Here is a 57,671-nt window from a genome sequence, read left to right as displayed (position 1 = left end):
TGGTACTCGAAAGCTCCATCCTGGCGGGAACATTTCTTGATATAATTTATGGCGTTGTCAATGGTTTCCTTGGGCACGCTGATGCCGGCGTTGCGGGCGGCCCGTAGCGCCTGGACAGTCGTGACGGTGACGGAAATATCCGCGTCTATCGGCGCCGGCTGGTAACGCCAGCCGCCTTCGGCGTTCTGGCTGGAAACTATCAGGTACGCCGCCTTCTTGACCTTGTTCTTGATGTCCTCGCGGGGCGACATTCCGTACACTTCGGCTAAAAACAGCGTGGCAAAGGCGTGCTCATACATTCGGCTGCCGTGCTTGGTGATGTAACCGTCCGTGTCCCTGGAGCAGGACAGAACGAAGTCAACGGCCTTGGAGACTTCCTGTCCGTATTTACCCCGGCCCGGCAGATTGCCTTGGGCCATAAAAGCTATGCCGGCCAAGGCGGTGACCGCGACGTTTTCATTCTCGGGACCGATGTAACTCTCGTTGAGTTTATAGCCCACCTTACATATCCAGGCGCCATTGGGCTGCTGCGTCTGTTTAAGGTATGCCAAGCCTTTGTCCACAGAACTGGTTACCGCTTCGCTGTTGGGGACAAGGACCGGAGCCTTGGGCTCGGTTGCCGCGATGATCAATCCGAAAGATACCAGGCTGATAGCTATGATGTATTTCATACGAAAGCGCTTAATATGCCATATTCCCGGCGTTTTGTCAAATTATATCAAATACGGGGCGATTTCCGGTTTAGGCTGAATATTTATTGATTTTTATAAAAGATATGGTTATTTATTCGGAATGAAAGCTCTGGTAACGGGTGGAACTGGTTTTGTCGGAAGCCATCTGGTTGAGTCGCTACTCCAGCGCGGAGATGATGTAACCTGTTTGGTCAGACCGATAAGCAATCGCCGCTGGTTGCAAAACCTGCCCGTAAAATTTATTGAAGGCGACCTGCAAGAAATATCATTCCTTAAAGATGCCGTTAAAGGCTTTGATTATATTTACCACATCGCCGGGTTGATAAAAGCGTTTTCTTACGACGAATACGAAAAAGCCAATGCGACGCTGACTAAAAACCTGGGCGACGCCATAATTGAAAGCAATCCGGGAATCAGGCGTCTTGTTTACCTGAGCAGCTTGGCCGCGGCCGGACCGGCTGATGACGTCTCCGGCATTTCCGAAGACGACCGGTGCCGTCCGGTTACCGATTACGGGCTGACCAAGCTAAAGGGAGAAGAAGCGCTGAAAACATATTCCAGCCGCATTCCCATAACCATCCTGAGACCACCGCCGGTATACGGACCGCGTGATGACGGACTCCTGTTATATTTCAAGACGGTTAGCTATGGTTTTGTGCCTTATTTCAAGGCATCCCGGCAGGTAAGCCTTGTTTATGTAAACGATTTGGTTGAGGCTATTATAAATGCGTCAAGAAATGAGGCGGCCTCAGGAAATACTTATTTTATTGCCAACGAAAAACCATATGCTATAAATTATCTGGCTAAAATCATAAAAAAGGCGGTGAGAAATAACAAAATATCTTGCCCTTTATGGCTGCCTGATGTATTAATAAAGGGGTCTGCGACACTTTTCGAAATGGTCGCATACTTAAGCGGGCAACAGACGATATTTAACCGTCAGAAGGCGCGCGAGCTGACCCGTAATTTTTGGGTATGCCGCGTAAATAAAGCCGGGCGTGATTTTGGCTGGACGGCCCGGACAACGCTTGAGGACGGCGTCGAAAAAACCGCTGCTTGGTACAGACAACATAAGTGGATATAGAGTGAAGGAGGGGTAGCTTATGGCAGAGGATGCGGGACAAGTAAAAAAATATCACATCATAATTTCTACAGTAGATGAAAAATGGGTGGGTGGCATACCTGATATGGCAAAACAACTGGCGTCCACTTTCGGGATGAACGAAGAAGCTGCCGAACAAGTCTTAATCAGCGCGCCCGTTGCGTTCGTCACTAACATAAATAAAGACGCGGTCAGGATGCTTAAACCCGAACTGATAAAACTATCCCAAAAAGGCATAGAGTTCATCGTTTCGACTAAACTACCGCCGACCATGGCCCGGGTTATCTGGCCGTCCAAGTTTAATTTCCAGGAATTGCCAAACGGAAAAATAGCTCAATACGTTGATTTCCAGTGGCGGGGAAATGCATTTGTCTGCCCGAATTGCGGCGAAACATTTGTTTTCAAGCGCGTAGGCAACCCCTTTAACACTTTTATGAAAGCCCAGGAAAGCGCGGCGGCCGAACAGGCGGAAGGCCGGGTTGTCGAGGTCCAACCTATGGACGGCAGTGCCGAAGAAACGCAAACTGAAGAAGGTCCGGTAGCTGAACCGCCTCCGGCGGAGGGGGAAACGGTCGAGCCCACGCCAATAGAGGACGGCGGTGAAGAAGTTGAGATGACGCCGATGGATGAAGCGCCAGCTGAAGACGGCGTGGTCGAACTGGAACCGGTTGCCGAAGAAACTCCGGCTGAACCCGCCGCTGAGCCGGTAGATATTCTGCAGGAACAACCACAGCCTCGACAAACACCAGCCCCAAGATTAACAACCACCGCCAAAGCGCCGCCTAAAGAAGTTGTTATGGAAGCGGCCAGTACTGAAACAAACGAGTATTCTTTATTTTTAGCGGCAATCCCTCAGGCTAAAAAGGAAGAAGCGGCCGAGTTAATATCAGAAATCAAGGGTATACAAATAGCCCAGGCCAGACAAATGGCCAACCGGTCAATGATTCCGGTTTTAAAGGATGTTTCTGAAACTGTAGCAAAAGAATGCCTGGCCAGATTTAAGCAAGTCGGGCTGAACGGACAGATAATCAAGAAAAAAAGCTAGCCATGGGATTCGAACCCATAACCCCCGCTTTACGAAAGCGGAGCTCCACCATTGAGCTAGGCTAGCTAGAAACAAACAGAGTAATAACAGCGGTTTATAAAATAATATAAACTCTCAGTCAAGGAATTGTTTATGAAAGAAGTAATTATCGCAAGTGCAGTAAGAACACCTATCGGCAAGTTCCAGGGATCGTTGATGCCGTTTTCGGCTCCGGACCTGGGCGGTTTTGTGATTTCCGAAGCAGTAAAAAGGGCCGGTATAAAACCGGAACAGGTGGAAGAAGTCATTATGGGTAACGTGATTTCAGCCGGATTAGGACAAAACCCGGCGCGCCAGGCCCTGCGTAAAGGCGGGATACCCGATTCGGTTGGAGCGTTCACAATTAATAAGGTTTGCGGTTCCGGCTTAAAAACAATTATGCTGGGAGCCAACGCCATTCTGGCCGGCGAATATAATATTATTGTGGCCGGCGGCATGGAGAATATGACAAACGCGCCGTATATCCTGCCTACAGCTCGGTATGGGCAGCGCTTAGGCCATGGAAAAATGATTGATGCAATGGTTTTTGACGGACTTTGGGATATTTATAACGATTTTCATATGGGTCACACGGCTGAACTGGTTGCGGACAAATACGGGATAACCCGCCAGATGCAGGATGAATTTGCCATGAAGAGCAATCTTAAAGCGGCCAAAGCCATAAAGGAAGGTAAATTCAAACCGGAGATAATTCCGGTAAAAATAAAGCAGCCTAAAAAACCTGAACCGATTATTTTCGACACCGACGAGGGCGTAAGAGGAGATACGACAATGGAAAGCCTGGGCAAACTAAAACCGGCTTTCAAGGAAAACGGAACGGTAACGGCTGGTAACGCATCGCAGATAAGCGACGGGGCATCCGCAGTGGTAATAATGAATTCGCAAACAGCTATAAAAAACAATGTAATACCTCTGGCAAAAATAACAGGATATGCAACAGGCGGAATGGCACCAGAATGGGTGATGATGGCTCCGTTGGAAGCGATAAAGCGATTGCTTTATAAAACCGGGATGAAAACATCAGATTTTGATTTATTTGAAATAAACGAGGCGTTTTCGTCCGCAGCGGTTGCACTGACGAAAGAGCTCAATTTGCCGACAGACAAAGTCAATGTCAACGGCGGCGCAGTGGCTTTAGGGCATCCGATTGGGTGCTCCGGCGCACGCCTTTTAACTACAATTATTTATGCATTAAAAGATCAAGGAATGAAAAAAGGACTGGTTGCTCTCTGCCTAGGCGGCGGCAATGCGGTTGCAATGAGCGTGGAATTATGGTAAATATATCCAAATTAACCAGAAAAAGACTGGGAGAACTTCTTATCAATGAAGGTTTAATTACCAATGAACAGCTACAAGAAGCCCTTAAGGAACAACAAAAAGTCGGCGGAATGGTTGGCGAAGTTTTAATAAAACTTGGTTATGTTACCGAACTTGATATTGCTGCGGCGCTTTCAACTCAATTTGGATTACCTTACGTTAATGCAACAAACTACTCTATCACCAAGGAAGTATTTGGCCTTCTCCCTAAAGAATTTTTACTCCAAAACGAACTTATCCCGTTAGACAAAATTGGGACTATCGTAACCATTGCCGTTTCGGGAACGCTGAGCGAAAAAGTTTTCGAAGAAATAGAAAAAAAAACCGGTTGCCAGATATTTGTGTTTGTAAGCACGGCTTCACAGATAAAACAGGCAATCCAAGCCCAAAAATAATAAATAACCTATGGGAGCAACTCTTGATAAAAGAATAAGCAGCATTTTACTGAAACGCGGACTTGTTACCGCTGACCAGAATAAAGAAATACTAAAGAAAATGGAAGCGGACAAAATATCTTATGTGGAAGCGCTCGCTAAAAACAACATATTAACAGAAGACAAGGTGTTGTCCGCGCTGGCACTGGAAATAAATATCCCCCCGGTCGATGTCACTAAAATACAGCCGGACGATTCCATTATTCAAACTTTTCCCCAAGAAAAAATGAAGGCGTACGGAATTCTACCAGTTACCAAAATCAACGACATTATGACCGTGGTAATTGCCGACCCATTTGACCTGATGAAAATAGACGAGCTTAAAATAGTTTTAGGCAGCGAACTAAGATTAGTCCTTTCTACTGAACACGCCATAATGGAAAATATCCACCGGGTTTACAATCCGGGCGAAAAAGAGATGGAAAAAGCCCTGGAAAAAACTATTACCGACGACATAGAATTGACCAAGTTTGACATAGGGGAAAATGTGGATGTCGCGGAATTGACCTTGGCGGCCGAGGACGCACCTATTGTTAAATTTGTCAACATGATTGTATATAAAGCTTTAGAAGAGGGCGCCAGCGATATACATGTTGAACCTTATGAGAAAAAGGTTGCTGTTCGTTATCGCAAAGACGGGGTGCTTCATGAAGTTATGTCACCGCCCAAGAAAATTTTTAATGCCGTTTTATCCAGAATCAAAATAATGACATCCCTGGATATTGCCGAGCGCCGCATCCCTCAGGACGGGAAATTTCAGATTAAATATGAGGGCCGGCAAATAGACTTCCGTGTTTCAACTCTGCCAACAATTTTCGGAGAAAAAGTAGTTATGCGGGTTCTTGACTCTTCAAGCATTAATATGGGCTTGGATATCCTTGGATTTGAGCCTGAAGCTCTGGCGGCTTTCAAAAGAGCAGTTAATTCACCTTATGGTTTAATGCTTGTTACCGGACCGACCGGCAGCGGGAAATCAACAACGCTTTACTCGGCACTCAAAGAAATCATGTCTCCGGAAGATAATATCATGACGGTGGAAGACCCGGTGGAATATCAGCTGGAAGGCGTAGGCCAAATACCAGTTAACCCCAAAAGAGGATTTACATTCGCATTGGCGCTGCGCTCTATTCTCAGGCAGGACCCCAACAAAATCATGGTTGGTGAAATTAGGGACGGAGAAACAGCTGGCATTGCGGTTAAGGCTGCTATGACCGGACATCTGGTCTTGAGCACACTCCACACCAACGATGCGGCATCATCAATATCCCGCCTTATCGATATGGGTGTAGATCCATTCCTGGTATCTTCCGCCGTGCTTTTAATTGCAGCTCAAAGATTAGCTAGGAAACTCTGTCAGAATTGTAAAAAACCATACGACGAATTACCACCGATAGAAAAACTGATATCTATCGGGTTTAAACCGGAAGAATGCAAAAACATGACGCTTTATAAAGCCGTAGGCTGTCCTCGCTGCAATGAGGGCTATAAAGGTAGATTTGCATTCCTTGAAGCTCTTGAAGCTGATGATGAAATGAGAAGAATGATTATTAAAAGTGCACCAGTTATGGATATTAAAGAATATGCCATTAAAAATAGGAACATGGTAACGCTAAGACGATGTGGCCTCATGAACGTTATGCGCGGAAAAACAACTATTGAAGAAGTCTTAAGAATGACTGAGTTATAATTAGGCTATGATAACAGCTTCAGATAAAAAAATAAATAGTATTCTCCTAAAAAATAAAGCTATCAATCAGGAAAAATCAGACGAACTTCTGGGCATAGCGGCCAAGGAAAACAAACCCTTTATTGAAGTGGTTCTGGATAAAAAGGTCGTTGATGAACCGACTCTTCTCAGTTTTATTTCCTACGAAGTTAAATTGCCCCCAATTATAATCGAAAAAATTACTCCGGACGAAAAATCCCTAGAAATAATACCGGAAGATAAAGCCGCATATTATAATATTCTGCCAATATCTAAAATATCGAACATCTTAACCATTGCCATTGCCGACCCATTTGATGTTTTTAAGCTAGATGATATCAGGTTGAGAACACAATGTGAATTAAGGCTTGTGTTAACTCTTGAAAGGCAACTAAAAAGCGTGATTAAAAAATTCTATCATTCCGAAGAAGAAAAGATGAGTTCAATAATGGATGGTGTTACGGGCGGTCCGGAACTTGAATTAAGCGAAGCTGAGGCTGATATTGACGAAAACGTCGACCTTTCCCAAATTACTGACGAATCAGGAGATAGCCCGGTAATCAAGCTGGTTAATATGCTGATTTTTAAGGCCTTGCATGAAGGCGCTAGCGACATTCACATTGAACCTTATGAAAAAAGGGTTCGGGTAAGACTAAGGTGCGACGGCAAACTCAAAGAGGTCTTTTTCCCACCCAAAAGGCTGCACAATGCTATCGCGTCAAGAATAAAAATAATGTCTGGGCTTGACATATCAGAAAGAAAGATGCCTCAGGACGGCAAATTCCAAATTAAAATAGAGGGTCGACGTATCGACTTTCGCGTCGGAGTAACTCCTACGGTTCACGGAGAAAGAATTGTAATGAGGCTGCTGGATTCATCAAGCCTAAATCTTTCTCTTGATGATCTCGGATTTGAAGAAAATGCGTTGAGAGTATTTAAAAAATCTATTACTGCCTCATACGGAATGGTTTTAATTTCCGGCCCAACCGGGTCGGGAAAAACAACAACTCTTTATTGCGCCATAAAAGAATGCTTCGACCCGGAAGAAAATCTGATTACAGTGGAAGATCCGGTTGAGTATCAACTACCGGGAATAATCCAAGTCTCCGTCAACCCAAAACAGGGAATGACATTCGCCTCTGCATTACGTTCTATTCTAAGACAGGATCCTGACATTATAATGATCGGCGAAATGCGTGATTTGGAAACCGCTGATATCGGCATCAAAGCAGCTATCACCGGACACCTTGTTTTCAGCACTCTTCATACAAATGATGCAGTTTCTACGGTTTCTCGCTTGGTGGACATGGGTATTGATCCGTTCATGATTTCATCAGCCGTGCTTATGGTCGCGAACCAACGGCTTATACGAAAAATTTGCACTCAATGCAAAACGCCGATTCCAGCAAACGAAATGCCACCGCCCGAAAGGTTGATTTCGATTGGATTCAAGCCTGAAGAATTAAAAAACCTGACTCTCTATAAAGCGGCAGGATGCCCCAAATGCTTTGGAGGGTATAAAGGACGGGCTGCTATATATGAAGTATTAGAAATTACGGACGAAGTAAGGCGAATGATGATAAAAGGTATTTCCGTTCTTGAAATACGTGATTATGCCATAGAAAAATGCGGTTTGATTACTGTAAGACGGGGAGGTGTACTTAAAGCTTTGCGCGGGGAAACAACCATTGAAGAGGTTTTAAAAGCCACTTAATAATAGGAGATAAATTTATGCCTCAATTTAAATACGCTGCAAAAAAAACTGATGGAAAAACAGCCAATGGCACTGTCACGGCTACGAATATGGCTGAGGCTACTGCCAACCTAAAAAAACAAGGGCTAACGGTAATGAATATCAATCAAATCAAGGTTTCGGGGCAAAAAAGTATTTTCGCTTCATTATTGAAACCAACTCCAGCTAAACGCGCCTCAATGGAAGAACTGGTTATCTTTACCAGGCAGCTGGCAACAATGATTTCCGCCGGCATACCATTGATGGAGAGTTTGGAAGTTTTACAGGAACAAACTGATAACCCAGGATTCAAGCTGGTTCTCGCGGAAGTTGTAGAAAAGGTCAGGGGCGGTTCTGATTTTTCAGCCGCTCTTGCCGACCACCCTAAAGTATTTTATAAAATATATGTAAGCATGATTAAGGCTGGTGAAGCCGGCGGCCAGCTGGACAGTATTCTTGCCAGGCTTGCTGAATATATGGAAGCATCTCAAAAATTAAAGCGCGAAATTAAATCAGCTATGACCTACCCCATAATCTCTTTAAGCATGATTGTTCTGGTTGTAGTTGGGCTCCTTGTTTTTATTATTCCCAAATTTAAGCAAATTTTTGAAAGCATGGGTATTTCTATGCCACTGCCAACCCAAATTCTTATGGCAATGAGCACAATAATGAGAGAATATTTTTTAGTTGTTTTCCTCGTAATAGCAGCTTTCATTATTGGCGTAGTGTTGGCATTAAAAACAAAAAAAGGTCAGTACGTTTTTGACTGGCTAACTTTAAAAATACCAGTTATGGGTGAACTATTTAAGAAAGTTGCCATCTCGCGCTTCGCCCGGACATTCTCTACTCTTATTAAAAGCGGCGTTCCGATTCTTGGCGCATTAGAGATAGTAGCCGCTACTTCTGGAAACATCCTCCTTGAAAATGCGATAAATACCGCCAAGGACAGCGTTCAAAAGGGTGAATCGCTTAGTGAACCTTTAAGCCGCAGTCCGATTTTTCCACCTATGGTTACCAGGATGATCGGCATCGGGGAAAAATCCGGCGCGCTGGAAGCCCTTCTTGAGAAAATTTCGGAATTCTACGATCAACAGGTTGAAGCACTTGTCGACTCTCTTACCGCGATGATTGAGCCATTAATGATCGGCATAATGGGCGCTGTTGTCGGCGGAGTTGTTATCGCTGTTCTATTGCCCATATTTGAAATTCAGAAACAGGTTATGAATAAGAAAAAGTAAGACATGCTACGTAACCGCCTAAAATGGTTTTTATTTTATAGGCTCATTATCGCAATACTGGGCTTGGGCGCAATTTTAATATATCATCTAGGCCAACAGACTTATTCCCAGCATGCCTTACAGCCTAAATTCCCGCCTCATGTGCTTGGTGCCTATTTAACCCTTATTTTTACCTGCCTAATCAACCTGATATATATCCTCTTAATAAAATACCTGTCACCCGTACCAGAGACTCAGTCTGAACAAAAAATCCCGGGAAAAGAAAACGCCGCTCTCAGAAAACTTGCTTTATTCCAAATCGGAATTGATATTATCATAGAAACCCTGCTGGCTTATTTTACGGGCGGTTCGGGGAGTATCTTTGTAAGTCTTTATTTTGCTTCAATCCTAGCCGCTAATATGCTAGTCAGCCCCAGAATAGGCATGTTTTTTGCTTCAGTTTCAAGCACCCTTTTGGCCATAGTCACAATATTATACTCGCTAAGCGCCGCAGGACATTTTTCACTCCCTTTATTGCCGCCGGATTTTGTCAAAACTTCAGCACAAGGATTTAGGTTTCTTTTGCCGTATCTTTTCTTTTTCGTTTTGATTATTCACTTCGTAGCCTATGCAGCAGGCCGCTTGGTTAACGAGCTGGCTACGGAACGCTATCTCCGAAATGAACTGAAAAGGCGCACCGAAATGCTGGAAGTGCTCAAAGAAATGAGTATCGGCATCGCTCACGAATTGCGCAACCCGCTAACTGCAATTAAAGGAGCAGTCCAGAGTTTGTCCAAAAAAGCCTCATCCCCGCCCCCTAATCAATCTAACACCCAGAATATTTTAAACCGTAATACATCCGAACTTGATGATCAGAAACTGATAAATACCGTTCTTAAGGAAACAGACCGTCTTAATAAAATTATCAGCGACTTTCTTGATTTTGCCCGGGAACGGCCGGTATTAATAAAAAACATTAACCTAACCGAAGTAATTCAAGACGTGGTGATGCTTATAAAACAAGGTTCCAGGGTTCGGGACGGCAAAACAGGTGATTTGTTTGATATCAGCGTTGATGCCCCGACAAATATCAACTGCAAAGCGGATCCGGAACAAATAAAACAAGTCTTATACAACCTTATACACAATGCAGTCGAGGCCAGTTCTCCCGGGGGGAAAATAATAGTTAAGGCCTATTTAACGAATAGGCCGTCGCGAACTATCCGTGGCAATCAAAATCTCATAGCTATAGAAGTCATCGACTACGGCAAAGGTGTTCCTTCGGAAAACATGAAAAAAATATTTGAGCCTTTTTTCACCACCAAACCCCAGGGAGTTGGATTGGGTCTAGCCATAGCCCACCGCATTGTTCAATCCCATAAAGGCGAGATAACCGTAGAAAATATCGAACCAAAAGGCGCCAAATTCACCGTCCTTTTGCCGCTAAACTAACCATTTATGATGCTGCGTTGATGGGGAAGCAATAAAAAAGTATTTTGATTTATCTTGACAAACCAAATAATTATGATATTTACAACTACTTACTATGAATAACCCAAAAGCACCACAACAGGCACATAACAGACCGGCTACGGGAATAGTAAATAGAGTAGCCCCTCAACCAAAACCAGCCCTAAGAACACCGGTTGCCCCAGCAGTAAGAGTTGCTCCACCACCGGCAATCAGAAAGGCACCTGGAATTCAACCGGTAGTAACACAGGCAAGGCCGGCCGGCCTTGCGGCGCCGATTACCAGGATGGCTCCTCCTCCGCCACTGACAACCAGTCCTTCAGTTAACAGAAGAGTTCCGCCGCCGCCTCCGGCCCCGGTAAAAACAGTTCTAAGGCCGGCAACAACAGCGGCACCCACGGTAAGAATGCCGGCTCCGCCGCCCCTGACAGCCAGCACAGCGGTTAATAGGCGCCCATCTGCTATTCCACCGCCTCCGACAAAAGCCTTGACCACCAAGCCATCCGCGATAAAAAGCCCTTTTAAACAACCCATAAGAACCGAGCCGGAAGAAGACCCGAATACCGGCAATGAGCAAAAGAAAACCAGGAAAGAGACCAAAGATTACACGGTACAAATCGCCGCCGGTGTCGGAGCCCTAATCGTATTGGGAGCCATCTGGCTGTTTTTCAGTTCAAAGGCCGAAAAAAGATTCGACGCTATGGTCGTAGAGGCCATGGTAGTTTTAGAAAAAGCCCAGAAACAGGCAAAAGACAACGAATTCCAAAAGGCCAAGAGCACATATAAAGAATTCCTTAATGACCCCCGCTTCAATGATTACCCCAAAGATAAAAGGGAAGCTGTAAAAGAAGCCCTTAGCAAGGTTGAGAAAAGGATTGACCGGGAAGAAGATGCCCAGCGCATTCTGGACCCCATCCTCTCTAAAGCCAAAAACGCCGACAAAGAACAATTCCCCGATATAATCGAAGATTTAATAAAATTCATAAAAGATTATGGTGAAACCACTTCTGCCCAGAAAGCAACCGATGAAGTATCAAAATTAAGACAAAAGCAATCCGAAGAAAAAAAGGGGAATGCTAATGAGCTTTTTGCCAAGGTCCGGGTTGAAGCCGACGAATTAATCAATAAAGGAGATCCGGCCGGCGCACTGGAGAAATACCGGGCATTTACAAAAGAATACCCCGATATGGCCGGACCACTTAAGAATAAAATAAATAATGAAATGAAAGCCGTCAAAAAGCTGATTGCGGATAAAAAATAACAGATAAAATGCTCCTGAAGGGAGTGCCTAACACCACGTTTCCCAAAAAAGTTTACGAAATTATCAAAATAAAATGAACTTTTCCCCGTTTTTTACGTTTAATATAATAAGGGGAGCTAAATCCTCCTTGATAACCCATAAATAGAAGGAGGTCTGATATGGCACCAAATTACGGACAAGAAGTAGAAATCAAAGAAGGCTCTATCGCCGCCCATCTGCTGGATGAAAAGCTGGATATCGGGATGTGGCTCCAAGAGTCCGTACTCAAAATGGCACCAATGTGGTTGGCCTCTATAGCTTTCCACGTTTTTATCATTCTGGTGCTTTCCACCATCTCTACCGGCCCGGGCCATAAAATAGACGATTCTATTACGGTTGTTGACTTGGACAAAAAAATCCCTCCGCCGGTTGATGAAATAAAAGAAGAGTTCAAAGAAGAAGAAATAGAAAAGGAAACCGAGGAAGAAGAAATCCTCAAACCCGAGGTGGAGACAGAATCAGAAGAGGATACTGACAAGGATTTAACCCCTTCACCCTTGAAAGGTAAGGGCGTATATGACAGTATCGGTATCGGCGGCGGATTAGGCGGCGGCGGCGGACGTCGCGGCGGACGGAGAAAAAAAGCCCCGGCCGCAACCGAAGACGCCGTTCTGGCCGGCTTAATCTGGCTGGCCAAACACCAGAATCCTGATGGCTCCTGGGGCGCCAAGCGGTTCATGAACCAATGCAAGGGCGCGCGCTGCGGCGGACCGGGCGAAGAAGAATTCGACGTCGGCCTAACCGGCGTCTCTCTCCTGGCATTCACTGGCGCCGGATACACCCCGTCTTCCAAAGACGAGTACGAAGGCATTTGCTTCGGCGTAGTCGTTAAGAAAGCGGCTAATTTCCTGGTTGGAGTCCAAGACACCCAGGGCGCTTACGGCGGAGTAAAACCGGGCAAATTTATGTATAACCAGGCCATTGCGACTTACGCCGTCGCCGACCTTTACGGTCTGATCAAAGACAGCCCCAGCGGCGTTATATTCAAAGACGCCGCCCAGAAAGGCGTTGACTATCTGGTCAGCATCCAGAACCCGGGCAAGGCCTGGCGCTACCAGCCGCGCGACGGCCAGAATGACACCTCGGTTTCCGGATGGGCCGCCATGGCCATCAAATCAGCCCAACTTTCCGAACTTAACGTCGAACACACCGTTTTTGACAGCATTAAATCGTTTTATGACGATGTCACTAACCAGACCGACGGCGTGGTCGGTTACACCGAACTAGGCAGTGTGGCCGTTAAATCCAACGAAAGAGACCCTAAAATCCAGCCATCTATGACCGCCATCGGCATTATGGTCCGGGTCTTCATCGATAAGAACACCAAAGACCCGATTATCAAGAAAGGCGTGGACAGAATTCTTCAGGACCTGCCCACCTGGAACCCGTCAAAACTCGGCGAAATAGATTATTACTACTGGTTCTACGCGTCGTACTGCCTCAACCAGTTCGACGGCCCGGACGGCCCTTGCTGGAAAAGATGGAACGAAAAAATGAAAGAAGTCCTTGTTAAAAACCAGCACCCTAAAACAGACGGCTGCTCTTGGGGTTCCTGGGACCCGAATGACCGCTGGGGCGAAGAAGGCAGCCGGATTTATTCCACGGCCATCAACTGCCTGACCCTTGAGGTTTATTACCGGCTGGGTATAACAAGGTTGAAATAAAATCCAAATAGGTTAGGCGTTAACCATTTGGATTCTTTTACCTCCGAGCATGAATACAATCTACCTGGACCATTCCGCCACGACTAAAGTTCATCCCTTGGTAGTCGAGGCCATGAAATCCTGCTGGGAAACCGACTATGGCAACCCTTCGTCCCTGCATCATAAAGGCCGTCAGGCGCGCCAGTATGTTGACAACGCCCGCCAGAGTGTCGCCCAGCTGATTAACGCCGACCCCAAGGAAATCATCTTCACCGGCGGCGGAACCGAAGCCGATAACCTGGCCGTTTTGGGCGCGGTTAGCGCCCAGAAATCCAAAGGCAAGCACATCATCACCTCGCAGATAGAACACCACGCGGTGCTTAACACCTGCGTCCAGTTGTCCAAACAGGGCTACGAAGTCACTTTCCTGCCGGTCGACAAGCAAGGTGTCATTGACCCGGCCGACCTTAAAAAAGCCGTCCGCGACGACACCATACTTGTTACCATAATGCACGCGAATAACGAGGTCGGCACAGTCCAGCCCATCGGCGAACTGGCCGCCATCGCCGCCGCTAAAGGCGTCACCTTCCATACCGACGCGGTCCAATCCCTGGGTAAAATCAGGATTGACCTGGCCAAACTGCCCGTATCGTTAATGAGTTTCTCCGGCCATAAAATCTACGGCCCCAAAGGCGTGGGCGTTCTGTATATCCGCAAAGGCACCAAGATAACCCCGCTCCAACTGGGCGGGCACCACGAGTTCAACCGCCGGGCCGGCACCGAGAACGTGCCCGGCATCGTCGGCATCGCCCGGGCCATGGAGCTGGTCCATAAGAACCTCGAGGCTGATTCCGCCAGAATCGCCGAACTGCGCGACTACCTGGAAAGCCAAATCTCCTCGCGCATAACCGATATCCAGGTCAACGGCCACCGGACCAAACGTCTGCCCAACATGCTTAATATTACATTTAAATATGTCGAAGGCGAAGGCATCATCCTTAACCTCGACAGCTCCGGCATCTGCGTCTCGTCCGGCTCGGCCTGCACCTCGGAAAGCCTGGAACCGTCGCACGTACTCTCGGCCATGAGCGTGCCGGCCGAACTGGCCCACGGCTCCATCAGGTTCTCGCTGGGCAGGGAAAACACCAAGGCCGAAATAGAATTCACGCTTGATTGCCTGGTAAAAACCGTCCAGCGGCTCAGGGAGATGTCGCCGCTCTATAAAAAGAAATAATATATGCACGATTTGATGATTATCGGGGGCGGCCCGGCCGGGATGACGGCCGGCCTGTATGCCTGCCGGGCCGGGCTGAAAGCCGCAATGGTGGAAAAGGCCGCGCCGGGCGGGATGATAATCAACACCGACCATATCGAAAACTACCCCGGATTCCCGGACGGCATCAACGGATTCGAGCTGGCCCAGCTTATCGAAAAGCAGGCGGTCAAGTTCGGTCTTGAAATCATCACTGCCCGGGCCGGGCATATAAACGTAGAAACATCATCTTTCAGCCTGACATCCAAGGATAATCAAGCGCCCATCGCCCAGGCCAAGGCCGTTATTATCGCCAGCGGCACCACGCCGCGCTCACTAAAGGTGCCCGGCCACGACGCCTTTATTGGCAAGGGCGTTTCCTACTGCGGCACCTGCGACGGCCCGCTCTTTAAGGGCAAGACCGTTGCCGTCGCCGGCGGCGGCAACTCAGCGCTCGAAGAAGCCCTCTTCCTGACCAGGTTCGCCGAACAGGTCATCATCATCCACCGCCGCGACGAACTCCGCGCCTCGGATATCCTCAAGAAACGGGCTTTCTCCAACCCCAAGATAAAGTTCGTCTATAACGCCGTCATCACCGCCATCAACGGCCAGAAAAAAATAGAATCGGTCACCCTAGCGCCGGCACCCGACAAGCAGATTAAAACCGACGTTGCCGTCGCAAACAACAGCATCGCCGTTGACGGCGTCTTCATATTCATCGGCACCACACCCAACACTACCTGCATCCCGGACTCGGTCCGGACCGACAGCGAGGGCTACATCATCACCGACGTGGAGATGAAAACCTCGCAGGCCGGCATCTTCGCGGCCGGCGATGTGCGCAGCCAGTCCTTCCGCCAGGTGATCACCGCCTGCGGCGACGGCGCCCGGGCCGCTTTCTCGGCCCAGCACTACCTGGAAAACCTGTAAACACCTCCCCTTTTTTAATCCAACCAAAATAATCCAGCATTTTCAACTCCTCATCACCACACCTTAAAAAAACTTCAATAATTCTGAATAATAAAATGTTCCGAAGGATGCGCGCAGCGCCACTTTTTCCGGGGAAAAGTTCACAAATTCTCAAGAATAAATGAACTTTTTCCCGTATTTTACGTTTAATATATATAGGGGGGCGAATATACCCCCTGAGATTAACGCGAAAGGAGGCTTTTATGGTACACAGTTATGGGCATATAATAGAGGTTGAAGAAGGCTCTGTGGCCGCCCACCTCTTGGACGGCAAACTGGATATCGGGAAATGGCTCGAAACCACGGTCTTGAAGATGGCACCCATATGGATGGCATCCATCGCCTTCCATATCTTCATCCTGCTCATCCTGGCCGCAATACCGACCTCAGGAAAGGTTGTCATCCCTGACTCTATTACCGAGATAGATTTAACCAAACCGATACCGCCACCGCCTGATGTGTTGGAAGAGGTGTTTGAGAAACCGGTAATCACCAAAGAAAAACCGGTTGAAAAGACGGTGGAAAACCCCAACGAAAACGATGAAGTGAACGAGAACCCGGATGATATACAGACAAAATCCCCATTGGACGCCAAGGGCGTATACGATTCTATTGGTATAGGTCCAGGTTTAGGTGGGCACCGACCAGGTGGCGGTATAAGTGGTATTCCAGGAGTTACCACTTCAACAACTGTATCAACTCTAGCCGGACTGCTCTGGCTGGCCCGGCACCAGAACCCGGACGGTTCCTGGGGCGCCCAAAAGTTCCTCAACCAGTGCAAAGGCGCGCGCTGCGGCGGGCCGGGCGAAGAGGAGTTCGACGTCGGCCTGACCGGCCTGGCGCTCCTGGCATTTACCGGCGCCGGCTACACCCCGTCCTCCAAAGACACCTATGGAAACATCTGCTTCGGCACCACGGTCAAGAAAGCCGCCAACTTCCTGGCCGGCATCCAGGACTCACAGGGCATTTACGGCTCCGTCAAACAGGGCAAGTTCCTCTACAACCAGGCCATCGCCTCCTATGCTATGGCCGACCTCTACGGCCTGATTAAGGACGTCCCGGCCGGGCTGGCCTACAAAGACACGGCCCAGAAGGGCATCGACTTCCTGCTCAGCGCCCGCAACCCGGGCCGAGCCTGGCGCTACCAGCCGCGCGACGGCAACAACGACACCTCGGTCTCCGGCTGGGCGGCTATGGCCATCAAGTCCGCCCAGGGCTCCGACCTGACCGTCGACCCGGCCGTGTTCACCAACGTCCGCGACTTCTTCGACCAGACCACCAACCAGACCGACGGCGTGGTCGGCTACACCGAACTGGGCAGCGTGGCCGTCCGGCCCAGCGAAAAGGACCCCAAAATCCAGCCGTCCATGACCGCCATCGGCATTATGGTCCGGATATTCATCGACAAGAACGCCAACGACCCCGTCATAAAGAAAGGCGTAGACCGCATCCTCCAGGACCTGCCCAACTGGAACCCGTCAAGGCTGGGCGAGATAGATTACTACTACTGGTTCTACGCATCGTACTGCCTCAACCAATTCGACGGCCCTAACGGCCCCTGCTGGAAAAAGTGGAACGAGAAGATGAAAGACGCCGTCATCAAGAACCAGCGCCCGGAATCGGACGGATGCCTCAACGGCTCCTGGGACCCGATTGACCGCTGGAGCGACGAAGGCAGCCGCGTCTATTCCACGGCCATCAACGTACTCACCCTCGAGGTCTATTATCGCTTGGCTATCGTCAGGCCGGGCAGTGGCTCCGGCCACTGACCGGCCCGGGCGACCCTCGGCATCGGCCGGAATAATGTCTTGACTTCACGCCAGGCTTTTGCTAAATTCCGCTGATATGAAGTTTTCTAATGGCGATTGGAGTCTCGTCTTCCGCCAGGCGCCGGCCCTCTGGGTCACCGTCTTGGTCATCATCCCAGCCGTGTTGCTGGCCACCTATCTGGTCTACCGCCGGGAAAACACCTCGCCCCTGATGCGTCTCGGCCTGCTCGTCCTGCGAGCCAGCCTGTTCTTCATACTCGTCCTGATAATCTACCAGCCGGTGCTGTCCACCGAATACACCTTCCGGCGCGAATCCAACCTGCCCATCCTTATCGACGACTCGCTCAGTATGGGCTTCAGCGTCCCGGGTAAATCAGGCGGGAAATCACCCTCGCGCCTGAGCGCCGTGGAAAACGCCTTGCTCAAGCCGGACGACAAGGACAAGGCTAAACCGCCCGAAATCATCCGCAAATTAGCCGAGACCTACAAGCTCCGGCTCTATACCTTCGGCACCGCCGTCAGCCAGCTGCCGGCCGACGCCAAACCCGGGCTGGAAGCCCGGAGCGACGGCACGGCCATCGGCAACGCGCTGCTCGACGCCCTCAAGGACGTCAACGGCCACACCACCGGCATCATCCTGGTCTCGGACGGCCAGAACAACGCCGGGCTGGACCCGCTCGAGGCGGCCCGGATACTCGAAGACCGCAACGCCGTCTGCCCGATTTATACCGTAGCGCCGGTCCGGGAAGAACCCATCAAGGACCTGGAGCTGTCCGACCTCAAGGCGCCGGTCGTGGCCATCGCCCGGGATTTTATCTCGTTCGAATTCTCCGTCCGGGCTACCGGACTTAAGGAAGGCGAAACCGTCACGGCCAGCCTGTCCGAATCGCCGCTCGATACGGACGCCGGCGCCAAGTCGACCGGCCCGGCCGTGGCCGAGCAAATCCTGGCCATGCCGGCGGACGGCGCCAAGGCCGCCGTCACCCTCAAATACAAACCCGACAAGCCCGGCCGCTATGTCTACACCCTGAGCATCCCGGTCCAGAAGGGCGAAATCGTGGCCGAGAACAACTCGCTCACCCATTACGTCAACGTCATCGACAACACCATCCGGGTGCTCTATGTCGAGACCTATCCGCGCTGGGAATACCGCCGCCTCAAGAACTCGCTCATCCGCGACCGGACTATGAAAGCGGCCGTGCTCCTGCTCGACGCCGACCCGGACTTCCCCCAGGAATCATCACCCGGCATTGCGCCGGTGTTCGAATTTCCCCGAACCAAGAAAGAGCTCTTCGAATACGACGTCATCCTCTGGGGCGACGCCGACCCGATGCGCCTGGCCGACAGCCCGGCCGCCTCCGGCCAGATTGTCGAAAACCTCAAGAGCTTTATCGAGGATATGGGCGGCGGCATCGGCTTCATCGCCGGCGCCAAATATAATCCCGACTCGTTCCGGGGCACCTTTATGACCGAGCTCCTGCCCGTCGCCCTGGAAGACCAGTCCTACGCCATCAACGCGCTGATGCGCGAGGACGAAACCATCAAGGACGCATTCAAGATGAAACTGACGGCCGAGGGCAAGGCCGAGCCGCTGATGCAACTGGACGATAACGCCTTGTCTAACCAGCGCCTCTGGGAAGACTCCTCCGGCCTGCCCGGGATGATATGGTTCTTCCCGGTCAAGAAGCCCAAACCGGGCGCCCGGGTGCTGGCCGTGCATCCGCTGGACAAGAACAGCTTCGGCGAACGCGCCCTCATCGCCGTCCAGAACTACGGCAAGGGCCGGGCATTCTTCAGCGCCTTCGACGAAACCTGGCGCTGGTGCCTGTTATACGGCGACAAGTATTTCTACGCCTTCTGGAGCAACGCCCTGCGCTACCTGAGGGGCAGCCAGCTCACCGGCGACAAGCATTACCAGCTGGCCACCGACCGGCCCAACTATACGATGGGCGACCGGGTCCGCGTCTTCGCCCGGGTCTATGACCCGGACTACAACCCGCTGGCCGCGTCGTCTTACTCCGTCAGCCTGATTGCGCCGCCTGATAGGGATAAGCCAGCTCGCCCGAATGCCGAAGGCGGGCGGGCCAACCGGGTCGAGCTGGCCCTGGCCCAATCCAACAAGACCGGCTCGTTCGAGGGCTCCTATGTCCCAACCGTGGCCGGCAATTATTATCTGGAAACCGGGCCCAAGGAAAACCCCACCATCGTGGCCTTCAACGTCCGCTACCCGTCGCGCGAATACGAAAACCCCGGCATCAATGTCCGGGCCCTGCAGGCGTTAGCCGAAAAGACCAAAGGCGAGTTCCTCTACCTGGACCAGATAAACACCCTGGCCCAGAAAATAAAACCGTCCGCCGACATACTTTACACCGAGACCACCGAGAAAGACCTCTGGGACAGCCCGCTGGTCTTCCTGGCGTTCCTGCTTATCATCACCGCCGAATGGATAATCCGTAAACTGGCCCGATTAATATGAATATATTTGTAAAACTCAGCATCGTCCTGACTGTTAGTGCCGCTTCGACCGAAGGGAGTTAGCAGCACGTTATCCCCGAAACGAAGTGGAGCGGGGATCCTGCGAAACCTTGGAAGGGGAAAAGAACAATTATGAACCTATTCCTGCGTATAAGTATCATCTTAACTATCCTAATCATAATCGGGGCCGGGTGCAGCGCCACCCATACAACCCAATCCAATCAGGCGCGCATAGAACAGGTAATGAGGGAATTCCAGAACTGCATCAATACCATGGACTTCGCTAAAATCTACGAGATGATGTCCAATAAAGGAAGGGCCGGCCGGAGTAAAGAAGAAATCAGTAGTATGGCGACCCGCGAGCCGCCATCAGGTTTAAAAGTGAACATCGTCAAAATACACCGCATCACTGTAATAACTCCCGGCGCCCTGGCCGAAGCCATCATAACCATTGATGCCCTTTTCACGGATGATCCCGAGAATCCCAAGGAACGGTACGATTTAAAAGTCATCATCCCGTTTGAAAACGGCGACTGGCGTATCGGTGATATTTTTTCCGTTTCAATCGAAGACATCACAATAGATGAATTAATTAAAACAATTAATAGCTATCGAAATGCTATGGAAGACGGTTCAAATCTCCAGTCCGCACCGGTCGAAGATGCCATTCGCGAATTGGGCGAACTCAAGGCCAGCAAGGCCATCAAAACATTAATTGATTTTATGTGTTTCCTTATTGATGACGAGACATCGACAGGCGTATCTGGTCTTGATTATCAATTAATGATAGATGGTTTTCAATCTGCGGTTTACTTGGCTTTAACCAAAATAGGTCAGCCGGCCGTAAGTCCGCTGGTTACCGTACTGCGCTACGGCACATTCCGGGAACATTTCAACCCGCATTTAACAGAATCCGGGAAACAAGAACTAATAGAAGCCGAGAAGAAATTCAGCATGAAAGATTGGAGCAGCAACGGAGAAAAAGCCCGGTTTGCCAGAAAAGCCCTATATCTAATTGAAGGCAACCGTGCAATTAACACTCTGGAGCAAGCGTATAAGTTCGAAACTGACCAATATAAAAAAGGTAATTTAGCCGAGCAATTAGCCAAACTTGAGAAAGAAATCAAATCCGGGGAACTAAAGACGAAATAATATGAACCTGTTCCTGCGCATAAACATCACCCTTTGTACATTCGCTGCGCTCAGTATAAATGCCTTAGTGGCTAACGTCTACGCCGAAGACCAGCCACGGGCGCATATCCGGGTCAACGCCGAGGCCACCGCCACCCTGAGCCAGGCCGGCCAGGCCGCCGATGCGGCCAACTGGGTCCAGGCCGCGGTCCTCTACCAAAAGGCATTGGAACAGTACGGCGACTACGTCGTGCCGGCCGAAACAAAAGACTCCGCCGGGCTTTACCGCGGCGCGCGATATGCCGCGCTCCAGGGACTGCGCGATATGCCTTCGGCCGGGCGCAAGGCATACCAGTCTATGTTCGACCAGCCGGCCCGGACGCTCTTCCAGGCCGCACAATCAGCCGGACCAAACGGCATCAAACAGCTGGCCGAAATAACCGAGCGCTACCTCTTTTCATCCTCAGGCCCGCGGGCGCTGGCCATCCTCAGCGCCGACTGCCTGGAACAATCCGACATCACCGGCGCCGAACATTACCTCGACCAGGCCGTCTGGCTCTACGGCCAGGGGCCGTATCCGGACGCGCTCAGATCCAATATGGAACTGCTGGCCAAGCTCAAGGCGCCGGTCGCCCAATCCGAATCCGCCGGCAACGACTGGCCGGCCTATTGCGGCAACAGCGGCCGCAACCTGCCGGCCCGGGGCAAACTGCCGCTGGCCCAGATGCCGCCCCTGGCCGGGGTCTTCCCGGATAACACCGACCCGGGCCGGTTGCTCCCGCCCGCGCCCAATCCCAACGTCTATAACCCGTATTACCGGCCCCAGAACTACGACCCCAACGCCTACCTGCCGTATTTCCCGGTGGTCAAACGGGAGCGGATATTCCTGGCCACCGGCTCGGCCGTTTACGCATTCGGCATCCCCAAACCGCCCCAACCCGTCAGCCCGGCTGCTACTGCCGCCGCCGGACTGCCTAACCGGCTCAACCCGCTGCCCGCGCTCTGGAAGTTCGAGATACCCCGCGACGACGCCGTCCGGTTCTTTTTCGAGAACCGCGTCATCTGCACCGCCGCGGCCGCAGGCGACCGCGTCTACGCGCCAATGATTACCGCCTACGCCGGGCACGAAACCCAGCTCGGCTTCCTGGACGTCAAATTCCCCTTCCCCAACCGGACCCTGTTCTGCTTCAACGCAACCAACGGCAAAATTATTTGGAGTTCGGAAAAGCTGGCCAAGGTCTCGTTCAGCGTAGCACCGGCCGTGGAGAACGACAGCCTCTACGCCGGCGGGGTCAAGGCGCCACAGCAGACCGACCTGCCCGAGCATTACGTCTACTGCCTCGACGCCGCCACCGGCGCGCTCAAGTGGCAGACCTTCATCGCGTCGGGTATGCTCGAAACCAACCTGTTCAACAACCCCAGCCGCGAGCCCGTCAGTTCGCCCGTAACCATCGCCGGCGACACCGTTTACTACTGCGCCAACATCGGCGTGGTGGCCGCGCTGGACAAATACAACGGCGCCGTCAAATGGATCAGCTACTACCAGCAATATAATATTCCACCGGTCCGGCAGGACTATACCCCGGTCCAACTGCCGCTCAACTGGATAAACAACCCGGTGCTCAGCCACAACGGCTGTGTCTACGCCGCGCCCATAGACTCGCCCTATTTGCTGTGCTTGTCCGAAGCCGACGGACGGCCGCTCTGGCGCTGGGACGGCGAGGAAATCGGCGGCACCCGTTATATCCTCGGCGCGCGGGAGAATCAGTTGGTTATCTCCGGCAGTTCAGCCGCGGCCAGCCTCAACGTCGAAAAGCAGGGCAAGCCCGAATGGGTCATCGCCAACCACCCCTTCCGGGGCAAAGGCCTGATAGCCGACGGCCTGGTCTACCTGCCCACGCTCAACGGCCTGCTCGAGGTCGGCCTGAAAAACGGCACGATACTTAATCTGGCCCAGTGGTCCAACCCGCAGGAATGCGGGAACCTGGTGCTGACGCCCGGGCTGTGTCTGAGCGCATCGGCCGGCCGGCTCAGCGCCTACCTCCCGGGGCAGGCGGCACTTCCGATGACGGCTCCGGTGCCGGTGCCGACTAAACCCGAGCTTAAATAGGACCCGCCCCAGACAAAGGAAAGTAAGCATTGACAAATATTGCCGGGCTTAATATAGTTAGGCTATGGGTTATTTCTTGATAGAATTTGTCATATTCATATTAATAGTTTACTTTTCCGCTTACATATTCATCTGGATACTTCGTCGGCTCATAAAACGGATAAAGCGCGAGTTAAAAATCAGCGAGTCCGCCGACAACAGAACAATGCCGGTGCCGGTATACGGCATCGGGGACAAGACCGAAGCCCAGGAGCTGAAAACCTTTCTGGAAGATATTGGCATCCCTTTCGAGATAACCCCGTTTAGCGGCTATAAATACGCTGATATCTGGGAGTGTCATAACGGCTGGGGCATTCTGATTACCCAAAACCAATATGCGCTCAGGATAAAAAATGCTCTCCAGGCTTACCTTAAGATCAAGCTGGAACAAGCCAGGGACTCAGGCATACCGCCCGAAGAAGTCATCGGAGGGATAACAGCCCCAACCGAAACGATATACGCCGAAGAGTTTCGACGCCAGCCCACCGCACAGGAAATAGAAGAAAGAAAATACTCCCAAAAATTCTATCGTCGGATAGCCTTGATTTTCGTCGTTATAACAGCTTTGAATTCCTCTGCACTCATATGCGCAATTTTGGCTATAATAACATTATCCATAATCTACGGTCCCAAAAAAATATGGACGAGAAATTAATCGTTATCGCTGAATATATGTCGCCGATGGAGGCGCACTTTGACCGAACGCTCCTGGAAGACAACGGCATTAAATGTGTTGTCGGCAACGAACTGCTTTTTAACGGATGGGGAGTCTTGCCGTTCGTTCCGACATCCCTGAATGTTTTCGAATCCGATGCCAAGCGCTCCCTAAAGATTCTGGGCTCCAAAGGAAACACCCTTCCCGGCGCTGAAATACACTAATCAAGCCCATTTCCAAGGTTTAATGCACCTAAAATTAGAAATTCTCCACACCCGCCATACCCCCATCCCTACGGGGGGAGGGTACCTAACCTACCAGGGGAGACGCCCATAATAACCAGCGGATACCACCATACCTACCATAGGTAACTACCCTAGCTACTTTTCGTAACTACCGTACCTACCATCCGCAGGCACCCAGACCACCTGCAGTACCTAACGGGGTTACAGGGGGATACTACCTACCCTACTAGGGGAGACTACCATACCTACCTATAGTAACTACCCTGCCTGCGGATTGATATCCCCCTAACTGCCAATGGTTACCCCCTAAAATACCGATGGTCACCCCCTACGATACCGATGGTTACCACCCCCAAAGGCAGGGGTTAACCCCCTGTCAGCTCGGACATTTTACTATAAATCCGGAAATTCGCAAAAAACTTAATCAGCCATATCCATATATTTTATAAGCAGTTATGTAAAACATGAGGAAAAAACATATCTCAACTTAACGGACAAAGCGTCTGTTTCATAAGCTTCATAGAAGTGTATTAGAATTGCTATCCGGGTCTAAAAGATGTTTTTTATTCCTCTATCTCGACCAGCTTATAGCGCGAGGTCTGGCCGCGGATTATGGCCACCCGGCGCTTGGCTATCTTGAAATGCTTTGCCAGGACCTCTATCAGCGCGGCGTTAGCCTTGCCGTCCGTGGGCGAAGCGGTCAAATAAACCTTGAATTGGCCGGGCTCCTGCTTGACCAGGTTCTTTGAGGCGTTGGGGATGACCTTGAGTTCTATACGCATAAGATTAGTACGCAGATCTTCGCAGATAAACGCTGATAATTTCTATAACGTACTGCTACGTTCACTTTCCCTGCTGGTTCCGGAGCTTTTCGCTCCACTCTTGCAGCGATATTTTCACAAAGCCGGCGCCGAGTATGTCGGGGTCGAGCTTGAGCCCGGTTTCGGCGTCGGCGATGGCCAGCTTGAACTGTCCCTTCTGGGCATAGATACGACTGCGGTTGATGTAGGCCTCGGCTAAATCGGGCTTGAGCTCGATGGCCCGGTCAAAGTCCCGGTGGGATTTTTCTAACGGTTCGGAGTAGTCCTTGCCGGCGATGCCAAGCATCTTGGCTTTTTCGTAATAGACCATACCCCGGGCGTTGTGCAGGTCGGCGTATTTGGGGTTGAGCCGGATGCCCTCGTCAAAATCGGCCAGGGCATTATCGAAGTTATTGAGAAACAGGTGAATCTCGCCCCGGCCCAGGTAAATAAGATACAAGGCGCGGCTGGCGCTTTTTTTGGACATCTCGACGGCCCGGTTTAAATCCTCGAGTGCTTTGTCTGGTTTTCCCATCTGCTTGTAGGTCTCGGCCCGGTTGACGTACCCGACCTCGGACGAGTACGGGTCGAGCCGGATAGCTTCGGTATAATCGTCGATGGCTTCCTGGTAGTTGAACATATCGGTCCGGACCAAGCCGCGGATGTTGTAGGCCTCGGCGTAGTCGGGTTTGATTTTCAAGGCCCGGTCTATATCTTCAAGGGCCCCGGGCAGGTCTTTTTTGGACCTATAAATCTCGGCCCGGTTGACATAGCTAAGGTAAGCCACGGAGGGCTTGATTTTTATGGCGGTGTCCAGGTCGGCCAGCGCCTGTTCGTCCAGGCCGAGGCGGTGATAAACACTGGCCCGGGCGTCGTAGGCGCCGGCATAGCCGGGGTCGAGCTTGACGGACTGGCTATAATCTTCCAGCGCTTTGGCGTAATCACCGATGGAGGAGTAGCTGTAGCCGCGCATATAGCAGGTGTAATAGGAGTCAGGCTTGAGTTCGAGCGATTTGGAGAAATATTTTATGGCCTGTTCGTAGTTGCCGCGTTCGCGTTCCATATCACCGCGGGCGTAGTAGCCGCCGGCGCTGTCAGGGTCATATTTAAGGACCTGCTCCAATTTGGCTGCGGCTTCCTTGGGCTTATTGTAGTAGACGTTGAGTATGGTGGCCATCTGGAAATAGGCGTATGTCAAGGTCGGCTCGATTTCCACGGCCCGGGCGTAATATTTATAGGCTTGTTCGAATTCGTCAATGTGGTTGTAGGTGTCGGCGATGAACTGGCAGGCCTCGGCGTAGGTGGGGTCTATGATGAGGGCCTGCTGGGCGGCTTTTATTTTCTCGTTGTGTTCGTAAAACTGCTTGGCCCGGTCGAGCATAGCCTTGGCCTTGGTCCTGATGTCGAGCTGTTCCTGGCGCGATGCGATGTCACGGTCACGTTTGCGGATTTCGGCCAGGCAACGGTCCTTGAGCTGGTCGATTTCTATGTTATAACCGGCTAATTCCAGTACTTTTTCGCACATTACCCGGGAATCGTTGTATTTGCCTTCATCGAAGAGGGCCTGGGCCTCAAACTTATAGATATCCAGCTTTTGGCCGGTCTGGATGTGATTCACCAACTGCCAGACGCCAAAGGCCAGAAGCAACAGGCTGGTGGAGGCCAGGCCGATGGCGGCGATACGGTGCTTTTTGACGTTGCGCCAGAGCCGGGCTACGGACGAGACGCGCCGGGCCAGGATGGGCTCGCCTTCGATATACCGGTTCAGGTCATCGGCTAATTCCCCGGCCGTCTGGTAGCGGCGCAGCTGTTCTTTTTCCAAGCATTTAAGGCAGATGGTTTCCAGGTCCTTGTGCACGACTATGACCGAACTGGGCAGGGCCGGTTCTTTGTTGACGACATTCGACAGGACGTCGTAGAGTTCCGCGCCCGGAAACGGCAGTTGTCCGGTAAGGGCGTGGTAAAGTGCGGCGCCGAGGGAGAAGACGTCGGAGCGCCGGTCGACCTTCTCTTTTTCACCGCGGGCCTGTTCGGGCGACATATAGTCGGGCGTGCCGACGGTCGAGCCGCTCATGGTCAGGGAACGGTCAAGCCCGTTAAGTTGTTTGGCCAGCCCGAAGTCGGTCAGGTACGGTTTGCCGGACTTGTCTATAAGAATGTTGCCGGGTTTGATGTCCCGGTGGATGATATTCTGCGAATGGGCGTAATCGAGGGCCAGGGCGATATCACGGATGATGCGGGCGATGCTTTTGGGCGTAAGCGATTTATCGCCATCGGTTATCAGGTCGGCCAGCGAGGCGCCTTCGATATAGTCCATGGTCAGGTAGTAGGTCTTGCCCACGGCGCCGGCCTCGTAGACGTTGATGATGTTGGCATGCTTCAGGTTAGCGGTAGCCCGGGCCTCGCGCATGAAGCGGGCGGTCGATTCAATGTCTTCGAGAATGAGCGTCTTGATGGCGATGTGCCGGTTGAGAATGCTGTCATAAGCCAGGTGGACGGCGCCCATGCCGCCCTGGCCGAGCTTGCGCTCTAGCCGGTATTTGCCGAAAGTTTGTCCAGCGGCATCGTCATTTTTGCGGACGGATTCCTGCTCCAGCCAAGGCTTGACCAGCGGATGCTCCCGGAGCAGTTTGGGGTCGGCGTTCTTGGTTTCATCGCTGTCCCACCAAGCCCGGAATTCTTCAGCGGATTTGAAGGGCTGTATCTTGATGGTCCGTTTATCCATGGCCGGTATGTTATTTATGAACGAGGCTAAGTCAAGTTAAAAACCAAACATTAAGGATAAAATCAGTTTGCTCCAGTGGTTTTGCCTCAAAGACGGCCGAACCGCGTTCCGCCGCGAAAGCCCGAAATAATCCGCGGTCTATTTTCCCAGCTCCTCTTCAAGCTTCTTGAGTTCGGCCGGTGAAATGGTAAAAGCGTGCTTGTCTTCGGGGAATTTATGCGCCTTAACCTCGCTGGCGTAGCTCTTGAAGGCCTCGAGCATGATGTTGCCGATGTTGGCGTATTGCTTGACGAACTTGGGCGTGAAGCATTGGTACAGCCCGAGGATGTCGTGCATTATCAGGAGCTGGCCGTCGGCGACATTGCCGGCGCCGATGCTGAATATCAGGCAGTTGACGCTCTTTTTGATGTATTCGGAAACCCGGGTGGGCACGCATTCCAACAGGATGCCGAAGGCTCCGGCCTTTTCCAGCGCCTTGGCGTCTTCGATGAGCAGCCTGGCCGAGCGGGCGTCTTTGCCCTGGGCCTTGAATCCGCCCAGCATCGAGGATGACTGGGGCGTCAGGCCGATATGGCCGATGACCGGGATACCGGCGTCGACGATGGCCCGGACCTTGTCGGCGATGCGCACGCCGCCTTCCAGCTTGATGGCATCGCAGGCGGCCTCTTTCATGAACCGGCCGGCGTTAAAGACCGCGTCCTGGGCACTGACCTGGTATGACAGGAAGGGCATATCGCCGATGACGAATGCGGACGGCGAGCCTTTGCGCACCGCCTTGGCGTGGACGACCATCATGTCCATGGTGATGGGCATGGTCGAGTCGTTGCCGTGCACCACCATGCTGGCCGAATCACCCACCAGAATCATCTCGATTCCGGCCTGTTCCATAAACGTGGCCGACGGGTAGTCGTAACAGGTCAACCAGGAAATGACTTCGCCTTTTTCACGCAGCGCGTACAGGTAGGGTATGGTTACTCTTTCTCTTGGCATAAATCGGACCTCCTTTGCCACAGAGCCTCAGAGAACACTGAGAAACTCTGTAACGAATAATAAATAAGCCATTAATATAACAAGGGTTTTGTGTTTGGCAAGAATAATTAAACCTTAAGGCAAGGGAAATGGTACGCAGATTTTCGCGGATAGCTTCTATAAGGAGACCATGAGGACAGGAGCTATACTCTTGGGTTCCTGGCCTCCTTATTAAATTTTCTTCGCGTGCTTTGCGGTAAACACTTAGCCTTCGGACAGGGCGGGCGCGGATTTAGTTCTATTTACGCCGCTCGGTGAACCAATAGCTGTCCAGCTGGGAAAGCCCGGCAAACAGGGCCGGATGGCCCAGGTTCATTATGGCCTTGGCGTCTTTATCGCATCGCATAACCTTGCGGGCCAGGACCTCGCCCAGGATGCCAGCCTTGGCTTCGCGGTCGGCCCGGGACAGGAAGTAGGTGGCGATGGTGTCGTCCGGAGCGCATTCGCCGTCGGATTCGTATTTGATGGTCATATCGTGCCCGCTGTCCAGGACCTTGACGGCGTTATCGAACCAGTTGAAATCGGGCCGGCCCAGGTCGGTGTTTATCCGGATATGCGCGGTCAGCGACAGGTTCTTGATGCCGGCTGATTTGAGTATCTGGTGGCATTCGATGAACTTCTCCGGGCTGACGGCGTTGCCGATGTTGATTTCGCGGATGGGGCTGGTCTTGTCCTTGCGCAGGTAGGTCTTGATGATGTTGAGCAGCATCCGGAACTGTATCAGGTTCTGGGCGGACAGGAACATCGAGACCTTGAAGGTGAAGTTCTTTATGTCGCGGCCATAGTAGCAGGCGGCCACGATGGTGGACCAGCTGGGGTTCAGGAAGAACGAGGCGCCGGTTTCCAGGCCGGTCCGGGTGATGCTGTCCAGATAGACCAGGTGGTTGTCGTTGCCGACCTCGACGCCGCAGATGTTGCCAAAGACCGTGCCCATATTGTTGATGACCGGGACCTTAAGCCCGTTGCCGGCGTCGGCCGTGGCAATCTTGACTCCGGTGGCCTTATGGATATTGTCAAAATGCTTGGCGGCGATGGGCGTGCTCAGGAACGATGAGGCGCAGAAATGGCCACCCATGATGTTTTCGCACATAGCCAGGGTGGTTATCAGGTCGCCGCCGTAGACGTAGTCGTCGTTGAGCGGCATGACCGAAATCATTTCCAGCGGCAGGAGTGTATCCCCGCGCTTGGCCAAATATTTCATGGCCTCGAAAGTGACCTTGTATCCCTGCCAGGCCGAGACCTGGGTGGTGGCGGTGCCTTTTTTGGAAGCCCTGACGTTATTTTCCACGATGTATTGCGCCACCTTGGGGAATTTATTGGCCAGGCCTTCGGCTTCGGACAGGACCTGGCTGAACCCTTTCTGGCCGGCCACTTTGGCCCGGTATTGGTAACGGCGTTTGTCCTGGATGGCTTTGTCAATGGCCTTGGCGCCGCCGTGGAATGATTTGAGTTTATCGATGGCCTTCATCTCGGTCTTGTTCAGGTATGGCAATAACATATGATACTCCTTAATAAGTAAGCGGATTAAGCTGATATGGCATATTAGAAAACCACCAGTTTTGGTTAAATCTATTTAATCGACTTACTTAATTTAATCTATGTTTCTAATCCTGCTCGCTATCGCTCGGGGATAACGTGCCGCTAACTCACTTCGTTCGAAGCGGCACTAACCACACTCAGAATAGCCACAGTCGTGGCAGACCATACAGCCTTCTTCGTATGAGAGGATACCGCCGCAATCCGGGCAGGCGCCTTTCTTTAATGATTCGGACTTGGTCACCCGCCGGCCGGTGCCGCCGGTCTGGGGCTTGGCCGGTGCGGGAGCCTGGCGTGTTTCCGGCTTTACCGGCGACGCCGTCGAGGCAGCCGGCCCGTTCCAGCCGTTATTGGTCGATTCTTCGAGCGCTTTGGAGATGGCGTCGGCGCAGGAGAGTATCTTGCCGCCCTTGCCCCACGAGGTCGAATGGCAGGAAATTCCCTTGAGCTGTTTGACGACTTCCTTGATATCAGCGCCGGAACGCAGCGCGAACGAGACTAGGCGCGAGAGACCTTCGGTCTGCGACGCGGCGCAACCGCCGGCCTTGCCCATGGCGCTGAACAGTTCGAATGGACGCCCGTTTTCGTCGTAGTTGATGGTTACATATAGGTTGCCGCAACCGGTCTTGACCTTGCGGGTGGAGCCGAAGATAATCTCGGCCCGGGGACGGGGCTGTGCCGAGAATGGAGCCTGTTCTGCCTCCGGGTCGGTAGTCTGTTTAGCGGTCGTCTCGGATGTTGTGCTCAAGACCTGTTGTCCGCGCGAGCCGTCGCGATAGACGGTGACGCCCTTGCAGCCGAGCTTGTAAGCCAGGAAGTAAACCTCGGCCACCTGTTCCCTGGTGGCTTCGTTGCGGAAATTGACGGTCTTGGACACGGCATTATCGGTATATTTCTGGAAGGCGGCCTGCATCTTTATGTGCCATTCCGGAGCCACGTCGTGGGCGGTGATGAACACCTCGCGCACTTCGCGGGGGATTTCTTCGATGTTCTGGATGCTGTTGGACGAGGCGATTTTCTTCATGAGCGCCTCGGAATGGAATCCCTGTTTCTTGGCCATAGCTTCGAATATCGGATGGGCTTCGAGCATCTTGGTGCCGTCCATAACGTTGCGGGTATAGCAAACGGCGTAAAGAGGTTCGATGCCGGACGAGGCGCCGGCGATGATGCTGATGGTGCCGGTCGGCGCGATGGTGGTGGTGGTGGCGTTGCGGATAGGCGGCTCGGAGCGCTTGTCGTAAACGCTGCCACGGAAGTTGGGAAAAGCGCCGCGCTCGACGGCCAGCTGGCGCGAGGCGACCTTGGATTCGGTATCGATAAACTTCATAACCTCCTCGGCCAGAGTCAGCGCCAGTTCGGAATTGTAAGGTATATCCAGCTGTATGAGCATATCGGCCCAGCCCATGATGCCCAGGCCGATTTTGCGGTTGGATTTGGTCATCTTTTCTATCATCGGGAGCGGATACTTGTTGGCCTCGATAACATTGTCCAGGAACCGGGTAGCCAGGTGGGTCACCTTCCTGATGCGGTCCCAATCCACTTCCGGCTTGGACGATTGGCCGCTGACCATCTGAGCCAGGTTAATCGAACCAAGGTTGCAGGACTCGTAAGGCAACAGCGGTTGTTCGCCGCAAGGATTAGTTGATTCAATCATCCCGGCGTTGGGAGTGGGGTTATACTTGTTGAGCCGGTCCATGAAGACGATGCCCGGCTCGCCGGACTGCCAGGCTTTTTCGGTTACCAGGTCGAAGACCTTGCGGGCTTTAATCTTGCAAACCGGTTTCTTGTTGCGCGGGCTGACCAGGTCGTATTCCTCATCGTTCTCGACCAGCTTCATGAACTCTTCGGTAATGCCAATTGAGATGTTGAAATTATTCAGCTGTTTCTCATCCTGCTTGCAGGTGACGAATTCCATAATGTCAGGATGGTTGTAATTAAGTATGGCCATATTGGCGCCGCGCCGGAATCCGCCCTGGTTGATGGCTTCGGTCGCCTCGTTGAATACTTTCATGAACGAAATAGGGCCGGAGGACAAACCATGCGAGGTGCTGACCAGGTCGTTCTTAGGCCGGATATTGGTGAATGAAAAACCGGTGCCGCCGCCGCTCTTGTGGATAAGCGCCGCGTTCTTGACCACTTCGAAGATGCTGTCGATGGAATCACCCACCGGCAGGACGAAACAGGCCGAGAGCTGTTGGAGCTCGCGTCCGGCGTTCATCAGGGTCGGGGAATTGGGCACAAACCAGAGGCGGGCCATAATGTCGTAGAAGGTGTTTTCCCACTTCTTAAGGTCAGCGTTGGGGTTAAAGTTCTTCTCGACCGCGGTGATGTTCTTAGCCACGCGATGGAGCATGCCTTCGGGCGTCTCGCAGGTCTTACCCTCGGCGTCCTTCATCAAGTAGCGCCGGTAAAGAACGGTCAAGGCGTTGGGGTTGAACTTGGGCGCTATGGGCGTTTTGTTCTGGTTGCTGAAATCGAATGAAAGATTGGCGGAATCGTGCAGGTCTTCGTTATTCTGCACCGCCGGACGATGCGAAGTAGCCATAACCCTCTCCTTTTGACGCGCCCGGGACACAAGAGGGAGCAAACACAGCATCAACAGACTACATATTTCAAACCCGCCATAAACGAGGCTGAAATCTGTTCCCCTGCATAAACATACAAGGGCTGATAATGGCTATATTTGAAACCGCCTTGACCGGGTATCTAAATTTCGGTTGTTTAACAAAAACTCCTTATAACACTACAGGTAGTAAACCGGGGCCAGTATAACCCAATTAATAGTGGTGTCAAGAAAAAATATTATTTTATTAAAATATTTTATTCCATTAATCAGCGCCGGATTATTTTCCTTTGAGAGCGTTCTTTATATCGCGGGAAATCTGCTTGACCAGAGCCCGGGATGAGCCGAATTTTCTCTCGGACCGGAGAAATTTCAGTATTTGCACCTCGATATCAATCCCGTAAAGCGAATTTTTACTCGGCTCGCGGTAATTCAGGATGTAAACCTCGATGGTTACCCGTCCGGCGCGATGGAAAGTCGGCCGGGTACCGATATTTACCAGAACGCGGTAATCTTTTTTACCGGTCAGTCCGGTCCGGCCGGCATAAACCCCGTTGGGCGGTAATATTTCGTGGTGCGGGTCGAGGTTGGCCGTGGGAAAACCGATGGTCCGTCCGCGCCGGTCGCCGTGTACCACGGTGCCCAAGATGCTGACCGGCCGTCCGAGCATCGCCAGGGCGTCAGCCAGCCGGTTTTTCTGTATAGCCCGGCGTATCAGCGTGCTGCTGATAATATGTTTCTTATAAAATCTGGGCGGGACAATCCACAGAGGAACAACCGGCGCCATTTTCCGGAGCAGGTTAAGGCCGCCGTCCTGATTATGTCCGAAAACCGTGTCGCGGGTCAGGACTATTCCGGACGGGCGGAGTTTTTCAAGAATGATATTATTTATGAATCCGACCGCGGACATCCGGCTGAACTCCCGGGTAAACGGCAGGACCAGACAATAGTCAACGCCCAATTGTTCGAGCAGGAGCAACCGATGAGCGATGGATGTGATGTAAAGCGGCTCGCTGGAATCCGAGAGAACGCGTTTGGGATGTTCATCAAAAGTAATGACCAGCGACGGCCGTTTGGATTTCCGGGCGCGCGCGACCAGGGCCCCGATGAGCGCCCGGTGCCCGAGGTGAACTCCGTCAAATATGCCCCAGGTGATGACCGGAGATTTTATCCGGGAGCATTTATTTAAATTATTTAGCAGTCTCACTTTTTTCCATTCGATCCAGAAGCAGGACTCCGTTAAGATGGTCCAGTTCGTGCTGGACAGCCCGGGCCAGGATATCTTCGGCCTCGATGGCGAACCGTTTGCCGGTCAGGTCATGCGCCTCGCAAACAATCTTCTTACTGCGCTTTATCTTGGCGGTAAACTCCGGCAGGCTCAGGCAGCCTTCCTCGCAAATAAGCGCGCCCGAAGCCTTGGTAATTTTAGGATTTATCAGGACGATTTCGTCGGCCGGTTTACGGGTCAGGTTAATCACGGCCACGGCAAAGGGGAAGTTGACCTGCGGACCGGCCAGGCCGACGCCGTTGGCCTTGTACATGGTATCAAACATAGCCCGGACGAATTTAACCAGCCGCTTATTTATTTCCTTGACCGGCTGGGCCTTACGCTTCAGGGCCGGATGCGGATGAGTCAGGATTTTCATATTCTTTGGCCGTCATTCGGCAATCCGAATAATCACTGCTCGTCCGCGCATTATGGACAGGCGGTTGATTTCGGTTACCGCTTTTTTTATCTGGGCTTCGGTGGTTTTCCTGGTCAGGATCCGGACATTGCCCAGGTCTTTCTTGACCGGCACCAGCGACGCCGTAGCGCCGTAGATGCTGATGCCATATTTGCCCAGGATGGTGGCCAGCTTTCCGATGACTCCGGGCTTGTCTTTTATCGGGAAACGCAGGTAATGCTCCGAAACGGTCAGGTCCATGGGCATAACCCGCTTATTGCCCCAGCCAATGGGTAATGCTTCAGCTTGGGGCTGGGTAGCCACTTCGATAATATCGGAAACTATGGCGCTGGCTGTGGGCAGCGGGCCGGCGCCTTTGCCGTAAAACATCATCGGCCCGACGGCGCTGCCGTTCAGGTACAAGGCGTTGAACTCGTTGCGCACCGCGGCCAGAGGATGCACCTTGGGTATCATGGTCGGGTGAACCTTGAGCTCTATCCTGTTTCCGGATACTTCGCGCCCGATGGCCAACAGCTTTATGACATATCCAAACTCCGTGGCGTTCCTGATGTCCTCAGTCTCGATGCCGGTAAGGCCTTCGGTATAAATCTGGCCGGGCCGGACATTGATGCCGAACGACAGGCCGGCCAGCACGACCAGCTTGTGGGCGGCGTCATATCCGCGGATATCCATGGTCGGGTCAGGTTCGGCAAAACCTTTGGCCTGGGCCAATTTAAGCGCATCAGCCAGGCTAAGATTATCCTCGGCCATCCGGGTAAGAATATAATTAGTCGTGCCATTAAGGATGCCCATAATCAGCCCGATATGATTGGCCAGCAATCCGTCCTTGATGGAGCGGATGACCGGGATACCGGCGCAGACGGCGGCTTCGTAATAAACATGACGTTTGGCTTTGGCCGCGGCATCCATTATTTCAACGCCGTGATGGGCCAACACGGCTTTGTTGGCGGTAACCACGTTTTTCCCGGACCGGAGCGCCTGGATTATGTAAGACCGGGCCGGCTCCAGCCCGCCCAGAAGCTCAACCACGATATCAATGTTTTTATCTTTCAGTATGCGGTTGACGTCGGTGGTTATGCCCGGCGCCCTGACCGGCCGTTTCTTGCCGGAACTGCGCACCAGCGTCCGGACAATAGACAGGCGCAATCTGGTGCGATTCTCGATAAATTCCTTCTGCTGGCCGAGCAGTTGAACCATCCCGGTCCCGACCTGGCCGCAGCCGAGCAGTCCGATATTAATCTGTTTCATAAATTATTTCAACGCCTGTTTCAGGTCGTTGATTAAATCCTGCGAATCTTCTATGCCAACCGACAAGCGTACAAGATTATCGTTTATTCCGATCCTTTTCCTGACTTCGGGCGGAACCGACGCGTGGGTCATCGAAGGCGGATGATTTATCAAAGAGCGGGCGCAGCCCAGACTCTCGGCCAGGGCAAATAATTTGGTCGAGGCAGCAATCCGCTTGGTCTTTTTGGCGTCGCCCTTGACCTCAAATGAAACCATGCCGCCGAATCCGGTCATCTGGCGTTTGGCAATGTTATGGCCTGGATGCGAGGGCAGTCCGGGATAATAAACCTTGTTGACTTTGGGATGTTTGGCCAGGAACTTAGCCACGGCCATGGCGTTAGTGCAGTGCTTTTCCATCCGGAGCGCCAGCGTCTTGGTGCCGCGCAAGGTCAGGAAACAATCCAACGGCCCGGGCACGGCGCCGACCGCGTTCTGAAAAAACTTGAGACGTTCGTACAGCCCGGCGTTGTTGGTCATCAACGCGCCGCCGATGATATCCGAATGCCCACCCAGGTATTTAGTGGTGCTTTGCAGGACAATATCCGCACCCAGCGTTATCGGCTGCTGGAGATAGGGCGTGGCAAAGGTGTTATCCACCACAGTCAGAATCCGGTGTTTCCTGGCGATGGCAATAGCACCCCGCAGGTCGGTCACCTTAAGAAGCGGATTGGACGGGCTTTCCAGCCACAGGACTTTGGTGTTGAGCCTGATGGCGTTGGTGATATTATTCAAATTGGTCGCATCGACGAAGTCAAAAGTCAGCCCGTAATTAACAAACAGTTTGGTAAATATGCGGTAGGTTCCGCCGTAAAGGTCGTTGGCCGAAACGACGTGGTCGCCGGTCTTAAGCAAATTCATGACCGTATTGACCGCGGCCAGGCCGCTGGCGAAAGTCAGCCCATACTTAGCGCTTTCCAGCATGGCCAGGTTCGATTCCAGCGCCTGCCGGGTGGGATTACCGGTTCTGGAATAGCAAAATCCCTTATGCACGCCAACCGCATCCTGGATATAGGTCGAGGTCTGGTAGATGGGCACGGCAATAGCGCCGGTAGATTCATCGCGCTTGTTGCCCGAATGAATCGCTTTGGTGGCAAATTTCATAATAGATATTCCTTTCTTGACAGTAAGACATCAACAAATAACGGATTAGTTTATCTTGGAATAAGCCAAATGTCAAGGAATCCTTCCTGTCGCTTATTCAAGCTGGCGGTTAACAACGCCGAAAAATGTATATAAGGCGCCTTATAATCATATGAAATCGATAATCAGTTCAGCCGGGGTAATCAGCGCTTGCATACTGCTCAGCCGGATACTGGGTTTTGTCCGTGACATGCTCTGCACCGGCTTTTTCGGCGTGGCCTGGGACGCCTTTATCTTTGCCTTTACCATTCCCAACCTGTTCCGCCGGCTTTTCGGCGAAGGCGCACTTTCGGCGGCCTTCATCCCCACCTTCAGCCAGTACATACATAATAAAGAGGCCTCAGAAACGATGCGTTTCATCAGTATCGTCATCACGATCCTATTCGGATTCCTGGCGCTGATTTCCGCGGCAATCATCGTTGCCACGCTGGTTCTTCCGCTCATCATTCCCTCGTTCCGGCAGAGTGAATTCATGATGATGTCGTTCAAGCTTCTGCGCATAATGATTCCCTATATGCCGCTTATCTGCCTGGTGGCCCTTTTTCAGGCCATTCTTAACTCGCTCAAACATTTTGCCATGCCAGCGTTGGCTTCGGTGGTTTTGAATATCTTCTGGATAGGCGGTTTCGTAGTCGCCTCGAGGATGGATACCTCGGACGAAAATAAAGTCATCATTATGGCCTGGGCCATACTTGCCGGAGGAATTATGGAGGTCATCATCCAACTGCCGGCGCTCCAGGCGTACAAAATAAAATACAAACCGGCGGTGGACCTTTCAAACCCGGGGTTTAGGGAAGTCCTGCGCTTGATGGGCCCGACCATATTCGGGCTGGCCGTGTTCCAGATAAATCTCCTGGTCGATTACATCATCGCCAAAGGGTTCGTGCCCGAACCGGGCGCCATATCGGCACTCTATTTCGGCAACCGGCTTATGCAATTCCCCTTCGCGCTTATCGGCGTGTCGCTGGCCACGGTCATCTTCCCGCTCCTGGCCGAATACGTCGCCAAGAAAGATATCAAGGGCATGGCCAAACAATTCAATCATTCACTGGCTCTGGTCCTTTTTGTGGGCATCCCGGCCTCGATCGGCCTGGTGGTTCTGGCACAACCGTTAATACACTGGGCCTTCTACGTCCTGCCCAACGGGCTGTTTAAGATAAAGTCATTCTCTATGGAGCATATCGACCGCACCGCCGCGGTATTGCTGTTCTATTCGCTGGGTATCTGGGCATACAGCTCGGTCCAGATAGTCAACCGAGCGTTTTACTCGCTCAAGGATATGCGCACTCCGGTCAAGGTGGGCATATATACGGTCCTGGCCAACCTGGTCCTTAATCTGATTTTGGTCCAGTTCCTCAAAGAAGGCGGCATTGCGCTGGCCACCACAATCTCGGCGGTAATTAACCTGGTGATGCTTCTTAATATCCTGGGAAAACGGATAAACGCCTCCGTGCCGGAAATTACCCGGAGCTCGTTCTTCTGGCACGCCGTAAAATCATCAGTATTGCCGGTTATTTTCAGCCTGATAATGAGCGCGGTATGCTATCTGGTAATGAATAAAACCCTGCCCAGCGATGAACTCGTCCGTGAAACCGGGCGGATTTCAATGATGGTCGGCAGCGGAGTCGTTTGTTACAGCGTATTGGCGCTGGTATTCCAGCGAAAACTGCTCCTGGAAATTCTCAGGAAAAAGACCTGATAAGAATTGTTCTTGCCTGTCCCAATCAATCCGGCTTATTCCCGCTTACTTGGTCTTGACTCCAACCGTGGTCTTGCGGAATCTGGTCGGCGCCGTACCGTGCGACATCTCGGCCGTTTGCATCGGCTCTCCCTTGCCGCAGTTGGGCACGCCCCAGAGCACCCAGTGCTTGTCATCGCATATGGCGTCACAAGAATTCCAAAACTCTGGCGTGATTCCTTGGTAGTTGGGGTTCTTAACCATCCGGATTTTCTTGCCGTTCTTTATCTCCCAACCAATTTCACAGCCGAATTGGAAATTCAACCGCATCTGGTCAATACTCCAGGATTTATTGGTGTCCATATAGACGCCGTGCTGGGTGTCGCGGATTAAATCATCCAGCGTCCATTTTCCCGGCATAAGCGAAATGTTATTATTACGAACGATGGGTATGCGCGTAAACCCTTCGGCCCGGGAACAGCCGCGGCTCTTGTTTTCGCCTATCTTCAGGGCTACTTCCCGGTTGGTCTGGTAGCCGCAGAACATTCCGTTTTTGACCAGGTGCCATCTTTGAGCCCTGACCCCGTCATCGTCATAGCCAATAGTGGCCAAACCTCCCGGCACCGTCCCGTCCGCCACCAGATTTACCAACTCGGAACCGAATTGGAAATTCTTGTATTTATCCGGGGTCAGGAAGCTCCGCCCAGCGAAGCTTTCCTCCATTCCCAAAACCCGGTCCAGTTCGGTCGGATGGCCGACCGATTCGTGTATCTGTAGAGCCAGCTGCGGTCCGCCCAGAATCAGATCCAGCTTCCCGCTCGGACAGGGTGCGGCCGTCAACAGTCCCACTGCTTCATCACGGGTCTGCTCGGCGTGCTCCAGCAGGTTCAAGCTCTTTATCAACTCATAACCCATGCACATATACTGCCCGCCAAACGATGTCGGATAAGAACGGACCTGGGTATCGTTATTGCCTACGGCCGTAGCCGAATATCCCGCGCCGCTCCTGAGAAGCACCTGCTCGATAAAACTTCCTTCGGTCGAGGCGAACCACTGGTGCTCGCGCAGGAACGCCATACCACCCATGGCTACCTTGACCTTTTTATTCTTCCGCAGAACGCGGTCTATCTCAAAAAGCAACCCCAGTTTTTCCTGTAAAGGCACGCTGAAGGGATCAATCACAAAAGGAGTCTGCCACAGATCAACGGCCGGCGTCTCCTGAGTCAGATTGACGTCGTCTTTCTTAAGCATGGCGCTGGCTTGGGCGATATTGATGGCCAGTGCGGTTATCTTTTCTATTTCCGCCTTGGTCACCTGACTGCTCGAGGCAAATCCCCAAGCACCATCTATGAGCACCCGCACCCCAAAACCCAAAGATTCGTTGTTGTCTAAAGTGCTGATACGCGAATTACGCACATGAATATTTTCGCTATTAAACCGGATGATCCTAATATCCGCATAGTTTACCCCCCGGCTGTTGGCAATGTTAAGTGCCGTGTTAGTTAAATCTCGCATAATAGACTCCCTTCGGATAATTATTAATTAAATCCTTTAAACCTTCTTAATCCGCTTACTTCAGAATTTAGTCTCGCTTGAGAAATTAAAGTTATCAACCTTCAGTGCCGGGGCGACAAAGCCGCCACTGCCGAAAAACCCTTTCTGCAATTCCGCGTCGCGGGCTATCAACTCCACGTTAGAAAGAGCCGACAAAACGCTTTCGGTAAACCGCATATTCTTAACACCCTTGGTGACCACTCCGTCCTCTATCAGGTAAACGCCGTTGCGAGTCATACCGGTAATAATAAGTTTCAGCGGGTCGAGCACGTTGGTATAATGGAATTCCGACACCAGCAGTCCCTTCTTAGTCGAGGCAATCATCTCGGACACGGATGAATCGGCCGGATGCAGTACCAACGCACTGGTCAGCGGCCCGTGAGAATTCGGCTGGGGCAGTCCATGCCCGGTCGAATGGGTTTTGGCCTTTTTGGCGGTCAGCCGGTCATAAACCACTCCTTTGGCTACACCCTTCTCAATCAATAAAACCTTCTTCTTGGGCATACCTTCAAAGTCAAACGGCATGCCACGAACCATAGGATGGTAGATATCGTCACTAATGTTGATGTTCTCTCCCATAACCTTCTTGCCCATTTTCCCGGACAGGAAACTGCGTCCTTCCTGATAAGACAGCGCTCCGAATCCGTGAAAAGCCATAAAGAACAGAAATTCCACCGAAGCCATCGGCTCCAACACTACGGTATACGGCCCGGCCGGAACGCTCACGGCATTCTGGGCTTTAATAGCCTTATCCGCCGCGGTCCGGGCCAGCTGGACCGTGTTAATCTCATTGACATCCCTGGCATTCTTGGTGGCCCGGGCCGAACTGTCGCTGGACAGGCAGGTAATGGCAAATTCAGCTGAGGTGGACAGGTGATGCGCGAACATACCTTTAGAATTGGCTACAGTAATGGAATACACGCCGTTGGAATAAGTGCCAGACCCGCGCAGGTTTCGTTGTTTACATTCGATAATGGCTTCCTTGATTAACCGGGCCCGGTCGGCCGGCGAAAGCCGGGCCGTAGCCTCGACATAGCTGTCCACCTTCTCGTATTTCTGGCGCGACGTCAGCTCCAATCGGTTTGGCTCCGCGCTCTTCTGGCAATCGGCCATATCGCTGGCGCGCTTGAGCGCCTGCTTGATGGTACCCTCGTCCATCTGGTTAACCACCACCCGGGACGATTTGCCGGACTTCTTTATCAGCCGGATTATTACTTCCGTTATTTCGTCTTCATGCACATTCTGGGTAATAACGTTATCAGCGTAACGGGTCAGCGACGAACTGCCGGAAACCAGGATAATGTCCGCCTGGCCGTAAGTCTTGGCTAATTTGATAATTCGGTCGGTAATCTTTTTGGCGTCTTGATCGGTTTTCATAGTTATCCTCCGTGCTAATTAATTTTAGATGTCTAAAAATACCTAAAATTATATTGATTTTATCCGGAGTCAAGATAAACTATCAAGCAGATTATGATTAATATCGCGGTAATCGGTTCCGGAGATTGGGGCAAGAATCTGGTGCGCAATTTCAGCCAGCTGGAAAACGCCCACCTCAAAACCGTCTGCGACACCGATGAGAAACGGCTCCAGAACGTCCGGTCCGCCTATCCGGGCGTAAGCACCACCACCAAACTGGCCGAGGTGCTCGACGACAAAGACATCAGCGCCGTGGTCATCGCCAGCCCGGCAGTAATGCATTACCAAATGGTCGAGGCGGCCCTGCTCAAGGGTAAACACACCTACGTGGAAAAACCATTTACATTAAAATCCGCCGAGGCCCAGAAGTTGGTAAATCTGGCCCGCGACAAAAAACTGGTCCTAATGGTCGGACATTTACTCAAATACCACCCGGCCGTAACGTATCTGAAAAACCTGATAGACTCCGGCGACATCGGCGAAGTCTATTATTTATATTCCCAGCGCCTGAACCTGGGCAAGGTCCGGGCCGATGAAAACGCCATGTGGTCCTTCGCTCCGCACGACCTGGCCGTGATTAATTACCTGCTGGGCGAAACGCCCGTATCGGTTTCGGCCCGGGGCGAGGCTTATCTCCAAAAAAACATCGACGACGTCGTCTTTATGACCCTGGGATTCAAGAGCAAAAAGATAGCCCACATCCATATCTCTTGGCTGGACCCGCACAAAGTCCGGCGGCTAACAATAGTCGGCTCCAAGAAAATGGTGGTGTTTGACGATACCGAGGCGACCGACAAGATAAAAATCTACGACAAAGGCGCCAGCAAAGAGACCAAATACGAAACCTACGGCGAATACATATCGCTCAGGTTCGGCGACATAATTATTCCTCACCTCAAACTAACCGAACCGCTCAATGTGCTCTGCAAACACTTCATCGACTGCGTTACCAACAATAAAGTTCCACTGACCGACGGCCAGGACGGACTAGAGGTGGTGAAAATACTCGAATCCGCCCAGCAATCCCTGGACAAAGACGGCATGCCCATAGGAATTTAGAAACATTTCGAATAAATTGGTGTCTCTAATGTGATTTGTTTATCCTGAGTATTCCCGAAAGGGCACCGAATAAAACCCATCACCTCACTGCGCCTGGACCCCCGGCCAATTGGCGGGCAGGTGCAGAAGAACAAACCCAAAATAACTTTAAAGTAAAAAGGGCGCCTGACCTTGCGATCAAACGCCCGTTTTGATGACCTTTTAATCCTACTTCTTGGCTTCGGGTTTCTTGCCCGCGGCCGGTGCGGCGGCTCCCTTGGCGGCTGGGACCTTACCTGCTGCGGCGGGAGCGGCTCCCTTGGCGGCTCCAGCGGCTGGTTTGGCGCCCGGTGCGGCGGCGGCTCCGGCAACCGGTGCGGCGCCCGGAACTGCCTCGACGCCTTCACCTTCAACCGCGGCTTTCTTGACCTTCTTGGCTCGGTGCAGGATGTTGCGCACCTTCTGCAGGCCGAACACGGAGTTGGACTCTTCTTTCCACTTTTCTTCTTCGGTCAGCCGGGCAATACGTTCATCGCGCTTTAAAACGTTACGATGGCGGGCCAGTTTGCCGCTGGTGACTAAACTTTTATGAATACCCATACTATTTATTTACCTCCACTGCAGAACATTTCTTGAATCCATAATGAAGTTTCTGGTATTTGCTCAAATTTTTATTTGCTTCTTCCCGGGTATTGTAGTTGCCCTGGTAAAACACCAGGCTCTTGACGCCATCAAGCTTTTCCTTGCGGACAAATATGCCAGCGGCATTCTTGTCGTTAAGGAACCGAAGCATCTTCTCGGTTGATTGCTGGCCGACGGCGTTGTCTTCGTAATAAATCAGGCGAATGGACCAGGTTTTAACCACTGGAGCCGGCGGAGGCGGCGGAATACCCCGCGGGCCGGTGTCGCCCGTGCCGGCAGTCGTTGCACCCGAGGTGCCGGCGGTTGCGGCTCCGTCCGTGGTTTTAGATCCGCTGAACCAGATAGCGTAGATGATAAAAGCAACGATAACGACGATCAGTAACAGCAAAAGGATCCCACTATAGTTATTGGCACCTGAGGACGGCTTGCGGTCGGCCGGTTTTTTCATCCGGTCGAGCTTGACCGGGAAAGGGCTGCGCAGTTTGGGATAAGGCCGGGGACTGGTAAGTTCAGGAATGGTCTGGGGCGAATTATAGTCGTCCTTTTCCTGCGACGACGCTTTCTCGGCCGGCTTAGAGCCCAGGCCCAGGGTGATTTCCTTGCCGGCGTTCTTGCCCACATCAAGATTGCGATGCTTCAGAACTTCGTAAAGCTCCGGCGATTCCCTTTTCTTGAACATATTATCGGCCCTCCTTGAAAGACAGAATTAGGTTGCTAACTATAGATTATATCGGAATTATTGTCAACTTATCCGTAGAAAAATAAGTGCCAGCAGGAACTTCACCCTATCCTATTTCTTTATCCCTTGGACCTTGGAAGAAAGGTCGTTGGGGTTCTGGGCGAACTCCATCATAGTCTGGTAGGTTATCTTTTTCTGGGTAAACAGGCTATAGAGCGAGTCGTCCAGCAAGACCATGCCCTGTTTAGTGCCGGTCTGGATGGCGGAGATAATCTTATGGGTTTCGTTCTCGCGAATAAGGTGTTCGACGGCCGGGGTGATAATCATTATTTCATAGGCCGCGATGACGCCGGGCACATCGGCCCGGGGCATAAGTACCTGGGAGATGACGGCCAGCAGGGCCGAGGCCAGCTGGGTGCGGATTTGCTCCTGCTGCTCCTTGGGAAAGACGTCAACGATGCGGTTGATGGTCCGGGCCGCACCGGTGGTATGAAGCGTGCCGAAAACCAGGTGGCCGGTCTCAGCCGCGGTAATGGCCGTGGAGATGGTTTCCAGGTCGCGCAGTTCCCCAACCAGTATCACGTCCGGGTCCATACGCAGGGACTTGACAATAGCCTCGGCAAACGTACCGATATCATTGTGCACTTCGCGCTGGGTAATTATTGATTTCTTGTGGTTGTGATAATATTCAATCGGGTCTTCGACGGTGATGATATGACAATCCATATTGGTATTAATGTAATCTATCATGGTGGCCAGCGAGGTGGTCTTGCCCGAGCCGGTCGGGCCGGTAACCAGAATCATCCCGCGCGGACGGTCCATCAAAGCCTTGATGGTTTCGGCCGGCAGTCCGAGTTCTTCGATACTCCGGAGTTTGGTCGGAATCTGGCGCAGGGTCAAGCCGGTATTGCCTTTTTGGGTGAAAACGCTGACCCTGAAACGGGCTTTCTTTTCGTAGGCGAAACCGAAGTCGCAGCCGCCTTTTTCCTTGATTTCTATCTGGCTTCGCTCGGAGGTGATGGATTTCATAAAGGCGGTTGTATCGTCCTGGGTCAGGGCCGGCACGTTGAGCTGCCGGAGCCGGCCGTGCAATCGGATGACCGGCGGCAGGCCCACGGCCAGATGCAAGTCCGAGGCGCCTTTGTCCACGACAACATCGAGTAATTTGTTCAGTTCTATGGCCATAATTGACTCCTTTTGCTATCGGGGTTAATAAGAGATGTCTTCTCGCTTGGTCATCAGGAGTATTTCCTCGACCGAGGTCAGCCCTTCGACAATCTTCCTGACGCCGTCTTCGAGCAGGGTAACCATGCCGGTCAGCTTGGCCTGTTCGAATATTTTGGCTGTTGATGAGCGCTTAAAAATCAGGTCGCGGATGGCGGAGTTTATTTCCAGGAGCTCGTAAATACCTTTGCGCCCCCTATATCCTTCATTACCGCATTCCGGGCATCCGACGGCTTTATATATGACGCGACCCTTGACGTCTTTGGGTTTCAATCCCAGTGCGGCCAAATCGCCTTCGCTTGGCTCCTGGGGCGATTTACATTTAGGACAGAGCAACCGGATCAGCCGCTGGGCCATAATGGCCTGAACCGCCGAGGCGACCAGGAACGGCTTGGTGCCCATATCCAAAAGCCTGGTCACGGCCGAGCAGGCGTCGTTGGTATGGAGCGTGCTGAATACCAGGTGGCCGGTCAATGCGGCTTGGATGGCGGTTTCAGCCGTTTCCATGTCGCGGATTTCGCCGACCAGTATGATATTGGGCGCCTGCCTGAGCATCGACCTGATGATAGCGGCAAAGGTCAGCCCGATGTCCTTGCGGACCTGGGACTGATTGATGCCGGGCATGACGTATTCGACCGGGTCTTCGGCGGTGATTATTTTAACGTTGGGCTTATTGAGTTCCTTAAGCGCGGCGTAAAGGGTAGTGGTCTTGCCTGAACCGGTCGGCCCGGTAATCAGGAACACGCCGCTGGGTTTTTTAATGATGGCTTTGAATCTGGTATAATCATCCGGATGGAAACCGAGGCTTTCCAGAGTGATGACTGACTGTTTTTCCAGCAACCTGAGGACGATGCTTTCGCCGTGGGTGGAGGGCAAGGCCGAGGCGCGGATATCGAAGTCGCGCCCGTCAACGCTGATGGGAATGCGGCCGTCCTGCGGCTTACGCTTCTCGGATATATCCATCCCGGCCATAAGCTTGATGCGCGACAGTACCGGCGCCTGAAGCCGTTTAGGCAAAGTCTCGATCTCGCGGCAGATGCCGTCAATACGGTAGCGGATGCGGACGGAGTCTTCCATCGATTCCAGATGAATATCGCTGGCCCTGGTCTTGACTGCTTCGGAAACGAAGGTGTTAACCAGCTTGATAACCGGCGCGTCGTCGGCCGACATATCGGCACGGTCTTCCTTGTTGCCCCGCTCGGTAACATCGCCGGACGCTTCGCCGACGAGCTTGCCGAAATCATCAATGCTCTTGGCGTAATACTTGCCCAGCGCCATGTTAATCTCTTCTTCGGTAGCCAGGACGCAATCGATTTCGGCGTTAAGGGCAAAACGCAGGTTGTCCAAGGCGAAAATATCGGGCGGCTCAATCACGGCCAAGGTCAAAACCTTGCCTTCCTTCTTAATCGGAATGACCTTGTATTCCACGGCGATGTTAGAGGGAATGGCCTTGATTATCTCCGGTGTTATGGTGCCTGATGAAATCCGGACGAACTTCAATCCGGTCTGGCGTGAAAGCACGGCCGTAACCTGGCCCGGGGTGATTATGGCCTTGGCTACCAGGATCTGGCCTATTTTTTTATCCGGTGTCGTTTTCTGCTCCTTCAGGGCGGCCTCGAGCTGTTCAGCCGTAATCAGCTTCATCTCCTTGAGGATTTCCCCAAACCGTTTTTTATTCTCGCCTACCATATGGTTTGATTATAATTTAAACAACGATAGAATCAAATCTTTTTAGCTTTTATAACCCGCTCCAGCGCCTGGGCGGCGATGGTTATCGGCTCCCAGATGTCAGCCACCGGCGGGGAGTAGCAGAAATCGCTCCGGAGAACATCCGACACGGTCATCCGGTTTTCTATCATCAGCGAAATCATATTGACCCTGGCGCCGACGGCCGACTGGCCCAACACCTGCCCGCCGACTATCGCGCCGGTGGACCTGTCGGCGATAAGCTTGACGTGAACGTCGCTGCCGCCAGGATAATAATGCGGCAAGGACAGAAATTTAATGGTGCCAGAGGCCGTACTTATCTTCCCGGTTTTCTTAAAGTATTCTTCAGTAAATCCAGCGCTGCCGATTTCCCGGCCTAATAGTTTCAGCACCGATGCATTGAGTATAATCGGGACGGTTTTCCGGTCGATGCTGTCGGCCGGCAAGCTGGCGTTAATCCCGGCCGCCACGCCCTGGCGGGCGGCGATAGTGCCCAGGCCGATAAGCAGCGGTTCGCCGGTGGCGCCGGAAACCGACTCGGCGCAGTCGCCGGCCGTATAGATGTCCGGAAAGTTGGTCTGTAAATATTCGTTGGTCTTGATGCCGCCGGACGGGCCGACCTCTATGCCGGCCTCCTTGAAAATAGCGGTCTCGGGCCTGATGCCGGCCGAGACGATGATAACGGCTGATTCCGGAACGGCGGACAGGTCGCTCAAGGTCTCGTTTTCCCTGACCTTAATGCCATGCGCCACCAGGTGGTCGTAGACCAGCTTGCTGGTGTCAACGTCAAGCATCCGCCAAAGCACGCGGAACTGTTCGATAAGCGTGACATCGAGCTTGTATTTTTCCTTGAGCGCCTCGGCTGTTTCCAACCCGATAAAACTGGCGCCGATGATGAGCGCCGACTTGGCGCTGGCCGCCTGGGCCATTATCCGCCGGGCGTCGTCTATGGTGCGCAGGACGAAATACCTGCGGCTGCCCAAGACCTTTAGCAACGGCCCGGGCACTGATGGCACCGAACCGCTGGTGATAATCAATGCGTCATAGTTGATGATACCGTCTTTATCGGCCTGGCGATAGGTGACCTCTTTGGTTTGGACGTTGAGTTTGGTCACCTCGGTATTGAGCTTGAGATCTATCTTCTGGGCGGCAAAGACCTTCTCCGGGAAGACCACCAGGTTTTCCAGTGCCGGTATCACGCCGCCGATGGCGAAGGGCAGTCCGCACCGGGAATAGGTCGGATATGCTTCTCGCGACAATACGGTGATTACCGCCTGACGGTCCGACTTGCGCGCCGCCAGCGCGGCCGAAGCCCCGGCCGTGCCGCCACCGATGATGACTATTCGCTTGGGCATAATATGGTTCTCTATACCAAAGACGGCAAGGCTGTCAAGTAATGCGTTATAGTGGGGATGACTTATTTACCGGGCGTGTACCTGACCACCAATTCCTTGGCGGCCTTGACCTCATCCAGCCGTTTGACCGGCGCGGTCTGGGGCGCGGACTTGACCAGAGCAGGGTTCTTGGCTGACTCGTCGGCTATCTGCTTCATGGCGATGATGAATCCGTCCAGCGTCTCCTTGCTTTCGGTCTCGGTCGGCTCTATCATTATGGCTTCGTGCACTATCAGCGGGAAGTATATGGTCGGCGGATGGAACCCGTAATCTATCAAGCGCTTGGCGATATCCAGGGTGCGCACGCCGTTTTCCTTCAGCTGCTTGGTACCGTCCAGCACGCATTCGTGCATGCAGTAGCGGTCGTAGGAAAGATGGTAATCCGGCTTGAGCCGGCTCATGATATAATTGGCGTTGAGCACGGCCATCTCGGAAACCTGTTTCAGCCCGGCCGGGCCCATCATCCGGACATAAACATATGCCTTAATCAGGACGTTGATGTGCCCGTAAAATCCCTTCAGCCGACCGACCGCCTTGCCCGGCGCGTCAATCACCAGGGAGAACTTATCTTTATTCTTAACCACGTAAGGCGGCGGCAGATACTCTTTCAGTTTGGCTGAAACGGCAATCGGACCCGAACCCGGGCCGCCGCCGCCGTGCGGAGTGGAAAAAGTCTTATGCAGGTTAAAATGCATCACGTCCACACCCAAATCGGCCGGCTTGACGATGCCCATAATGGAGTTAAGGTTGGCGCCGTCCATATAAACAAAAGCCCCGGCCTTGTGGACGATATCGGCCACCTCCAAAATATGCTCGTCGAACAGGCCGAGCGTGTTGGGAATGGTCAGCATTATGGCCGCGGTCTGGTTATTGATTTTGGCCTTGAGGTCGGCGATGTCGACGTTGCCACGCGCGTCGGACTTAACCTCGACCGGCTGGTAACCACTGAACGCCACGCTGGCCGGATTGGTGCCGTGCGCCGAATCCGGTATCAGTACCTGCTTCCGGGCGTCACCCTGGGCCTGCAGGCAGGCCTTTATCACCTTGATACCGGTGAACTCACCGTGCGCCCCGGCCGCCGGCAGCAGCGTCACGCCGGGCAGGCCGGAAATCTCCCTGAGGTATTCGGCCAGGTTGTATATCATCTCCAGCATACCCTGGACCGTTTCCTCGGGCTGGTACGGATGTACCAGGTTAAACCCGTCCAGAGCGGCCAGTGATTCGTTTATCTTGGGATTATATTTCATGGTGCAGGAACCGAGCGGATAAAAGACGTTGTCCACTCCGGTATTGCGCCGGGATAAAGCCGTGTAATGGCGCACCAGGGTCAGCTCGTCCACCTCAGGCAGGGCCGGCTGGCCGGTACGCAGATACTGGGCCGGAATGAGCTTGCTTATCTCCTGCGCCGGAACATCCAGCTCCGGCAGGGTATACGCCTTGCGGCCCGGTTTAGATTGTTCAAATATCAGTTGCATATTATGAGCCAGTAGGAATCTTTCGCCTGCCGCAGGCGGGCAAAGTGACGTACTGGGTCTTATCCAGATACCGCTTGTAGCGGTATCAGGACTTTATTCTACAAACTCTTAACTAACTCGTCCATCTCCTCTTTGGTATTCATCTCGGTCACGGCCATAAGCATGGTGTGCTTGAGCTCCGGATAAAATCCGCTCAAATCCAAACCGCCGATGATTCCTTTATCCAGCAATTTCTTATTGATAACGAAGACCGGTTCGGGGCACTGGACCACGAACTCGTTAAAGAACGGCGATGCGAATAACAGTTTATATCCCGGCTTGGCAGACAGCTTCGATGCCAGGTAATGCGCCTTCTGCAGGCATTGCTCGGCCGCTTCGCGCAGGCCCTGTTTGCCCAGGGCCGACATATGAATAGCCGCCCGCAGGGCCAGCAGTCCTTCGTTGGAGCAGATATTGGATGTTGCCTTTTCCCGGCGGATATGCTGTTCCCGGGTGGACAGGGTCAGGACGAACCCGCGCTGGCCGTCGGTATCGACCGTCTGTCCGATAATCCGGCCGGGCATCTTGCGCACGAAATCCTTCTTGACCACCATAAAACCCAGGTGCGGCCCACCGAACGACATGGTATTGCCCAGCGACTGGCCGTCGCCGATGGCGATGTCGGCTCCGTACGCGGACGGCGGCTTCAGCAGCGCCAGCGAGACCGGGTTGACGAAACTGACCAGCAGTCCCTGGACATTGTGTATGATAGCGCTGATTTCATCGGCCGGCTCGATTGCCCCGAAGAAATTCGGCGTCTGGAATATAACGCAGGCGGTGTCGGCATCAACCGCGCCCTTGAGCGCCGCCATATCCGTCACGCCGTCCTTGAAACCAATTTCCACCAGATTGACCGCCTTGCTCAGGTCGTGCAGATAAGTCTTGAGCACCTGGCGGTATTCCGGATGAACTGTTTTGGAGATGACGATTTTATTCTTGTTGGTAACGGCCAGCGACATCAGGGCCGCCTCGGCCACGGCCGTGGCGCCGTCGTAGAGCGACGCGTTGGAAACGTCCAACCCGGTCAGCTCGCACATCATGGTCTGGTATTCGAAGAACGACTGGAGCATCCCCTGGCTTATTTCCGGCTGGTAAGGCGTATAAGAGGTATAAAACTCGCTCCGGCCGGCCAGATGGTCCACCACCTTGGGGATGAAATGATTATAGCAACCGGCGCCCAGGAAAGACGGCATCGTATGCGCCCCCTGGTTACAGCGGACCATATCGGTCAGCTCGCGGGTGATTTCGGTCTCGGAAACGGCCTTGGGTAGTTTGAGCGGCTGTTTCAGCCGTGCCTTTTCAGGAATACAGCAAAACAGCTCGTCCACCGATTTAGCCCCGATGGCCTTTAACATCGCCTCGATATCCGAGGGCGTATGAGGAATATAAGGCATAGAATTCCTACCATTACATATTGCAAATGTCAGATTTCAAACAATCTGCAATTTGTAATTTGAAATTTGTAATTTAAGGCGCCTTAATGGCCGCCTTCCGAGTCGCAGAGTTTCTTATAGGCGTCGGCGGTGATAAGCTTCTTCAGCTCATCCGTTCCGGACAGCTTGACCTTAATCAGCCAGCCGGTGCCAAGCGCGTCGGTGCTGATGGCGTTCAGGTTACCGGCCACGGCCTCGTTGACCTCAGTAATCTGGCCGCTGACCGGGCTGTTGATGTCGCTAACCGTCTTGACCGATTCGATTTCCGAGAACGGCGCGCCCTGTTTGACCTGCGCCCCGGCCTTGGGCAGCTGGATGAAAATCAGGTCGCTCAGGTGTTCGGCCGCGAAGGGCGTAATGCCCACGGTCACCGTGTCGCCATCGACCCGGGCCCACTCGTGCGTCTGGGAATAATACATTTCGTTTGACATAATCTTATCTTTCATACTCCCCAAACAGACCAAGTCAAGAAAATTCCGATTCTCTCTTAGTGCCGCTTCGACCGAAGGGAGTTAGCGGCACTTAGATCCCCGAAGCGCAGCGGAGTGGGATTAGTGGCACTACAAACAAAGAGCCGTACTGTCTCTTAGATCCCCGAAGCACTTCCTTAATGCTCAGGATAAACTTCGCGGAGTGGGATTAGTGCCAGTGCGAACCTGCCTGGCGCTATCCGTGGCAATCATCGCTTCCTTATATACATTATTATTCAGGTTAGCGATGTTCTGCTAAATGAAGTGAATACTTGACGAACCCCAATCTACTCTTGTTCTCCATAAGGAGCCTAAAAACCAACGCCTTGTTGGTTTTTTAGAGGTGTGAAAATTACGGCAAATTTATAACCTATTATATGGTAATGAGTTATGCCATCAGCATTTTTGCGAATTCCTGAAATAACCAACGCCTTGTTGGGAAAAGGGGGTGGGGGTGGCCGGTGGCCGGAGTCAGGGTATTACGTTCCTGGAGTCAGGATATTGCGTTCCCGGAGTCAGGGTATTGCGTTCCAGGAGTCAGGATATTGTGTTACCGGAGTGAGGGTATTGCGTTCCCGGAGTCAGGGTATTGCGTTCCCGGAGTCAGGATATTGTGTTACCGGAGTGAGGATATTGTGTTACCGGGGTCAGGGTAGAGAGTTGCCGGAATAAGGATATTGCGTTCCCGGAGTCAGGGTATTACGTTCCTGGAGTCAGGATATTGCGTTCCCGGAGTTCTGATAGAAAGCCGCCGGGAGCTCGTCATACCACGCCCCGAATATCACTAAGGGGTTGGGCAGGGAAAAAATGATTTCTGGGAAACTATGCCTTAAAACATAGATAAATCAACGTTTACAAAATAGGTGGTCTGTCCCGCTTGTGCGCTTGTGTTGATGGATTATGACATATAGGTGTTATGGGTGGGGGTAGGGTATAGGTACCCCCTGCCAAATATGCATTATATTAGGATTTAAGGGCGAAAAAGAGCTTATTTGCCGAAAACAGCGCCTGGAAATGGGCTTACTATAAGTGTTTGTCGAAATGGTGTGTGTCACCGGATAACCAGATAAGGAAAATCTGACATTGAAAAATGAGAATTCTTGTTAAATTCTTTGTGAGCAGATTTAATTGCAAGATTTTTACTAAGACAAAATAAAAAAAACCACTTGACAAATAAGAATATTTTGCTCTAATTAAAGAAAAGAAATTACTTAACAGTTATTAAGGAGTAGTTGATATGCCAAATTTCGGACGACATGCAAAATGGGGTTTCTTGCTTGGCGGTGGAACAGGATTAATTATTGATTTAGTCCGCCAATTTGACAGAATGAAAAAGGGAGAGCAAGAAAAATTTAGCTGGGCTGAACTTTTATTATATACGGGCGGAGGTGCCTCATTAGGATTTGCCTGTGCCACTGTTCCAGACTGGTTAGAACCAGCCACAAACCCAAATCACCGCGAGGTATTTCATAGTATGAGTGCAGGGGTTTTAACCATTATAGGACTTATCAGAGCAAACCAAAGTAATTTACCCACAGAACTTAAAGATGGGATCACGGCAGGTGGATTGAGTATGTTATCGCACCTAGTATTGGATAGTGCAACACCCAAAGGACTACCATTTATAGGGATTAAGATGTAGTATTCCATGGAAGCTAAAGAATATCAAAATTTTATTGAGCGTGTTTACTGGAAAGAGCTAGAAAGAAGAGATAAGATTTATTCTCAACTGACCCTACCAGTTACCCTCGTAACAATACTTTCAGGGGTGGTCGCGTATTATTGGAAAATCCTAATCCCTTCTTCCAAATGGGATCCTGCGTCTATAATCTTGGGCATTTGTTGCTTGTGCTCATCTATTACTGTCATTGCATCAATAATTTTACTATCCCGGGTACTTAAAAAATCCGATTACGCAAATCTTCCTTATACAGAAGATATTCATAAATACTTAAGTGACACCGTTAAATATTATGCCGCTAATAAAAGCCCAACTGCGTCTTGGGATGATACAGATAGAGATATTAATGTGTTTTTTTATAAAGCATTCATGGATGCCTCAACTATGAATGCGCGAAATAATGATAAAAAATCAGCATTATTATACTGGGCACATCAAATAAATGTCGCATCTGTTATAATTATAATAATTGGCTTTTTGCCTTATTTATCAGTTTCTCAGAAAAATGTAATGAAAACAGAAGTGATTAATCTAAAACAAGGAGAACAGGTATATGCAACAAGAGAAAACCAGCAACCAAAATCAACAACCATCGCAGACACCACAACAACCTCAACAGCCAAAGAAACCACAACCTCCCCCGCTAAGGATATTAAGGGAAGGACAAATACCCAAAAAACCAAAAAAATAAAGAATCAGTAAATAAATTAAGGCTTATTAATGAAGGATGATTAATATATGAAACAGAACCAACAAACACCAAAACCGCAAATACAGCCGCCACCACAACCACCACCATTAAGAATAACAAAAAAGGAGGAACAAAAACCTCTAAAGAAATAAGACATAAGTAATTTATATTTTATACACTATCCATATTTTCTTTCCCTTTATTTATCCTTTACAAAAGGCTTCTCTCTGCGGTCTTCCGGGCGACGTTTTTGTCAAATAATGCGCTTGTCCCGACGAAATTCTGCATAAGTACCCCTCTAAGCGGGAGGCTCTGCGGAACTCCTGGATTTCGATGCGGCTCAATAGTCGGGATCTAAGTGACTCTACGTCCCGTTCGCGTAGTTTACCCCCAGATAACTTTGCATATCAGCCTTTTATGGCCCCAAGGCAATATATCTTTCCAACCATGGTCTTGAAAATCCCCTGATTTCTTACGGAGGTAAAACCTGTGTCCGCAAGCATTTGTTCCAGCGACCGGCGGGTGTCGGCTATTTTATGCGGGTGCAGGTTTTTAAGGAATCCAACCAATACGTTGTCTTTGCCTGCGGCTTTATCAAAATCGGCCACGTGTATTTCACCCAGCGGCGCGAGAATGCGCCATATCTCCTGAAGCGCCTTTACTTTGTCCTCTGTTTTAAGGTGGTGCAGGGTGAGCGTGCTGAAGACCCGGTCGAAGGAATTGTCCGGATAGGGAAGCCGGAATATCATTCCTTCCTGCAATGCAATATCCAGTTTCAAACCATCTATTTTTCCCCGGGCAATGCCTAATATTTTGTTGTCGCCATCCAAGCCGGTAACCTCGGCCTGGGGATGTTCCTGCTTGATCTTTATGGCCAGGGAGGCCGTGCCACAGCCCAAATCAACGACTTTATGATGGGGCTTGATGTTTGCGGCCCGGACGATGTGGGCCCGGAATTCTTCTTCATTGATGATTATTTTTACGGCCAGGTCATACAACGGGGCCAGCCATTTGAATCCCAGGGCGTAGAGATAGTTTTCTTTTGTCGTTTTCATGATACCTCTCTTTTTTATTGGGGCAATGCCGGGAAGCGGGCGCCCACCTCCCGGCCTTGCTTTGGCCGCTTAGCAACATTCGCAGAATGCGCGCAGAGACTTGATTAAGGTCTTTAGCGCTTCTGTCTTGGACGCGTCTTTGGCGCTGATTTCAACCTGAACGCCTTTGGACGTTTCCGTCACCTTGCAGTCAAGCTGTTCGCAAATAGACTTGGCGTCTTTACCGCAACAGTTAAACATAGTTATCACCTCCTTTCGTTGGTTTTTCCATACTGTCTATCACTACAGTTCGAACACTGTCGAACCGATAAGACAAAAAAAACTACTTCAGGAAATCCTTGATGGCATTGACGGTTTCCTTATTTATCCGGCAGCGATACATCTGCCCGTCGCGTTCGCAGGTTATCAGCCCGGCGTTTTGGAGTTCTTTGAAATGGTGCGAGACGGTTGACCGGGAAAGGTTCATGCAGTCGCACACCTTGGTAAAGGCTTTTTCGATGACGCCGGACACGGGGCAACAGGCCTTGTCTTCGATCTTGATTTTGGAGGTGCCGTCGCCATCGGCCGAACAGCAACCCTTGTGGATCATAAGGAATATCTTGAGCCGCTGTTCGTTTGACAGGGCTTTGAATACCTTAACGTAGTTAGATTGTTCCATAACCATAGAATATAGCATACCGAAAAGTATTGTCAAGTATTTTTGGGGAATAATTTAATTATTGTCCGGCGGCAGACGCATTGCCGGTTACAGCCGCAGATTAAGATTTTACCACGAAAGCACGAAATACGAAACCGCGCCGGGCCACCGGTCGACTACACTCCAGCTTTTAGTATTTTTGCCTTTTAGAAAATATAATCGCCGCGATAAGCATTACAACCAGAATAATCAATACGCTGATAAATACGGGTGTTATTTTTTGTGTTCCGGGTGAATATGGCGTAACGTCTATCCGCTTTAAATAATCGTTGATGCGATAATTCTTGCCGTCATCCGCCTTATTCAGAACTTCCTGGAGTATTTTTTCGCCTCCGGCCAAACCATATTTTTTAACGATGAAAACATTGCCGGTTATTTCATCCTTCAGGTGTATTTCCCTGCAAGAATCGCATTTATCGTAGTAATTATTGTCAAAGCCCTTAAGCCATTCTTTTGTGCTTTGGACCAGGCTATCCTCAATCTTTTCCGCCAATCTTGCACTCCGGGTCCAGGTTCTATCGGCAACGTCTATGACCGCGATACGCCCCCAATAGGTTCTTACATAGAAATATGTTTTTTTGCCCGGCGGAAAAAAACCCTGCTTGGAATGTTGCCGCCACATTATGCCCGCTGAGGTGCTATCGGTAAACTTTTTTATTTCCTCATCAGTGAATGCCGCAAATACATTAAAAATCTTCTTCGGATTGCCTCGTTTATCAAAGACATAATAATCCTCATTGGCGGTCCGCATGATAAGGTAACCGTCGTCCGTTGGAATCAATTCAACCGGGCTGTTTACGTTTTCTTCCTGTTTATAAGTCCAGATTATTTGATTATTCCGGGCGTCGCTGAGCGTGAATGTGAAATTACGCTGGAATGCCATATGCTGCCTGCCTTTATTATCCGGGGAAGCGGCGACGGCGATGAATTTCCCGTTATCGCTTTTGGCTGTAATGTCGTTAAAGAATCTATCGGTCGCGAAGGCGGGCATCGATGCGAGTGATAGGAACAAGGCGAGTAATAAAGTCGTTATTCTGCAAGTCCCGACTGATTTTGTCATGTTTATACCCCCCTTTGGCGGGGGTCGAACTGCCACTAGCCCCGATACTTCGTTCAGGGAGTGCCCCGCCGAATAGGCGGGATAAACTTTGCCTCCAGCAGTCACTAATCCTGCTCCCTGTGGTCGCTGGATTAGTGGCAGTACGTCACCCTGCACTAGCCCCGATACTTTGTATCGGGATAAGTGCCAGTACGTCGTTTCACTCCTACTGGCACTAATCTGTTCCTTGGTTTACAATTTTACCACTTTGAAGATCAAGAGCGGCGAATGAGTGTTTGCCGAAGACAACGCGGCATGTGTCTCCTCTGATGCTGATATGCCTGACTACGGGTTCTCCGACCTCCGGCACACCACATTGGGCTATAATATCAACGGCCCATAGTTCTTTTCCTTCTTTGTTCCGGGCAAACACGGTCCTGTTATCTTCCTTGACCTTTATACCGGTTATTCCATCAGAAGTTTCAAGAACCGCATTTTGGTAAGGATTAGTTGATTTGGTTTCAATAACCGGCTTATCATTGCCGGAACACGCGCCGCTAAACAGCATTGCGCATACTCCCACAACTATTCCGCAACTCCATAGCTTACCCATAAAACACCTCCGTCTTTCAGGATGATATAATCGTTTCTAT

Annotated in this window: 48 protein-coding genes and 1 tRNA gene (1 of these 49 running past the window's edge); 22 read left to right on the top strand and 27 right to left on the bottom strand. The window is 51.6% G+C overall.

Features of this window, described 5'->3' with window-relative positions:
* A protein-coding gene (locus WC980_04820) for a prenyltransferase/squalene oxidase repeat-containing protein (GenBank protein ID MFA5794373.1) crosses the window boundary here: on the bottom strand, window positions 1–671 show its 5' portion. 385 nt of this gene lie to the left of the window's left edge; the window shows 671 of its 1,056 coding nt (coding positions 1–671); its start codon is at window positions 669–671; its stop codon lies beyond the left edge, outside the window.
* A 121-nt stretch (window positions 672–792) separates the two neighbouring features.
* Between WC980_04820 and WC980_04815 the strand changes: the two genes are divergently transcribed.
* Entirely contained in the window at window positions 793–1,776 is a 984-nt protein-coding gene (locus WC980_04815; protein ID MFA5794372.1) for an NAD(P)-dependent oxidoreductase, read from the top strand.
* A 19-nt stretch (window positions 1,777–1,795) separates the two neighbouring features.
* Window positions 1,796–2,839 (top strand): hypothetical protein, encoded by a 1,044-nt coding sequence (locus WC980_04810; GenBank protein MFA5794371.1) that lies wholly within the window; start codon window positions 1,796–1,798, stop codon window positions 2,837–2,839.
* On the opposite strand, the gene WC980_04805 is transcribed toward WC980_04810, so the two are convergent.
* Window positions 2,834–2,905 (bottom strand) — tRNA-Thr (locus WC980_04805). The two genes, WC980_04810 and WC980_04805, sit on opposite strands and share 6 nt — an antisense overlap.
* 66 nt (window positions 2,906–2,971) lie before the next feature.
* Here WC980_04805 and WC980_04800 point away from each other — a divergent pair.
* The 6 genes from WC980_04800 (at window position 2,972) to WC980_04775 (ending at window position 10,735) form a co-directional block, all read left to right on the top strand.
* Window positions 2,972–4,156 (top strand): acetyl-CoA C-acetyltransferase, encoded by a 1,185-nt coding sequence (locus WC980_04800; protein MFA5794370.1) that lies wholly within the window; start codon window positions 2,972–2,974, stop codon window positions 4,154–4,156.
* Window positions 4,150–4,590 (top strand): hypothetical protein, encoded by a 441-nt coding sequence (locus WC980_04795; GenBank protein MFA5794369.1) that lies wholly within the window; start codon window positions 4,150–4,152, stop codon window positions 4,588–4,590. The genes WC980_04800 and WC980_04795 overlap by 7 nt, the downstream gene beginning before the upstream one ends.
* Before the next feature lie 10 nt (window positions 4,591–4,600).
* Window positions 4,601–6,316, top strand: a complete 1,716-nt coding sequence (locus WC980_04790) for an ATPase, T2SS/T4P/T4SS family (protein MFA5794368.1) — start codon at window positions 4,601–4,603, stop codon at window positions 6,314–6,316.
* A gap of 7 nt (window positions 6,317–6,323) precedes the next feature.
* Window positions 6,324–8,048: an ATPase, T2SS/T4P/T4SS family gene (locus WC980_04785; protein MFA5794367.1), complete on the top strand. Its 1,725-nt coding sequence runs from the start codon at window positions 6,324–6,326 to the stop codon at window positions 8,046–8,048.
* A gap of 17 nt (window positions 8,049–8,065) precedes the next feature.
* Entirely contained in the window at window positions 8,066–9,304 is a 1,239-nt protein-coding gene (locus tag WC980_04780; protein ID MFA5794366.1) for a type II secretion system F family protein, read from the top strand.
* 561 nt (window positions 9,305–9,865) lie between these two features.
* Window positions 9,866–10,735, top strand: coding sequence for an ATP-binding protein (locus tag WC980_04775; GenBank protein MFA5794365.1), 870 nt, complete (start codon window positions 9,866–9,868; stop codon window positions 10,733–10,735).
* A 249-nt stretch (window positions 10,736–10,984) separates the two neighbouring features.
* Here the strand turns inward: WC980_04775 and WC980_04770 are convergent, their stop codons facing one another.
* Window positions 10,985–11,287 carry a hypothetical protein gene (locus WC980_04770; protein MFA5794364.1) on the bottom strand — a complete coding sequence of 101 codons (303 nt, stop codon included), beginning with the start codon at window positions 11,285–11,287 and terminating at the stop codon, window positions 10,985–10,987.
* On the opposite strand from WC980_04770, the gene WC980_04765 reads away from it, so the two are divergent.
* The 10 genes from WC980_04765 (at window position 11,241) to WC980_04720 (ending at window position 24,320) form a co-directional block, all read left to right on the top strand.
* A complete protein-coding gene (locus WC980_04765) occupies window positions 11,241–12,014 on the top strand; it encodes a hypothetical protein (protein ID MFA5794363.1) in 774 nt (257 codons plus the stop codon). The two genes, WC980_04770 and WC980_04765, sit on opposite strands and share 47 nt — an antisense overlap.
* A 158-nt stretch (window positions 12,015–12,172) precedes the next feature.
* Window positions 12,173–13,717 (top strand): prenyltransferase/squalene oxidase repeat-containing protein, encoded by a 1,545-nt coding sequence (locus WC980_04760; GenBank protein ID MFA5794362.1) that lies wholly within the window; start codon window positions 12,173–12,175, stop codon window positions 13,715–13,717.
* Window positions 13,718–13,766: 49 nt separating this feature from the next.
* Window positions 13,767–14,930 (top strand): cysteine desulfurase NifS, encoded by a 1,164-nt coding sequence (nifS, locus tag WC980_04755; GenBank protein MFA5794361.1) that lies wholly within the window; start codon window positions 13,767–13,769, stop codon window positions 14,928–14,930.
* Window positions 14,931–14,933: 3 nt separating this feature from the next.
* Window positions 14,934–15,878 (top strand): thioredoxin-disulfide reductase, encoded by a 945-nt coding sequence (trxB, locus tag WC980_04750; protein MFA5794360.1) that lies wholly within the window; start codon window positions 14,934–14,936, stop codon window positions 15,876–15,878.
* A 242-nt stretch (window positions 15,879–16,120) separates the two neighbouring features.
* Window positions 16,121–17,686 carry a hypothetical protein gene (locus WC980_04745; protein ID MFA5794359.1) on the top strand — a complete coding sequence of 522 codons (1,566 nt, stop codon included), beginning with the start codon at window positions 16,121–16,123 and terminating at the stop codon, window positions 17,684–17,686.
* 76 nt (window positions 17,687–17,762) lie between these two features.
* A complete protein-coding gene (locus WC980_04740) occupies window positions 17,763–20,162 on the top strand; it encodes a hypothetical protein (protein ID MFA5794358.1) in 2,400 nt (799 codons plus the stop codon).
* Between the two features lie 131 nt (window positions 20,163–20,293).
* Window positions 20,294–21,313, top strand: coding sequence for a hypothetical protein (locus tag WC980_04735; GenBank protein ID MFA5794357.1), 1,020 nt, complete (start codon window positions 20,294–20,296; stop codon window positions 21,311–21,313).
* Window position 21,314: 1 nt separating this feature from the next.
* The gene (locus WC980_04730; protein MFA5794356.1) at window positions 21,315–23,402 is read left to right on the top strand and encodes a PQQ-binding-like beta-propeller repeat protein; all 2,088 of its coding nucleotides are present in this window, start codon (window positions 21,315–21,317) and stop codon (window positions 23,400–23,402) included.
* 64 nt (window positions 23,403–23,466) lie between these two features.
* A complete protein-coding gene (locus WC980_04725) occupies window positions 23,467–24,096 on the top strand; it encodes a hypothetical protein (protein ID MFA5794355.1) in 630 nt (209 codons plus the stop codon).
* Window positions 24,081–24,320 (top strand): DUF2007 domain-containing protein, encoded by a 240-nt coding sequence (locus tag WC980_04720; protein MFA5794354.1) that lies wholly within the window; start codon window positions 24,081–24,083, stop codon window positions 24,318–24,320. The genes WC980_04725 and WC980_04720 overlap by 16 nt, the downstream gene beginning before the upstream one ends.
* A 584-nt stretch (window positions 24,321–24,904) precedes the next feature.
* Here WC980_04720 and WC980_04715 read toward each other — a convergent pair.
* The 9 genes from WC980_04715 to WC980_04675 all read right to left on the bottom strand — a co-directional run bounded on the left by WC980_04715 (window position 24,905) and on the right by WC980_04675 (window position 37,067).
* Window positions 24,905–25,123, bottom strand: coding sequence for a DUF167 domain-containing protein (locus WC980_04715; protein MFA5794353.1), 219 nt, complete (start codon window positions 25,121–25,123; stop codon window positions 24,905–24,907).
* A gap of 61 nt (window positions 25,124–25,184) precedes the next feature.
* The gene (locus tag WC980_04710; GenBank protein MFA5794352.1) at window positions 25,185–27,866 is read right to left on the bottom strand and encodes a tetratricopeptide repeat protein; all 2,682 of its coding nucleotides are present in this window, start codon (window positions 27,864–27,866) and stop codon (window positions 25,185–25,187) included.
* Window positions 27,867–28,004: 138 nt separating this feature from the next.
* Window positions 28,005–28,856, bottom strand: coding sequence for a 3-methyl-2-oxobutanoate hydroxymethyltransferase (gene panB / locus WC980_04705; GenBank protein ID MFA5794351.1), 852 nt, complete (start codon window positions 28,854–28,856; stop codon window positions 28,005–28,007).
* Between the two features lie 277 nt (window positions 28,857–29,133).
* Window positions 29,134–30,393, bottom strand: a complete 1,260-nt coding sequence (locus WC980_04700) for a hypothetical protein (protein MFA5794350.1) — start codon at window positions 30,391–30,393, stop codon at window positions 29,134–29,136.
* Between the two features lie 168 nt (window positions 30,394–30,561).
* Complete coding sequence (locus WC980_04695; GenBank protein ID MFA5794349.1) at window positions 30,562–32,976, bottom strand: vitamin B12-dependent ribonucleotide reductase; 2,415 nt, start codon at window positions 32,974–32,976, stop codon at window positions 30,562–30,564.
* 298 nt (window positions 32,977–33,274) lie between these two features.
* Window positions 33,275–34,201, bottom strand: coding sequence for a riboflavin biosynthesis protein RibF (gene ribF / locus WC980_04690; GenBank protein ID MFA5794348.1), 927 nt, complete (start codon window positions 34,199–34,201; stop codon window positions 33,275–33,277).
* Window positions 34,185–34,640, bottom strand: coding sequence for a peptide deformylase (gene def, locus WC980_04685; GenBank protein ID MFA5794347.1), 456 nt, complete (start codon window positions 34,638–34,640; stop codon window positions 34,185–34,187). Before def ends, ribF begins: the two co-directional genes overlap by 17 nt.
* 12 nt (window positions 34,641–34,652) lie before the next feature.
* A complete protein-coding gene (locus WC980_04680) occupies window positions 34,653–35,927 on the bottom strand; it encodes a homoserine dehydrogenase (protein ID MFA5794346.1) in 1,275 nt (424 codons plus the stop codon).
* Window positions 35,928–35,930: 3 nt separating this feature from the next.
* Complete coding sequence (locus tag WC980_04675) at window positions 35,931–37,067, bottom strand: cystathionine gamma-synthase (GenBank protein MFA5794345.1); 1,137 nt, start codon at window positions 37,065–37,067, stop codon at window positions 35,931–35,933.
* Window positions 37,068–37,218: 151 nt separating this feature from the next.
* Between WC980_04675 and murJ the strand changes: the two genes are divergently transcribed.
* Complete coding sequence (gene murJ / locus WC980_04670; GenBank protein ID MFA5794344.1) at window positions 37,219–38,805, top strand: murein biosynthesis integral membrane protein MurJ; 1,587 nt, start codon at window positions 37,219–37,221, stop codon at window positions 38,803–38,805.
* A gap of 45 nt (window positions 38,806–38,850) precedes the next feature.
* Here murJ and WC980_04665 read toward each other — a convergent pair whose 3' ends face one another.
* Both WC980_04665 and WC980_04660 read right to left on the bottom strand, forming a co-directional pair.
* A complete protein-coding gene (locus tag WC980_04665) occupies window positions 38,851–40,299 on the bottom strand; it encodes a TldD/PmbA family protein (GenBank protein ID MFA5794343.1) in 1,449 nt (482 codons plus the stop codon).
* Between the two features lie 60 nt (window positions 40,300–40,359).
* Window positions 40,360–41,715 carry a TldD/PmbA family protein gene (locus WC980_04660; protein MFA5794342.1) on the bottom strand — a complete coding sequence of 452 codons (1,356 nt, stop codon included), beginning with the start codon at window positions 41,713–41,715 and terminating at the stop codon, window positions 40,360–40,362.
* 93 nt (window positions 41,716–41,808) lie between these two features.
* Here WC980_04660 and WC980_04655 point away from each other — a divergent pair, with 93 nt between their 5' ends.
* Window positions 41,809–42,813 (top strand): Gfo/Idh/MocA family oxidoreductase, encoded by a 1,005-nt coding sequence (locus WC980_04655; protein ID MFA5794341.1) that lies wholly within the window; start codon window positions 41,809–41,811, stop codon window positions 42,811–42,813.
* Between the two features lie 207 nt (window positions 42,814–43,020).
* Here WC980_04655 and WC980_04650 read toward each other — a convergent pair whose 3' ends face one another.
* From WC980_04650 to gcvH, 8 genes are all read right to left on the bottom strand, one after another.
* Entirely contained in the window at window positions 43,021–43,392 is a 372-nt protein-coding gene (locus tag WC980_04650; protein ID MFA5794340.1) for a small basic protein, read from the bottom strand.
* Between the two features lies 1 nt (window position 43,393).
* Entirely contained in the window at window positions 43,394–44,113 is a 720-nt protein-coding gene (locus WC980_04645; protein ID MFA5794339.1) for a hypothetical protein, read from the bottom strand.
* A 111-nt stretch (window positions 44,114–44,224) separates the two neighbouring features.
* Window positions 44,225–45,298: a type IV pilus twitching motility protein PilT gene (locus tag WC980_04640; GenBank protein ID MFA5794338.1), complete on the bottom strand. Its 1,074-nt coding sequence runs from the start codon at window positions 45,296–45,298 to the stop codon at window positions 44,225–44,227.
* A gap of 24 nt (window positions 45,299–45,322) precedes the next feature.
* A complete protein-coding gene (locus WC980_04635) occupies window positions 45,323–47,026 on the bottom strand; it encodes an ATPase, T2SS/T4P/T4SS family (protein ID MFA5794337.1) in 1,704 nt (567 codons plus the stop codon).
* A 32-nt stretch (window positions 47,027–47,058) separates the two neighbouring features.
* Window positions 47,059–48,399, bottom strand: a complete 1,341-nt coding sequence (locus WC980_04630; protein ID MFA5794336.1) for an FAD-dependent oxidoreductase — start codon at window positions 48,397–48,399, stop codon at window positions 47,059–47,061.
* A 62-nt stretch (window positions 48,400–48,461) separates the two neighbouring features.
* Complete coding sequence (gene gcvPB, locus WC980_04625) at window positions 48,462–49,913, bottom strand: aminomethyl-transferring glycine dehydrogenase subunit GcvPB (GenBank protein ID MFA5794335.1); 1,452 nt, start codon at window positions 49,911–49,913, stop codon at window positions 48,462–48,464.
* A gap of 98 nt (window positions 49,914–50,011) precedes the next feature.
* On the bottom strand, window positions 50,012–51,346 hold the full coding sequence (gene gcvPA / locus WC980_04620) for an aminomethyl-transferring glycine dehydrogenase subunit GcvPA (GenBank protein MFA5794334.1): 1,335 nt from the start codon (window positions 51,344–51,346) through the stop codon (window positions 50,012–50,014).
* An 83-nt stretch (window positions 51,347–51,429) separates the two neighbouring features.
* Complete coding sequence (gcvH, locus tag WC980_04615) at window positions 51,430–51,831, bottom strand: glycine cleavage system protein GcvH (protein MFA5794333.1); 402 nt, start codon at window positions 51,829–51,831, stop codon at window positions 51,430–51,432.
* Between the two features lie 1,261 nt (window positions 51,832–53,092).
* On the opposite strand from gcvH, the gene WC980_04610 reads away from it, so the two are divergent.
* Window positions 53,093–53,497, top strand: coding sequence for a hypothetical protein (locus tag WC980_04610; GenBank protein ID MFA5794332.1), 405 nt, complete (start codon window positions 53,093–53,095; stop codon window positions 53,495–53,497).
* A gap of 6 nt (window positions 53,498–53,503) precedes the next feature.
* Window positions 53,504–54,238, top strand: a complete 735-nt coding sequence (locus WC980_04605) for a hypothetical protein (GenBank protein MFA5794331.1) — start codon at window positions 53,504–53,506, stop codon at window positions 54,236–54,238.
* A 396-nt stretch (window positions 54,239–54,634) separates the two neighbouring features.
* On the opposite strand, the gene WC980_04600 is transcribed toward WC980_04605, so the two are convergent.
* The 5 genes from WC980_04600 to WC980_04580 form a co-directional block, all read right to left on the bottom strand.
* The gene (locus tag WC980_04600) at window positions 54,635–55,282 is read right to left on the bottom strand and encodes a methyltransferase domain-containing protein (protein MFA5794330.1); all 648 of its coding nucleotides are present in this window, start codon (window positions 55,280–55,282) and stop codon (window positions 54,635–54,637) included.
* A gap of 69 nt (window positions 55,283–55,351) precedes the next feature.
* Complete coding sequence (locus WC980_04595; GenBank protein MFA5794329.1) at window positions 55,352–55,522, bottom strand: hypothetical protein; 171 nt, start codon at window positions 55,520–55,522, stop codon at window positions 55,352–55,354.
* A gap of 82 nt (window positions 55,523–55,604) precedes the next feature.
* Window positions 55,605–55,940 carry a metalloregulator ArsR/SmtB family transcription factor gene (locus tag WC980_04590; GenBank protein MFA5794328.1) on the bottom strand — a complete coding sequence of 112 codons (336 nt, stop codon included), beginning with the start codon at window positions 55,938–55,940 and terminating at the stop codon, window positions 55,605–55,607.
* Window positions 55,941–56,109: 169 nt separating this feature from the next.
* On the bottom strand, window positions 56,110–57,039 hold the full coding sequence (locus WC980_04585) for a hypothetical protein (protein ID MFA5794327.1): 930 nt from the start codon (window positions 57,037–57,039) through the stop codon (window positions 56,110–56,112).
* Between the two features lie 214 nt (window positions 57,040–57,253).
* Window positions 57,254–57,631, bottom strand: a complete 378-nt coding sequence (locus WC980_04580) for a hypothetical protein (protein ID MFA5794326.1) — start codon at window positions 57,629–57,631, stop codon at window positions 57,254–57,256.
* Window positions 57,632–57,671 lie beyond the last annotated feature (40 nt).

Source organism: Candidatus Brocadiia bacterium (assembly GCA_041658285.1).
Classification (GTDB): domain Bacteria; phylum Planctomycetota; class MHYJ01; order JACQXL01; family JACQXL01; genus JBBAAP01.
This window is presented reverse-complemented; position numbering and strand designations above follow the sequence as displayed.

Coding starts and splice junctions, on each gene's coding strand:
- WC980_04815 (MFA5794372.1), top strand. CDS start 793: ATGAAAGCTCTGGTAACGGGTGGAACTGGTTTTGTCGGAAGCCATCTG.
- WC980_04810 (MFA5794371.1), top strand. CDS start 1,796: ATGGCAGAGGATGCGGGACAAGTAAAAAAATATCACATCATAATTTCT.
- WC980_04800 (MFA5794370.1), top strand. CDS start 2,972: ATGAAAGAAGTAATTATCGCAAGTGCAGTAAGAACACCTATCGGCAAG.
- WC980_04795 (MFA5794369.1), top strand. CDS start 4,150: ATGGTAAATATATCCAAATTAACCAGAAAAAGACTGGGAGAACTTCTT.
- WC980_04790 (MFA5794368.1), top strand. CDS start 4,601: ATGGGAGCAACTCTTGATAAAAGAATAAGCAGCATTTTACTGAAACGC.
- WC980_04785 (MFA5794367.1), top strand. CDS start 6,324: ATGATAACAGCTTCAGATAAAAAAATAAATAGTATTCTCCTAAAAAAT.
- WC980_04780 (MFA5794366.1), top strand. CDS start 8,066: ATGCCTCAATTTAAATACGCTGCAAAAAAAACTGATGGAAAAACAGCC.
- WC980_04770 (MFA5794364.1), bottom strand. CDS start 11,287: ATGGGTTGTTTAAAAGGGCTTTTTATCGCGGATGGCTTGGTGGTCAAG.
- WC980_04760 (MFA5794362.1), top strand. CDS start 12,173: ATGGCACCAAATTACGGACAAGAAGTAGAAATCAAAGAAGGCTCTATC.
- nifS (MFA5794361.1), top strand. CDS start 13,767: ATGAATACAATCTACCTGGACCATTCCGCCACGACTAAAGTTCATCCC.
- trxB (MFA5794360.1), top strand. CDS start 14,934: ATGCACGATTTGATGATTATCGGGGGCGGCCCGGCCGGGATGACGGCC.
- WC980_04745 (MFA5794359.1), top strand. CDS start 16,121: ATGGTACACAGTTATGGGCATATAATAGAGGTTGAAGAAGGCTCTGTG.
- WC980_04740 (MFA5794358.1), top strand. CDS start 17,763: ATGAAGTTTTCTAATGGCGATTGGAGTCTCGTCTTCCGCCAGGCGCCG.
- WC980_04735 (MFA5794357.1), top strand. CDS start 20,294: ATGAACCTATTCCTGCGTATAAGTATCATCTTAACTATCCTAATCATA.
- WC980_04730 (MFA5794356.1), top strand. CDS start 21,315: ATGAACCTGTTCCTGCGCATAAACATCACCCTTTGTACATTCGCTGCG.
- WC980_04725 (MFA5794355.1), top strand. CDS start 23,467: ATGGGTTATTTCTTGATAGAATTTGTCATATTCATATTAATAGTTTAC.
- WC980_04720 (MFA5794354.1), top strand. CDS start 24,081: ATGGACGAGAAATTAATCGTTATCGCTGAATATATGTCGCCGATGGAG.
- WC980_04715 (MFA5794353.1), bottom strand. CDS start 25,123: ATGCGTATAGAACTCAAGGTCATCCCCAACGCCTCAAAGAACCTGGTC.
- WC980_04710 (MFA5794352.1), bottom strand. CDS start 27,866: ATGGATAAACGGACCATCAAGATACAGCCCTTCAAATCCGCTGAAGAA.
- panB (MFA5794351.1), bottom strand. CDS start 28,856: ATGCCAAGAGAAAGAGTAACCATACCCTACCTGTACGCGCTGCGTGAA.
- WC980_04700 (MFA5794350.1), bottom strand. CDS start 30,393: ATGTTATTGCCATACCTGAACAAGACCGAGATGAAGGCCATCGATAAA.
- WC980_04695 (MFA5794349.1), bottom strand. CDS start 32,976: ATGGCTACTTCGCATCGTCCGGCGGTGCAGAATAACGAAGACCTGCAC.
- def (MFA5794347.1), bottom strand. CDS start 34,640: ATGAAAATCCTGACTCATCCGCATCCGGCCCTGAAGCGTAAGGCCCAG.
- WC980_04680 (MFA5794346.1), bottom strand. CDS start 35,927: ATGAAACAGATTAATATCGGACTGCTCGGCTGCGGCCAGGTCGGGACC.
- WC980_04675 (MFA5794345.1), bottom strand. CDS start 37,067: ATGAAATTTGCCACCAAAGCGATTCATTCGGGCAACAAGCGCGATGAA.
- murJ (MFA5794344.1), top strand. CDS start 37,219: ATGAAATCGATAATCAGTTCAGCCGGGGTAATCAGCGCTTGCATACTG.
- WC980_04665 (MFA5794343.1), bottom strand. CDS start 40,299: ATGCGAGATTTAACTAACACGGCACTTAACATTGCCAACAGCCGGGGG.
- WC980_04660 (MFA5794342.1), bottom strand. CDS start 41,715: ATGAAAACCGATCAAGACGCCAAAAAGATTACCGACCGAATTATCAAA.
- WC980_04655 (MFA5794341.1), top strand. CDS start 41,809: ATGATTAATATCGCGGTAATCGGTTCCGGAGATTGGGGCAAGAATCTG.
- WC980_04650 (MFA5794340.1), bottom strand. CDS start 43,392: ATGGGTATTCATAAAAGTTTAGTCACCAGCGGCAAACTGGCCCGCCAT.
- WC980_04645 (MFA5794339.1), bottom strand. CDS start 44,113: ATGTTCAAGAAAAGGGAATCGCCGGAGCTTTACGAAGTTCTGAAGCAT.
- WC980_04640 (MFA5794338.1), bottom strand. CDS start 45,298: ATGGCCATAGAACTGAACAAATTACTCGATGTTGTCGTGGACAAAGGC.
- WC980_04635 (MFA5794337.1), bottom strand. CDS start 47,026: ATGGTAGGCGAGAATAAAAAACGGTTTGGGGAAATCCTCAAGGAGATG.
- WC980_04630 (MFA5794336.1), bottom strand. CDS start 48,399: ATGCCCAAGCGAATAGTCATCATCGGTGGCGGCACGGCCGGGGCTTCG.
- gcvPB (MFA5794335.1), bottom strand. CDS start 49,913: ATGCAACTGATATTTGAACAATCTAAACCGGGCCGCAAGGCGTATACC.
- gcvPA (MFA5794334.1), bottom strand. CDS start 51,346: ATGCCTTATATTCCTCATACGCCCTCGGATATCGAGGCGATGTTAAAG.
- gcvH (MFA5794333.1), bottom strand. CDS start 51,831: ATGAAAGATAAGATTATGTCAAACGAAATGTATTATTCCCAGACGCAC.
- WC980_04610 (MFA5794332.1), top strand. CDS start 53,093: ATGCCAAATTTCGGACGACATGCAAAATGGGGTTTCTTGCTTGGCGGT.
- WC980_04605 (MFA5794331.1), top strand. CDS start 53,504: ATGGAAGCTAAAGAATATCAAAATTTTATTGAGCGTGTTTACTGGAAA.
- WC980_04600 (MFA5794330.1), bottom strand. CDS start 55,282: ATGAAAACGACAAAAGAAAACTATCTCTACGCCCTGGGATTCAAATGG.
- WC980_04595 (MFA5794329.1), bottom strand. CDS start 55,522: ATGTTTAACTGTTGCGGTAAAGACGCCAAGTCTATTTGCGAACAGCTT.
- WC980_04590 (MFA5794328.1), bottom strand. CDS start 55,940: ATGGAACAATCTAACTACGTTAAGGTATTCAAAGCCCTGTCAAACGAA.
- WC980_04585 (MFA5794327.1), bottom strand. CDS start 57,039: ATGACAAAATCAGTCGGGACTTGCAGAATAACGACTTTATTACTCGCC.
- WC980_04580 (MFA5794326.1), bottom strand. CDS start 57,631: ATGGGTAAGCTATGGAGTTGCGGAATAGTTGTGGGAGTATGCGCAATG.